General features: G+C 59.2%; 51 protein-coding genes and 1 tRNA gene (2 of these 52 running past the window's edge). 17 read left to right on the plus strand and 35 right to left on the minus strand.

From position 1 onward, the window contains the following. On the plus strand, window positions 1-1801 hold the 3' end of the coding sequence (locus ACQY6C_RS00265; protein ID WP_427963447.1) for a translocation/assembly module TamB domain-containing protein. The gene continues 2090 nt to the left of window position 1, outside the view; 1801 of the gene's 3891 nt are visible here — the last part of the coding sequence; its start codon lies off the left edge, out of view; the stop codon is at window positions 1799-1801. A gap of 277 nt (window positions 1802-2078) precedes the next feature. On the opposite strand, the gene ACQY6C_RS00270 is transcribed toward ACQY6C_RS00265, so the two are convergent. Then, window positions 2079-2690 (minus strand): outer membrane protein, encoded by a 612-nt coding sequence (locus tag ACQY6C_RS00270; RefSeq protein WP_427963449.1) that lies wholly within the window; start codon window positions 2688-2690, stop codon window positions 2079-2081. A gap of 352 nt (window positions 2691-3042) precedes the next feature. Here ACQY6C_RS00270 and ACQY6C_RS00275 point away from each other — a divergent pair, with 352 nt between their 5' ends. Further along, window positions 3043-3765 (plus strand): DUF3313 family protein, encoded by a 723-nt coding sequence (locus ACQY6C_RS00275; protein ID WP_427963451.1) that lies wholly within the window; start codon window positions 3043-3045, stop codon window positions 3763-3765. A 62-nt stretch (window positions 3766-3827) separates the two neighbouring features. On the opposite strand, the gene ACQY6C_RS00280 is transcribed toward ACQY6C_RS00275, so the two are convergent. Further along, window positions 3828-5048 carry a carbohydrate porin gene (locus ACQY6C_RS00280; RefSeq protein ID WP_427963453.1) on the minus strand — a complete coding sequence of 407 codons (1221 nt, stop codon included), beginning with the start codon at window positions 5046-5048 and terminating at the stop codon, window positions 3828-3830. 353 nt (window positions 5049-5401) lie between these two features. Between ACQY6C_RS00280 and ACQY6C_RS00285 the strand changes: the two genes are divergently transcribed. Then, complete coding sequence (locus ACQY6C_RS00285) at window positions 5402-6235, plus strand: outer membrane beta-barrel protein (RefSeq protein ID WP_427963455.1); 834 nt, start codon at window positions 5402-5404, stop codon at window positions 6233-6235. Here the strand turns inward: ACQY6C_RS00285 and ACQY6C_RS00290 are convergent. The 3 genes from ACQY6C_RS00290 to ACQY6C_RS00300 are packed head-to-tail and all read right to left on the minus strand — an operon-like array spanning window position 6232 to window position 7629. Beyond that, complete coding sequence (locus ACQY6C_RS00290; RefSeq protein WP_427963457.1) at window positions 6232-7101, minus strand: hypothetical protein; 870 nt, start codon at window positions 7099-7101, stop codon at window positions 6232-6234. The genes ACQY6C_RS00285 and ACQY6C_RS00290 overlap by 4 nt on opposite strands. 7 nt (window positions 7102-7108) lie before the next feature. Beyond that, on the minus strand, window positions 7109-7291 hold the full coding sequence (locus tag ACQY6C_RS00295) for a hypothetical protein (protein ID WP_427963459.1): 183 nt from the start codon (window positions 7289-7291) through the stop codon (window positions 7109-7111). Next, window positions 7288-7629, minus strand: coding sequence for a hypothetical protein (locus ACQY6C_RS00300; RefSeq protein ID WP_427963461.1), 342 nt, complete (start codon window positions 7627-7629; stop codon window positions 7288-7290). The genes ACQY6C_RS00295 and ACQY6C_RS00300 overlap by 4 nt, the downstream gene beginning before the upstream one ends. 300 nt (window positions 7630-7929) lie before the next feature. On the opposite strand from ACQY6C_RS00300, the gene ACQY6C_RS00305 reads away from it, so the two are divergent. Beyond that, on the plus strand, window positions 7930-8520 hold the full coding sequence (locus ACQY6C_RS00305) for a PAS domain-containing protein (RefSeq protein WP_427963463.1): 591 nt from the start codon (window positions 7930-7932) through the stop codon (window positions 8518-8520). A gap of 120 nt (window positions 8521-8640) precedes the next feature. Further along, on the plus strand, window positions 8641-9921 hold the full coding sequence (locus ACQY6C_RS00310; protein WP_427963464.1) for a hypothetical protein: 1281 nt from the start codon (window positions 8641-8643) through the stop codon (window positions 9919-9921). A 68-nt stretch (window positions 9922-9989) separates the two neighbouring features. Here ACQY6C_RS00310 and ACQY6C_RS00315 read toward each other — a convergent pair whose 3' ends face one another. From ACQY6C_RS00315 to ACQY6C_RS00325, 3 genes are all read right to left on the minus strand, one after another. Next, window positions 9990-11195: a hypothetical protein gene (locus ACQY6C_RS00315; protein ID WP_427963466.1), complete on the minus strand. Its 1206-nt coding sequence runs from the start codon at window positions 11193-11195 to the stop codon at window positions 9990-9992. A gap of 170 nt (window positions 11196-11365) precedes the next feature. Continuing rightward, window positions 11366-13153, minus strand: a complete 1788-nt coding sequence (locus ACQY6C_RS00320) for an amidohydrolase (protein ID WP_427963468.1) — start codon at window positions 13151-13153, stop codon at window positions 11366-11368. A 218-nt stretch (window positions 13154-13371) separates the two neighbouring features. Then, the gene (locus tag ACQY6C_RS00325; protein WP_427963469.1) at window positions 13372-14283 is read right to left on the minus strand and encodes a helix-turn-helix domain-containing protein; all 912 of its coding nucleotides are present in this window, start codon (window positions 14281-14283) and stop codon (window positions 13372-13374) included. Between the two features lie 110 nt (window positions 14284-14393). Between ACQY6C_RS00325 and ACQY6C_RS00330 the strand changes: the two genes are divergently transcribed. Next, window positions 14394-15584, plus strand: coding sequence for a cytochrome P450 (locus ACQY6C_RS00330; RefSeq protein ID WP_427963470.1), 1191 nt, complete (start codon window positions 14394-14396; stop codon window positions 15582-15584). A 131-nt stretch (window positions 15585-15715) separates the two neighbouring features. Here the strand turns inward: ACQY6C_RS00330 and ACQY6C_RS00335 are convergent, their stop codons facing one another. The 6 genes from ACQY6C_RS00335 to ACQY6C_RS00360 form a co-directional block, all read right to left on the minus strand. Continuing rightward, window positions 15716-17041, minus strand: coding sequence for a glycoside hydrolase family 27 protein (locus ACQY6C_RS00335; RefSeq protein ID WP_427963683.1), 1326 nt, complete (start codon window positions 17039-17041; stop codon window positions 15716-15718). Between the two features lie 72 nt (window positions 17042-17113). Next, window positions 17114-18058, minus strand: a complete 945-nt coding sequence (locus ACQY6C_RS00340; RefSeq protein WP_427963472.1) for a Gfo/Idh/MocA family protein — start codon at window positions 18056-18058, stop codon at window positions 17114-17116. After that, window positions 18055-19053 carry an AraD1 family protein gene (gene araD1 / locus ACQY6C_RS00345; RefSeq protein ID WP_427963684.1) on the minus strand — a complete coding sequence of 333 codons (999 nt, stop codon included), beginning with the start codon at window positions 19051-19053 and terminating at the stop codon, window positions 18055-18057. The genes ACQY6C_RS00340 and araD1 overlap by 4 nt, the downstream gene beginning before the upstream one ends. Then, window positions 19053-19682 carry a 2-dehydro-3-deoxy-6-phosphogalactonate aldolase gene (locus ACQY6C_RS00350; RefSeq protein WP_427963474.1) on the minus strand — a complete coding sequence of 210 codons (630 nt, stop codon included), beginning with the start codon at window positions 19680-19682 and terminating at the stop codon, window positions 19053-19055. The genes araD1 and ACQY6C_RS00350 overlap by 1 nt, the downstream gene beginning before the upstream one ends. Further along, window positions 19679-20605 carry a 2-dehydro-3-deoxygalactonokinase gene (locus ACQY6C_RS00355; protein WP_427963476.1) on the minus strand — a complete coding sequence of 309 codons (927 nt, stop codon included), beginning with the start codon at window positions 20603-20605 and terminating at the stop codon, window positions 19679-19681. Before ACQY6C_RS00355 ends, ACQY6C_RS00350 begins: the two co-directional genes overlap by 4 nt. A 150-nt stretch (window positions 20606-20755) precedes the next feature. Continuing rightward, window positions 20756-22090, minus strand: a complete 1335-nt coding sequence (locus ACQY6C_RS00360; protein WP_427963478.1) for a sugar MFS transporter — start codon at window positions 22088-22090, stop codon at window positions 20756-20758. A gap of 180 nt (window positions 22091-22270) precedes the next feature. On the opposite strand from ACQY6C_RS00360, the gene ACQY6C_RS00365 reads away from it, so the two are divergent. Together ACQY6C_RS00365 and ACQY6C_RS00370 are read left to right on the plus strand one after the other, a co-directional pair. Further along, the gene (locus ACQY6C_RS00365; protein ID WP_427963685.1) at window positions 22271-23389 is read left to right on the plus strand and encodes an aldose epimerase family protein; all 1119 of its coding nucleotides are present in this window, start codon (window positions 22271-22273) and stop codon (window positions 23387-23389) included. Continuing rightward, window positions 23386-25185 carry an IlvD/Edd family dehydratase gene (locus ACQY6C_RS00370; protein WP_427963480.1) on the plus strand — a complete coding sequence of 600 codons (1800 nt, stop codon included), beginning with the start codon at window positions 23386-23388 and terminating at the stop codon, window positions 25183-25185. The genes ACQY6C_RS00365 and ACQY6C_RS00370 overlap by 4 nt, the downstream gene beginning before the upstream one ends. A 54-nt stretch (window positions 25186-25239) precedes the next feature. On the opposite strand, the gene ACQY6C_RS00375 is transcribed toward ACQY6C_RS00370, so the two are convergent. Then, the gene (locus ACQY6C_RS00375; protein WP_427963482.1) at window positions 25240-25974 is read right to left on the minus strand and encodes a FadR/GntR family transcriptional regulator; all 735 of its coding nucleotides are present in this window, start codon (window positions 25972-25974) and stop codon (window positions 25240-25242) included. Between the two features lie 273 nt (window positions 25975-26247). Between ACQY6C_RS00375 and ACQY6C_RS00380 the strand changes: the two genes are divergently transcribed. Together ACQY6C_RS00380 and ACQY6C_RS00385 are read left to right on the plus strand one after the other, a co-directional pair. Continuing rightward, a complete protein-coding gene (locus ACQY6C_RS00380; protein ID WP_427963484.1) occupies window positions 26248-27780 on the plus strand; it encodes an alpha-N-arabinofuranosidase in 1533 nt (510 codons plus the stop codon). 27 nt (window positions 27781-27807) lie between these two features. Further along, on the plus strand, window positions 27808-28833 hold the full coding sequence (locus ACQY6C_RS00385) for a glycoside hydrolase family 43 protein (protein ID WP_427963486.1): 1026 nt from the start codon (window positions 27808-27810) through the stop codon (window positions 28831-28833). A gap of 60 nt (window positions 28834-28893) precedes the next feature. On the opposite strand, the gene ACQY6C_RS00390 is transcribed toward ACQY6C_RS00385, so the two are convergent. The 15 genes from ACQY6C_RS00390 to ACQY6C_RS00460 all read right to left on the minus strand — a co-directional run bounded on the left by ACQY6C_RS00390 (window position 28894) and on the right by ACQY6C_RS00460 (window position 48496). Continuing rightward, entirely contained in the window at window positions 28894-30324 is a 1431-nt protein-coding gene (locus tag ACQY6C_RS00390) for a sulfatase family protein (protein ID WP_427963488.1), read from the minus strand. A gap of 50 nt (window positions 30325-30374) precedes the next feature. Next, window positions 30375-31142, minus strand: a complete 768-nt coding sequence (locus tag ACQY6C_RS00395; RefSeq protein WP_427963490.1) for a hypothetical protein — start codon at window positions 31140-31142, stop codon at window positions 30375-30377. A 10-nt stretch (window positions 31143-31152) separates the two neighbouring features. After that, window positions 31153-32703, minus strand: coding sequence for a hypothetical protein (locus ACQY6C_RS00400; protein ID WP_427963491.1), 1551 nt, complete (start codon window positions 32701-32703; stop codon window positions 31153-31155). Beyond that, window positions 32700-33611, minus strand: coding sequence for an alpha/beta hydrolase (locus ACQY6C_RS00405; protein WP_427963493.1), 912 nt, complete (start codon window positions 33609-33611; stop codon window positions 32700-32702). Before ACQY6C_RS00405 ends, ACQY6C_RS00400 begins: the two co-directional genes overlap by 4 nt. 34 nt (window positions 33612-33645) lie before the next feature. Beyond that, window positions 33646-34635 carry a hypothetical protein gene (locus ACQY6C_RS00410; protein WP_427963495.1) on the minus strand — a complete coding sequence of 330 codons (990 nt, stop codon included), beginning with the start codon at window positions 34633-34635 and terminating at the stop codon, window positions 33646-33648. Further along, entirely contained in the window at window positions 34632-35798 is a 1167-nt protein-coding gene (locus tag ACQY6C_RS00415) for a CaiB/BaiF CoA transferase family protein (RefSeq protein ID WP_427963497.1), read from the minus strand. The genes ACQY6C_RS00410 and ACQY6C_RS00415 overlap by 4 nt, the downstream gene beginning before the upstream one ends. Further along, complete coding sequence (gene dctP, locus ACQY6C_RS00420) at window positions 35795-36760, minus strand: TRAP transporter substrate-binding protein DctP (protein ID WP_427963499.1); 966 nt, start codon at window positions 36758-36760, stop codon at window positions 35795-35797. The genes ACQY6C_RS00415 and dctP overlap by 4 nt, the downstream gene beginning before the upstream one ends. 65 nt (window positions 36761-36825) lie before the next feature. Then, complete coding sequence (locus tag ACQY6C_RS00425; protein ID WP_427963501.1) at window positions 36826-38112, minus strand: 2-hydroxyacyl-CoA dehydratase subunit D; 1287 nt, start codon at window positions 38110-38112, stop codon at window positions 36826-36828. Beyond that, window positions 38109-40196 carry a CoA transferase gene (locus ACQY6C_RS00430; protein ID WP_427963503.1) on the minus strand — a complete coding sequence of 696 codons (2088 nt, stop codon included), beginning with the start codon at window positions 40194-40196 and terminating at the stop codon, window positions 38109-38111. The genes ACQY6C_RS00425 and ACQY6C_RS00430 overlap by 4 nt, the downstream gene beginning before the upstream one ends. Further along, on the minus strand, window positions 40183-41070 hold the full coding sequence (locus ACQY6C_RS00435) for a hypothetical protein (protein WP_427963504.1): 888 nt from the start codon (window positions 41068-41070) through the stop codon (window positions 40183-40185). The genes ACQY6C_RS00430 and ACQY6C_RS00435 overlap by 14 nt, the downstream gene beginning before the upstream one ends. Window positions 41071-41072: 2 nt before the next feature. Continuing rightward, a complete protein-coding gene (locus ACQY6C_RS00440) occupies window positions 41073-42380 on the minus strand; it encodes a TRAP transporter large permease (RefSeq protein WP_427963505.1) in 1308 nt (435 codons plus the stop codon). After that, window positions 42377-42829: a TRAP transporter small permease gene (locus ACQY6C_RS00445; protein WP_427963507.1), complete on the minus strand. Its 453-nt coding sequence runs from the start codon at window positions 42827-42829 to the stop codon at window positions 42377-42379. Before ACQY6C_RS00445 ends, ACQY6C_RS00440 begins: the two co-directional genes overlap by 4 nt. Beyond that, complete coding sequence (locus tag ACQY6C_RS00450) at window positions 42826-43938, minus strand: CapA family protein (RefSeq protein WP_427963509.1); 1113 nt, start codon at window positions 43936-43938, stop codon at window positions 42826-42828. The genes ACQY6C_RS00445 and ACQY6C_RS00450 overlap by 4 nt, the downstream gene beginning before the upstream one ends. Before the next feature lie 40 nt (window positions 43939-43978). Continuing rightward, a complete protein-coding gene (locus tag ACQY6C_RS00455) occupies window positions 43979-46660 on the minus strand; it encodes a TonB-dependent receptor (RefSeq protein WP_427963511.1) in 2682 nt (893 codons plus the stop codon). Window positions 46661-46747: 87 nt separating this feature from the next. Then, window positions 46748-48496: a CocE/NonD family hydrolase gene (locus tag ACQY6C_RS00460; RefSeq protein WP_427963513.1), complete on the minus strand. Its 1749-nt coding sequence runs from the start codon at window positions 48494-48496 to the stop codon at window positions 46748-46750. Between the two features lie 87 nt (window positions 48497-48583). Here ACQY6C_RS00460 and ACQY6C_RS00465 point away from each other — a divergent pair, with 87 nt between their 5' ends. Continuing rightward, window positions 48584-49273, plus strand: coding sequence for a GntR family transcriptional regulator (locus ACQY6C_RS00465; protein WP_427963515.1), 690 nt, complete (start codon window positions 48584-48586; stop codon window positions 49271-49273). Window positions 49274-49444: 171 nt separating this feature from the next. Here ACQY6C_RS00465 and ACQY6C_RS00470 read toward each other — a convergent pair. Next, window positions 49445-49534 (minus strand) — tRNA-Ser (locus ACQY6C_RS00470). Between the two features lie 169 nt (window positions 49535-49703). Here ACQY6C_RS00470 and hspQ point away from each other — a divergent pair. Next, complete coding sequence (gene hspQ, locus ACQY6C_RS00475) at window positions 49704-50084, plus strand: heat shock protein HspQ (protein WP_427963517.1); 381 nt, start codon at window positions 49704-49706, stop codon at window positions 50082-50084. Window positions 50085-50105: 21 nt separating this feature from the next. On the opposite strand, the gene ACQY6C_RS00480 is transcribed toward hspQ, so the two are convergent. Next, entirely contained in the window at window positions 50106-50993 is an 888-nt protein-coding gene (locus ACQY6C_RS00480) for an ABC transporter permease (RefSeq protein WP_427963518.1), read from the minus strand. Between the two features lie 72 nt (window positions 50994-51065). Here ACQY6C_RS00480 and ACQY6C_RS00485 point away from each other — a divergent pair, with 72 nt between their 5' ends. The 4 genes from ACQY6C_RS00485 to ACQY6C_RS00500 all read left to right on the plus strand — a co-directional run bounded on the left by ACQY6C_RS00485 (window position 51066) and on the right by ACQY6C_RS00500 (window position 53735). Continuing rightward, complete coding sequence (locus ACQY6C_RS00485; protein WP_427963520.1) at window positions 51066-51752, plus strand: GcrA family cell cycle regulator; 687 nt, start codon at window positions 51066-51068, stop codon at window positions 51750-51752. Window positions 51753-51835: 83 nt separating this feature from the next. Continuing rightward, complete coding sequence (locus ACQY6C_RS00490; RefSeq protein WP_427963522.1) at window positions 51836-52123, plus strand: hypothetical protein; 288 nt, start codon at window positions 51836-51838, stop codon at window positions 52121-52123. Window positions 52124-52226: 103 nt separating this feature from the next. Further along, window positions 52227-52751 (plus strand): DUF1993 domain-containing protein, encoded by a 525-nt coding sequence (locus ACQY6C_RS00495; RefSeq protein WP_427963523.1) that lies wholly within the window; start codon window positions 52227-52229, stop codon window positions 52749-52751. 66 nt (window positions 52752-52817) lie between these two features. Further along, window positions 52818-53735: a DUF481 domain-containing protein gene (locus ACQY6C_RS00500; RefSeq protein WP_427963525.1), complete on the plus strand. Its 918-nt coding sequence runs from the start codon at window positions 52818-52820 to the stop codon at window positions 53733-53735. 77 nt (window positions 53736-53812) lie between these two features. Here the strand turns inward: ACQY6C_RS00500 and pnp are convergent, their stop codons facing one another. The 3 genes from pnp to truB form a co-directional block, all read right to left on the minus strand. Continuing rightward, complete coding sequence (pnp, locus tag ACQY6C_RS00505; RefSeq protein WP_427963526.1) at window positions 53813-56098, minus strand: polyribonucleotide nucleotidyltransferase; 2286 nt, start codon at window positions 56096-56098, stop codon at window positions 53813-53815. A gap of 172 nt (window positions 56099-56270) precedes the next feature. Next, window positions 56271-56540, minus strand: a complete 270-nt coding sequence (gene rpsO, locus ACQY6C_RS00510; RefSeq protein ID WP_427963528.1) for a 30S ribosomal protein S15 — start codon at window positions 56538-56540, stop codon at window positions 56271-56273. Window positions 56541-56552: 12 nt separating this feature from the next. Continuing rightward, the gene (truB, locus tag ACQY6C_RS00515; RefSeq protein ID WP_427963530.1) at window positions 56553-57569 is read right to left on the minus strand and encodes a tRNA pseudouridine(55) synthase TruB; all 1017 of its coding nucleotides are present in this window, start codon (window positions 57567-57569) and stop codon (window positions 56553-56555) included. A gap of 46 nt (window positions 57570-57615) precedes the next feature. Between truB and glpD the strand changes: the two genes are divergently transcribed. Next, window positions 57616-57671 carry the beginning of a glycerol-3-phosphate dehydrogenase gene (gene glpD, locus ACQY6C_RS00520; RefSeq protein ID WP_427963532.1) on the plus strand. Its footprint extends 1420 nt past the window's final position, so the window shows 56 of its 1476 coding nt (coding positions 1-56); its start codon is at window positions 57616-57618; its stop codon lies beyond the right edge, outside the window.

Consider the following 57671-nt stretch of genomic DNA (forward strand, 5'->3'; position numbering starts at 1 on the left):
CGGACAAGCGCTGATCGCTGCCCGCGGCCGGTATGACGGCGACAAAATCACTATGCCCCGTCGCGCGCGGCTTTTGTGGAATGGTGACGGGAGCTGGAGCCTGCGTGAGGCGCAGCTCGATTTCAGCGATGGCTATTTGCAGGTGGAAGCTGGAGCCGAAGCCAGTGGCACCACGCACGGCACACTCAGCCTGTCAGGCATGCCGATCGGGATTCTCGATCTGGGTTTGAGGCAGGAAGGCTTGAATGGAACCGCCTCGGGCAAGATCGAATGGTCTTCGCACGGAGCGGAACCGTTAGAGGGAACCATGCGCCTCGATGTGAAGCGCTTCAGCCGATCCGGCCTTATCCTTACGTCTCAGCCGGTGGACCTGGCGCTCAATGCCAAACTCACGGCGAGCGGGTTGCAAGCCAAGGCCAATGCAAGGAGTGAAGGCGCGCAATTGGGCCAGATGGCGCTCCGCGTCGACGATCTGCCTGATGCAGGCACTCTCATCGAGCGGATCGCGCGCGGAAGCCTGTCCGGCTCCGTGAACTATTCAGGCCCCGCCTCGGCGATCTGGCGGCTCGCCGCTATCGACGCATTCGACTTCACAGGCCCGATATCGATAGATGCCCGAATGGGGGGCACGCTAGACGGTCCACAGATCGACGGCAGCCTGCGGGGTGACGGGCTGCGCATGCAAAGTACAATCACCGGTACAGACCTGCGGAATATGGCCGTGCGCGGCTCGTTTACAGGCTCGAGGCTGAATCTGACGCGTTTCAGCGGAACCGCCGGTGAGTCCGGCAGGATCAGCGGCAAGGGCACGATCGATCTGGCGGAAACCCTCGATCACGCTCCACGCATCGACATAAGGCTCGCTGCAAAGGACGCGCGGCTGTTCGACCGTTCCGACATCGCTGCAACGGTTAGCGGCCCCATGCGGATCTATTCGGATGGGCGAACCGGAACGATCGCGGGGCGATTGAGCATTGAACGGGCGGACTGGCAGCTCGGCAATGCCGACGCGGCGGAAGCATTGCCCCTGATCGATTATAGCTACGCTGGTGAGACAAATGCGCGTGCCATCCCGGTGAGGCGCAAAGCCAACTGGCGATATCTGGTCGATATTCAGGCCGACGACCATTTGCACGTTGAGGGTCTTGGGCTGATGAGCGAGTGGAGCGCCGATATCCGGCTCAGGGGATCGGTGCAGGATCCGCGGATTGGCGGTCGTACCAACTTGCGCCGCGGGGACTTTGCCTTTGCCGGAACGCGGTTCGACATCAAGCGCGGGAAGATCGAGTTCGACGAGGCAACCGCCCCCGATCCCATCCTGGACATTCAGGCGGAATCGCTGGTCGATGAGCTCAATGTGCAGGTGTCCGTTTCCGGCAATGCCTCTTCGCCGGAAATTGCCTTCCGCTCTACGCCCGGTCTGCCAGAGGAAGAGATCGTTTCGCGGCTGTTGTTCGGCGACGGATCGGACGGTCTTTCGACCGGCAACGCCCTGCAACTTGGCGCGGCGGTATCGGCGCTCCGATCCGGCGGCGGACTTGGCCCGATAAATGGCCTTCGCGGGATGCTCGGGATCGACCGGTTGAGGCTGCTTGCGCCCAATCCTTCGATCGAGCGCGAAACGGCAATCGCAGTCGGCAAGCATTTCACCCGTCGGCTCTATGCCGAACTGATCACTGACGGGCAGAGATACAGCGCCACCCAGTTGGAGTTCCGCCTGACCAATTGGCTGTCACTGTTCGCGCATACCTCGTCGATCAGGCAGAACCACGCCAGCCTGGAATATCGCAAGGACTATTGATTGCCCTCAGTAAGGCGTAGCCGGGCGCGCAAGGTCGATTGAATGGTTTGGGTCGCACGAGACTTGCCGACTTAACTTGTTCAAAGAAAAGCCCGACATGTGGTTACATGCCGGGCCGCAAGAGTTTTGGGGTGTCTAGCAGAGTGCAAGTAGATTTAGGGCCAGGTCCCGTTGGCCACCTGGAAGGCCCGACTGACCCTGCCCGGAGCTTCGTCTCGCGCTCCGTCTTCCGGGCAGCGCCGGATCAGGCCCCGGCCATGCCTGACGGCTTCCGGCTTTAGAACCTTCCGACGAGAGCGATCACGCCCTGATGCCGCTTTGTCTTGAGGCCGGTATCAACCTTCATGTACTCGTATTTTCCATAGTTCGAGTAACGGTATTCGGCGCGGATGGCGAAACCCTTGGACAGGCCAACTTCAACGCCGGGGCCCATGCGAAAGCCCTTCTGCCTGCTGCTGATGGACGTAAGACCATTGGTCTCGTCGAAAGCTTCAAGCCCAACCTTGGCCGAAGTGTAGCCTGCCTTGAAATAGACCAGGGAACTGCTTCCAACATTGATGCCGGCCCGGGCACCGATATAGAAATCGCTCTTCGCCTTGAACTGAGTCAGTTCGGCTGGCTCTGTGGTCTGCGGAATGGCGACCAGCGGCGGTGTCGTGGAGTTCACCTTCTTCTTGCCACCTGTGCCGGTGTATTCGACTTCAACGCCCAGAATGCCTCCGCCCAGGTCCGCGTCATATCCGGCCGTAACGCCGTAGAGCAGGCTCGATTTCTTCGCTTTCTCGGTTCCGTCGCTGACACGCACGGAATCCGCGCCCATCACGACGCCAGCCTTGAAGCCACCCGTGCCACCGTCCTGCGCCAATGCAGGAGATGCCATGGCTGTCATCGTAGCCGCCCCCATTATTAGAACCTTTTTCATAAAAGACCTCCAAAATATCTAAAATCTCTATATTACTTTGTGTAATATTCTATACGCCTGTCGGAATTGTCCGTTTTTATTTACAAAACGTCATTTTTACATTCCCGTTGGAAAAAAGCGCTGACCCTTACAACAATCCTTTTGGCCGACGCTTGAAGATGAGGCTTGCACCAAGGCAAACCTCATTCAACCTGCCCAAACGGGTATATTGCGGAGGGTTCTTGGAGGCTTAGTCTTCACCGCATCGACAGCGATGAAACCGGGTTCCGAAACAATCATTTCCAGCCAGCAAGGTCTGGACAATTCGCCCGGATCGAGGATGAAGACCATGATTATCGGCAAATACCGCATCATCGGCGGCGCAATCCTGGGACTATGTGCAATCCCCATTGCCGCACCCGCATTGGGCCACGTGGATACCAGCTGGGACGGCCTGGTGCAGGTGGAATCCAAAAAGATGGATACCGTCTATCTTGAACCCTATGCGGACTTCAGCGGCTATCGCAAGGTGATGTTCGACAAGCCGGAAATCACTTTCAAGAAGAATTGGCGACGCAACCAGAACCGCTCCGCGCTGAGCCTTGGCGGAAGGGTGAACGAGCGGCAGGCCCAAAGGATTCTGGAAGGGGCACGTGACCTGCTCGACGAAGCTTTCCGCAAACAGTTTTCGGAAGCCGGGTATCAGGTCGTGACAGCCCCGGGGCCAGATGTCATGCGGATCACGCTTGAGATCTTCGACCTCGATGTAACGGCGCCGGAGAATAATTCTCCGGGTATTTCATATACCTATGTGCAGGAATCCGGAAAGGCCACGCTCGCTCTGGAAGTGCGCGATTCCGAGACCGGCGACTTGCTCGGGCGCACGGTGGACAAGGGCAGGACGGGCAGTCGCGGCGGGGATTTCATCCTCGCAAACAATGTCAGCACAGCGGCGGACTTCAATCGACTCTTTTCGCGCTGGGCCAGGATCTGCGCGGCTGGCCTGAATGAGTTAAAGACACTCTCACCCATCGACGAAGCCGGGCAGCACAAGAAAGATTGATCCGCATCAGGCTGCGAAGCGTTCCGCTCCTGGTCTGCGGGCGCAATCCGTCTGCCCGGAATTTAGATATGAACTCTGGCGCGGATCGTGAGGATTACCGCGTCCTTCTTCTCCGTTTCGAATGGCTTGAGCCATTGCAGATCGCCGGTCAGTTGCAGCCACGGAGCAGGACTGTAGTTGTAGAAGCCTTCGATCCCGGATTCATCCCGGCGGTTAATGCCCAGCTGGTTCAACCCGTCCAGTAGGTCCCTGCTGAACCCGTTCTTGAAGTAGGCCAGGCCCCATTTGTCTTGCGGCCGCCCGGGCGTGTTGCCGCCCAGACCAGCATAGAAACCCCACGCCAGCGGATTGGGGTTGGCATCGGATGCCCCGAGATAGCCAAACACGCCCCAACCCGCACCGGGCGTAGTCGGGTCGACATGCAGGAACTGCTGCGCCTGCACATTCACATACCATTTGCCCTTCTTCTGAAGGAACTCTTCCGACCCCGGTGGCAGTTCCGCAAAATCCGGTATCCGGGTTAGATCGAAACCTTTCGAGCTGCTGGCAACGCCGCGTACCGAATAGAATCCCGGCAATCCGCCGATTTTCGCCAGGAAGGTCAGATTCAATGCGCCGGTCACTCCTGTCTCGAACGGGTGGGAAAAGACCCGCCAATCCTGCGCATTGCGCGGATCGAACACCATCAGTGTGGCAATCACCGGCTTAGTCTCAACCTTCATGATGGCACCGCCGACATAGGGCGTAATGATGCCGGTGACCGGTCCAGCAATCGCGGTGTGCAGGAAGGTTTCTTCCGTCCCGCCGCCCACCAGCGGAGCCGCTCTGGCCGAATGCAACAGGTTGAACTTGCCAATGCTGAGCGTGGCCTTCGAAGCGATCTTCTGCGTCAGCACAAAGGAAGTGTCGTGATCCTTCCCCCCCAGTCGCGGGAACGCAATGGTCCCAAAGGGGAGCAACAGGCCGGACTCTTCGTTCAGCAGATCCTTGCCATAGACGAACTCCTGAGCGACCCTGAACGAACCTCCTTCCCACAAACCCAGTCGGCCAAGATCGGCATCCGCGATCAGCGTGGTCTTGCCGCCCAGCTTCCATTCGCGCGATGCATCGCCCGCTACGAAGCCGGTCAGGGAATGGGTGAACCAGGCCTCCAGTTCGACGGGCTTACGTTCCTTGTCTGCGGCTGGCGGAGCGGGCGGCGGTGGCCCCACAGGCTCAGCTTCCTCTTGCTCTGGGTCAGCACCATCCTGCGCGATCGCCGCGCCGCATGGGAGGGCCGCCAAGCACAAGAGTGACGTGGAACAGGCCATTCGCAACAGCTTGCATTTTGAGATGGAAATCAAGAACTTCCTCCGGCGTATCGGGCCAAGTTCTGTCTGCTCGAACACGGGTGGAATGCGTATCTCCCACTCCGGAGCAGCCAGGGTGCTGGACGAAGACCGATCGGATTATCAACGGGTCGATTGATAGTGGAGGAGGGTGAGCTCCATCCTAACCGGTTCGCCCAGCATGGAAACAGTCACAGCTAAGCCAGAGTGGAACAATATGCCCATTGGGGTAGGTAACCGCCCCCTCATCGCAATGATATCCGAAGCTTGGCTCCAAATTGGCGGGCCCGCAGCGGAAGGAATGCATCATGGCTATTCAGCGCAGAAGAACGGTTCACTGCGTTGCAACGATCCTGGCCGTTTCATTGCCCATGCCAGCGGCCGCGCAATCCCTGGATGACGATTTCTGGATCGAAGCTGGGGTCTATTTCCCAAAGCTCGATACGGACATTTCTGCAACGTCGAAGGAGTACGACTTCATCGGGACGGAAATCGATCTCGAAAAAGACCTGGGGCTGAAGACTTCTTCCAACCTAATAACAGCTACGGCCGGCGCACGGTTATCGAACTCGATCAGTCTGGTTGCCGATTATTACAAGATTGGTCGAAAGGGAGAGATCGGCATCGCGCGCGAACTGATCTATGACGATGTGACCTATCCGGTCGCGGCCAGCCTCAAGACCACATTCGACAGCGACATCTACCGCCTGACGTTGAACTATTCCTTCATCCGCAATGACGCGCTTGAAATCGGCATTGGCGGCGGCGCGCATGTAACCGACTTTTCCGTCCAGCTTTCAGGCGAAGGACGCGTCGGCAACGAGTCCCTGGTGCAGTTCGAAACGCGCAAGGAAAAGCTGACCGCCCCCTTGCCTACGATCGGTGTCTATGCGGCTGGCAAGATTACACCGCGCCTGACGCTTGGAGCCAGGGCGGAATATCTTTCGCTCAAGGTCGGTGACTATAAAGGCCGGCTCGCCAATACGCAGGTTGCGCTGACCTATCGCCTGTTCGATCATGTCGGCTTGGGGATCGCTTTTCGCCGGGTCGACTACCGATTGAAGATCGACAAGCGCGACTGGTTCGGACGATACGACTATCGTTTCAATGGACCTGAAATCTTCCTGAAAGCAGGGTTTTAGAACAACAAGCTCACGCCGAACTTGAGCTGGCGATCGGCCGCTCCCTTCGGGGTCGAGACATTCCAGTAATAGCCCAGGCTCACATCCAGCGATGTGCCGCTCTGCTCGTTCAGCAGGATCGTCCTGCCGCCCGTCAGCCCAAGCGGAACCGACCAGCCAGTGGTGTCTTTCGGCGCGCTCCAGTTATAGGCGACCGTATTGTTGTATCCGCCGTACCAGCCTCCGCCGAATCCATAGATCAGGATTGGCTGCATGGTGGTGACACTGAAACCATCCTGCCCCCACAGGTGCCCGATCACCCCGCCCCATGACAGATCTCCCGATTGTCCGAATACGACCGCGGTTGGCCCTGCACCCATGCTTGGCCCTTCCAGGGCGGGCTTGGAATGCGTCGGAAGCGAGACCTGCAGCCCGAAGCCATAGGCCAGTTTCCCACCGGTGGGCGAATAGATCATCTGCACGATCGTATCGCCGATGCCCCATTCCATCGTAGTGTTCGGCGTCGGGTCTGGCAGGATCGGCGGCACAGCGGCATCAGGCTGCACACCCTGCACCGGAATCACGCCGCGCATGATCAAGTTGGCGCCATCAAGCGGAACAGAAAAGACCGGCTGGATCTGGAAATTGTAGCTATCCTGATCGTTGGTGCCGGTCTTATAGGCGATCGTGTTGTCGGTCATGATCGCAGCGATGTCCCCCAGCGGATTGGCCGCCTTGCGCGCCGCCTGGCAGGCCGCATCGCAATTGGGATCCACCGCTTCAGGCTCCTGCGCGATCTCATCCTGTGCAAAGGCAATGTTGGCTGGGGCTGCTAGTGCCAATGCGACAATGAATCCCGCCAGCGACCGGTTGATGTTTCGGTTCATCGCAGGATCAATCGCGTCCGAACAGGTCGACGACCGCGCCAGCAGTTGCGCCCACCGCAGCCCCCGTCCGCGCATCGCCCGCCAGGGCGCCGATACCCGCGCCGACCACGCTTCCGCCCACTGTGGCGCAGGCCGCTAGCGGCAGCAGCACCGCTGCGCAGGCCAGCACGATTTTTCCGTTACGTGTCATTGCTTCTTCTCCACGTAGATCAGCCAGAGAACATCCAGCACCGTGTCGCCCGTCTTGTCGGGATGGGCGGCGAAATAGGCGTCCACCGCGTCGACCATGCCTTCCAGCGTGGCCCCCTTCAGGGCGGCATACATTTCTGGAACCGCCGATTGCTTGTCGTTCGGCGGATTGGCGCTGGCGGCCTGGACTTCATGTTCCGCATTTACCGTGTTGGCGATGCCCATGGTGTAGGCGAGTTTCTCGTTCTCGGTGGATTGCTTCCACACGGTGCCCGTCACATAGGAACTGGATGCCGATGCGACGCTGGCACTCAAGAGAATCCCAAGCGCTGCAGCCACGCCCAAAAACCGTCTCGATCTCATCTCAGCACCTCTTGTCATTGCAGTACGCAGTCCACGATCCGGAGTGTCCGGGCGGAAGCGAATGCACCGATCGAGTCGCCATCCAGCCCCAATTCCTTGATCTGTTGGCTGAAACCTGCCTCTCCAGGCCTACCGCCAGCAACCTGTATCAATGGACAGGTTTCACTGGGGGGCCGGTCAATCGGCAAGCAATGCCGATTGCTCAAGCCGGGATTGGACAAGCTGTCCTTTGGGGCATAATCTTTCCCTGGAAGATGCACTTGGGGGCATTCGTATATGACTTTAACCAGGCTCGAATCCCTGGATGATGTCGCATTCATCGCGACCGATCCGCGCTTGCCGGACAATCCGATCGTCGATTGCAATGACAGTTTTCTGAAACTGACAGGCTATGAGCGCGACGAGGTTATCGGCCATAACTGCCGCTTGCTGGCGGGGCCCGGAACCGATCCGGAAAAACGGCGGCAACTGCGCGAAGCGATCGCTGATGAGCAGCCGATCATGGTCAAGCTGCTCAATTACAAGAAGGACGGCACACCCTTCATGAACGCCGTGATGGTCGTGCCGATCTATGGCGACGACCGCGAGTTGATCGGCTATCTCGGCTCGCAGCTCGACGTAAGCTCTTCAAGCGACATTTCCCTGGAAGAACGCACAGCCAAGGCACGCAAGGCTATGGCCAGGCTCAGCCCGCGCCAGGCTCAGGTTCTCAACGGTCTGGTGGATGGCAAACTCATCAAACAACTCGCCTATGACCTCGACTTGAGCGAACGGACCATCAAGATGCACCGCGCCGCCATGCTGAAATCGATCGGCGCGTCGAACAATGCAGAAGCGATCCGGATAGCAGTCGAAGCGGGGCTTTAGCCTGCCCCTACGGGAGCTTGCTCCTGGGACATGCCCCCACGTCCATGTTGCTCCAGCCTGCAAGAGCGGGCTGATACGGCGAGCATGGCACGAGGCGAGAGCATAATCGGGCGGGCTACAATGCGGCCGGGGCCCCGTGCCGCGCGACAGGCTGCTCTGCTCCTCTCGCTGGCCGCTCTCTCCCCATGCGGCGCATTTGCCCAGGATTCCGGTGAAGTCACGACCCCCTCCAGCGATACGGAAGACAAACCCAGTGCGGAGGAGGTGCGAGAAAACGTGGTGTCTGCCGGGGAAGACCCGCTGCAGAAATGGCATGCCGAAACGCAAACTGACGAGATCGATGAACGAGTGGGAAGGCCGCTCAAGGTACTGCTCTATGGTAGCGCGCGGCTTGACTACACCATCGCCAATTCCACCGGAAAGCTGGGCGATGCGGGATCCAGGTTCGGAGCATTTGGCGAATGGGCGCCAAGCAATAGATTGTTGCTGTTCGCTCGCGCCGAGGCAGGTCTCGACCTGATCGAAGGTTTCAGCGATTTGTCCAAGAGCGGCTCGAAGAAGAGCGAAGACGACGATTCCAAGGTATTCGACCGCTTGCTCTATGGCGGCATTGAGACGCGGCGCTTCCTGCTCGTATTCGGCAAGAACTGGTCTACCTACTACCAGGTCTCCGGTTTCACCGACGAGTTCGACAGCACCGGGGGCGATGCATCGGGGACCTACAATGCCGGCACCGATGGCGGCCCAACAGGGACCGGACGCGCCGACCTTGCGCTGCAGGCGCATATCTCGCTCAAAGGACTGGCCGAAAGGATTGGCGCGCAATCGCTTCACCTTAACCTGCAGGCACAAGATGGCCGCCCGATCCCCGGCTTTGATGATGCAAAATACGGCGTTTCAATCGGAACGAGCGGGATCATCCGCTTTTCGAAGAATGTCGAATTGGGCCTCGCCTATAATTTCGCGGAAATTCAGCTGGCCGATCGCCCTGCCCTCGCGGCGGTCGGCATCAATGGCAATGCGCATGCGGCCCTACTTGGCGTGCGCTGGATCGACAATGACTGGTATCTTGCGACGACAGTCGCGCGGCTGGTCAATCACGAAGCGACGGACGGATTGAACTATTTCGATGGCTGGGGCTGGGAGGTATATGCGCGCCGCCAGATCACAACCCGATTCTCGATTGTTGGCGGCTGGAACTGGTTGAAGCCCGACGCAGATGAGATCCAGGCGAACGACTATCGCCAGCGCTATGGTGTGATCGGCGCGCGCTATGCGCTGAGCCGGGAGAACGGGCTGGAACGCTATGCCTATGTCGAATGGCGGATCGACGACAGCCGCGAGGAGAATGGCGATAAGGTCGGCAACAGCATCGTGCTGGGCCTGCGCATGGACCTATAGACGACCGCTCGCTTGCTGCGGATCGGAACGCCTGAGCGCCCCGACACCGCAGCTAGCGGTAAGTCCTCCTAATAGCCGTAATCCCCGAAATCATCGAAGCCGTCGAAGCTTTCGGCGTCAAAATCGAAACCCAGATCCATGGTCCCAAAATCCTCACCGAAATCGTCCATCGCATAGTCTTCAAACGACTCGATTTCGGCCTCCGAACCCATATCGAACGGCACTTCCTCGAAATTGTGCTCGACCATGTCCTGAATATCGAGCCCGTCCTGGGTCTGTACATCGTCCCAGCCAAGATCGAGCTCGTCGGTCATGGCGACCAGATCACCGTCATTGATGTCGAATTCCTGATCGATCAGGTAGTCGTCTGCTGCGATCAGATCGGCATCGGAGATATCCAGAGTGCCCATATCGAGCTCGAGCGCGACGTAGTCGATATCGATCGCCACATCGACATATCCCCAATCATAGGGCACCGCATCAATCCAGCCATCCCAGATGATGATGTTGATGTCGATCCAGCCTGGGCACCATGCTCCCCACGGCCCCCACCACCAGTGCCAGCCCCACATCCAGCTCGACATGATCCGCGAAGCGATGAAGCCATCGACAAAGCCCGATGACGTATAGCCCGCCCGGCGGATCTTCTCTGCTTCCCGGCGAATCTTCTTGATGCCTTCCTGCATCTTCTTGTTGTTCTTCGCCGCGTTGCGCTCGACCTGGTCGAGCTTCGCCATTATCTCCTTTTGCTGCTTCTTGAGCTCGTCGAGCTGGCGGCGTTCCTCCTTGGTCAGCTCGCCGCCTTTTCTGAGGCGAGCGGCCTCCTTGCTGTAATTCTGGTCGAGAGTAGTCACGAGACCGGTCAGCGTCTGCATCGCCTTGGTCAGCGCGGCATTGTTTGCACCGCTCATGGTGATCGCCACATCGGCCTGGATCACCTGGCCATGCGCCGAGGCCAATCCGGTGAAGAAGGTATCGTCCTTCAGCGTCATGCCCGTCTGCGCCTTGTCGAGCGCTTCGTTCAGCTCCTTCATCGCCTTCCAGAATGGCTTGGCTTCAGATTTGGAACTGTCGAGTTGCGGCGCGGCGCGCGCGGCTCTTACAACCGCACCAACAGCGCGCTGGGCCCTGGTGATGAGCTCAGCAGCGTCCATCTGGCCGGGCTGGCTCGTAGCCACAGCAGCCATTTGCTGGGGCTGGCTTTGCGCCGAGCAGGCTACCGGAACCAAGCCAATACAGCTTGCCAGCAGGACGGCTTTGAATGTGTGTTTCATGTCGACTTGCTCCCCGGAAGAACGCGATGAATTTCAAGGGCGCAACACCGGTCACGCCATGCATAAAGGCTCCGCATTTTGGGTGTGGGCTTCAACCCGTCCCAAGGGGCAAGTCCGTGCCGGCAACTACTCCCGGCACGGACCCTCGCTGACGGTAGATCGGGAGTGGATCAGATCCCGTCGCGATGACGAACCTTGCCATCCATGATCGTGAAGAGGATCTTCACTTGATCGATCTTGTGCGGGTCGACCTCGAACAGATTTTGATCGAGCACGACCATGTCGGCCATCTTGCCGACCTCCAGAGAACCGATCTTGTCGTCCAAACCTCTGCCCTTCGCCGCGCCCAGGGTTTGCGCGTAGATCGCCATGTCGAGAGGAACACGTGCCTCCTCGCCCCCAAGCGGCGGAACATTGTCGCGACCCGGCAGTTGACGGGTCACAGCGGTGCGGATGGAAAGTAGGGGCTTGTATTCAGAAAGATATCCCGACGCCGGCCAGTCTGAGCCGAGGGATATGTTTCCGCCGGCCTCCCTGATTTTCTTCATCGGGAACATGGCCTGGACGCGGGCAGCGCCAAAGCGCTCGGTGGTAATGCTCTGGAGGAGTGGATCAAAACTCATCCAGAAACCGGTCGTGTCATAGGTCACCCCGACCTTGGCGAGGCGGGGAATATCCTGCGGGCTGACCAGGACGGCATGCGAGACGGCGAAATGGCTTTCCGTCGCGGGATTGGCCTTCCTTGCCGCCTCGGTTGCGTCAATCAACTTGCGTACGGCGAGATCGCCAAAGCAATGACAGGTGACATTCAGCCCCTTGGCGGCGGCTTCGGCTACAACCTTGTTGAGGATGTCATAGGGAATGATCGGATCGGGCTTGGCATCCGGCTTGTCGGCATAGGGCTCGGTCAGGAGCGCACTCCACTTTTCGTCGCCGCCGTCGAGATTGATCTTGAGGGTGTCAACTTCAACCAGTTCGGATTTGTACTTTTCCTTCAGCTTGAGGAGCGGCGCTATCGGATCGATCTTGGGATCGTTCCAGTAATAGGATCCCTGCAGGCGGATCGGAAGCCCGCCCTCCTTTTCGCGGTTCAGAACCCATTCGAAGGCTTCTTCGTTGGTCACGCCCTGGACGCCGTAATCGAATACCGTGGTGATCCCTGCGGCAGAGAATTTGGGCAGCCAATCCTTGACGCCTTCCAGGACGGTGTCGGCGTTGAACGTCCTCAGCTTGGTCAGCACCTGCAATTGTGCGGGCACTTCGATGATGAAACCGGTTGGATTTCCATCCGCATCCTTATCGAAGAACGAATAGCCGGGAACAGTCTCGGGCGTATCCTTGTCGACCCCGGCAATCTCCAGTGCCTTGGAATTTACAAAGGCGCTATGGCCGTCGACCGTCCAGAGATAGATTGGACGTTCGGATTCGACCTCGTCGAACATGGCCTTTGTCGGCAAACCATCCGAGAAGGTGCTGAGGCGCACGCCGTAGCCCTCAATAACCTCGAGATCGGGATTGTCCTTCACATACTGGCGAAGCTTTTCGAACACCTCGTCCTTGTCGTCGGTTTGCAGGTCCACACCTTGGGCTACGATGCCCCCGGCAATCATATGAAAATGCCCTTCGACAAAGCCGGGGACCACCATCTTGCCTTCGAGGTCAACGACATTGGTCGCAATGCCGATCTGGTCCTTGAGGCCTTGGGCATCGCCGACATAAGTGATCTTGTTGTCCTCGACCACGATCGCCGAAGCCCAGGGCTGCTTCGGATTCATCGTATAGATCTTGCCGTTGATCAGTGCCCAGTCCGAGCGCGGATTGGCGCGGTTGGAGATGCCCTTATCAAACGACAGTGCGTTTCCATTCGGCGTGGTAGGCGCGGTAGTCTGCGCGAGCACCATCTGTGAGGCAGCGGCGATCGAAACCGCCGCGAATGGTGCCAGGAACTTGCTGTACATGTGAACTCCCTCGATCAGGATACCGGGCCGATTGATCCGGCAAATGCTGAGGAGCTAGGCTCCCACCCGGAGTAGGCACGGACAACCTGCCCATGCGGGCATGTTCCGGGCCGTCAACAGATGGCCATGCGAGGGCATCCGAGCCTGCATAAGCAGTCGAAGTTCCCGATAGGGTATCCCATCACCAGGGCTCGGCGAGGTTCACGGATTGTCTGACTTCAGGATGCAGCACTCGGCTCAGACAGGTCGCGTTGCTTCCGGAACTCGCTCGCCGTTCGCCCTGTCATCTTCTTGAAGAATCGCGCGAAATAGGCGGGGTCGGAGAAACCGAGCCGCGCCGCGATTTCCTTCACGCTCGCTCCGGAAAAGCTGAGATAGCGCATGGCTTCAAGCAACAGTCGCTCGTGAATGACTGCGCCTGGCGGCTTGGCCAGGATGGAATGGCAGGCACGGTTAAGGGTCTGTTCCGTGGTTGCAAGCTGCCTGGCGTAATCCGCAACTGTCCAGCCATGAGCGAAGTGATCGTCCACCAACACGCGAAAGCGGTCCACCACTTGCCGCCGCCGGTTTGCGGCAACTCCTTTCGAGCTTTCTCCAAGAAGATCGTCCGCGCAGGCCAGCAATAAGGAGAGTTGTGCCGCCCTGACATCGGTCATCCGGGCGGCATGTCCATCGGCCTGCCCAGCCCCCAGATCCGCCAGCAGCCAGACAAGCCGGGCAAGTTCGGGCGAACCGGGCTGCAGTCCGGACTGAGACACGCGGCGCCTGCGAAAGAGCGAAAGCTGTCGTGCCGCTGCAAGCCGGGGATCGTGCAACATATCTTCTGCGATCGACACCACCCATCCCTCCGATCCCGGATCGAAGGCGAAAGCATGGACGCACAGGCTGGGCACGGCCACCAGAGTGAGCTGCGAGAGCGGCTCTTCGTCGCCATCGGCAGCAATGCGTCCGGATCCCCGCTCCAGCAGAAGCAATTGGTGAATATGCGGATGGCTATGGGGAGAGATGTTCCAATCGTGCAAGCGAGATCGAGCAGAAACAGTCTCGATATGAAGGAATTCAGGTGCGCCTTCCGCCCATTCCTCTCCATAAAGGCTGAACTTTCGCCACTCTTCACCGGTTCGATCCATCGACAATGGATGCACCAGTTTGATAGAAATGTCCAAGTCTATGCAGGGATCGTGCATCGCCTGATATGCGCCCGGCATGGCAATGTCTCTTCAACAGTTGGAGGGAGAGAATGGCTACCGATTCGATACTGGCGGAGGATTTCCGCTTTGACCCCTATTCGCCGCAGAATGACGCAGATCCGTATCCCGCTTACGAGCGACTGCGCGAGGAATTCCCACTTTTCTGGTGCGAGGAAGCGGGCATGTGGGTGCTCAGCCGCTACGACGACATCCTGCGCGCGTTGCAGGATTGGCGGACCTATTCCTCGGCCAAAGGCAATCTGGTCGATGAATTGCCGGGCCGCGCCGGTGCGACGCTAGGCTCAACCGATCCGCCCCGGCATGACCGCCTGCGCGGACTGATCCAGAAGGCCATGCTCAAGAGCGCATTGCAGGAAACGGTTGAGCCATTGAGGCTGGCTGCAAGGGGCCACCTCGAAGCGCTCAGGGAGAAGGACCAATTCGACTATGTCGCCGAGTTTTCCTCTCGCGTGACGCTGGACCTCATCTTTGCCCTGTTCCGTCTGCCCCAGGAAGGGCGCGAGGAAGTGCGCACCAAGGCTGTCTTGATGACACAGACCGACCCGGTTCTGCGCAGCAAGAACGACGATCAGCTGGAAGCCTATCGCTGGATGTCCGACTATGCCGAAGCGCTGGTCCAGGAACGCAAGAAAGCGCCGGGCGATGATCTGTTGTCGAACTTCATCACCGCCGAAATCGATGGTGAAAAACTGCGCGACGAGGAAGTCCGCTTGACCGTGACCACGCTTATCATGGCGGGGATCGAGAGCCTCTCCGGCTTCCTCTCCATGCTCGGGCTCAATCTGGCGCAATTCCCGGACGCAAGGCGTGCGCTGGCGGCAGATCCCGCGCTGATCCCCGATGCGATCGAGGAAAGCCTGCGCTTCAACACCTCCGCCCAGCGTTTCCGTCGCTGCATCGCGCAGGAAACGGAGTTACATGGCAAGGTGATGAAGCCGGGCGATTTCGTGATGCTGTGCTACGGCTCAGCCAACCGCGATGCTCGCAAATTCGAGAATCCGGACGTTTACGACATTACCCGCAAGCCCAAGGGGCATCTCGGTTTCGGTGGAGGCGTTCATGCCTGCCTCGGTTCCGCATTGGCGCGGCTCGCATGCCAGGTATCGGCCGAGGAGTTGCTCGCTACGATCCCCGATTTCTCCGTGGCAGAGGAAGACTTCCCCTGGATCCCCTCATCCAATTTCCGCAGCCCGCAGAGATTGGTTCTGGCAAGGGGCTGAGACAGGGGACCGGACCGGCACCATAACCATCACCGCATTGGATCGCGGGGCATGGGCAGGACCGAACTCGGCAGGGCGGCTGAACGCCAAGCCCTGCCGAGAGCGTGGTTCGGAGAATTAGTGGTCCCGCCTCAAGCCAGCCGAAGCAGGCGCGATCCGTGCGGAGGAACCGTGCGATCGATACGGCCCGTGGCGGTTCCGTCAGCCTGGCGGGCCCACAGATCCCTTACTGTGACCGATCCATGGATACCCAGCAGATCCAGATCAATGCCGACCGTGCGTTCGCTTTCGCCAGTATTGAACAGCGCCAGATAGCGATCGCCATTCGCGGCACGGGCCGACCAGATACGCGTTAGGTCTTCAAGGAAGTGAGGCCGGTTTCCGGATGAAGCCTGGTTCACGGCAATGACTTCCGGATTTGTGAGCAAGCGCCTGGTCGCATCGTCGAGATATCTGAGGTCACCGCCCATGATCAGCGGGGACCGTGCGATCGACCAGAGTGTCATCACTGTCTGCTGTTCGTCAGGTGTGAACTTGCTGTCCCGGTCGCCCAGTGCCAGCCTGCCCAAAGGAAGCATGTCGGCATCTGGCCATGCACCATTGCCCATGAAAGGATTCCAGTTTTCGAGACGCGTGAACTGGGCCTCCAGCAATGGCCATTCGTCCCAGAAGTCGTCCGAAATCCGCCACATCTGGGCATAGTTGCGCGCGTGATCGCCGCGAATGACCGGGGTTTCGCCGGGCGACATGCTGAGGATCATCGGGCGGCCTGAGTTCACGATAGCGCGGTGGATGGCCTCGATTTCCGGCGCATGGGCATCGTAGGGCCGCGCCAGATCGTCCACCTTCACGAAATCCACCCCCCAAGAAGCGAACAGGCCGAATACGCTGTCATAATAGGCCTGCGCATCGGGCTTCGACATGTCGATGCCGTACATGTCGGGGTTCCACGGGCAGACGCTTTTCGTGTCGGCTATATCTCTGGCGAAAGAGCCGGTGCCAAACACAGGCAGGTTGCGCTCCACCGCTATCCGCGGGATGCCGCGCATAAGATGCACGCCGAAGCGCAAGCCCATGTCGTGAACTTTCGCGGCCAGCGGCGCGAAGCCCTTGCCGCCTTTGCTCGATGGAAACCGGTTCGGCGCAGGCACCAGCCGGCCATACCCGTCCATGGTGTGGAAGGGTTTCGCTTCGTAGGTATAGCTGGACGCATTGGGCGCGTACCACTGGATATCGACGGTCAGGATATCGTAACCGACGGGCAGCAATTCCTTCGCCATGATCCGGGCTTGTTCCAGCGCCTGATCTTCGGTGATGGTGGTCGCAAAGCTGTTCCAGCTATTCCAGCCCATCGGCGGCGTCGGTGCCAGCTGCGCAGATTTCGCAGGGCGTGACCCGGACAAGGCAGGGGTTTGCGCCAGCAGAGGCGCCGCCCCCGCCGCAAGCGAAGTCCCCATCAAGGAACGGCGTGTAAAGCGTAGTTTGTTAGCCACGTGAAACTCCCATCAGATTTTCTTTGGATCGACTGACTACCAGTCGAAGGCTTCCACCATTGTGATCTGTCCGCACAGGAAGGCGTCTGCGACCAGCCTCAGCGGACTGACATCGACATCGGACACCTCGGCCCGGATCAGCGCCGCGAAACGCGAATAGAGACCGGGATATTCGCCTTCCAGCGCGTGGTCTTCGGTTTCGTCTTCGACCCCCGCTATCGAGAGAACAGCCCCGCCCTGGCTGAGCTTCAGACCGCCCGCATCGGTTTCAACCTCTATGTCCCAATGCTGTGGCCCCTCCTGGCGAAAATCGAGATCCATTTCGACCGGCGCCCCATTGCAATCGCGCATTGAGACCAACGCTGCGATCGGCGAGCCACGATTGGAAGGAAAGAAGAGTTCCGACTTCGTCACAAACAGCGCTTCCGGCAGGATGCGCGTGGCGATGGACAGAGCGTTGATCCCCGGATCGAACACGCCGAACCCGCCGGGTGCCCAGATCCATTCCTGCCCGGGATGCCAGACTCGCACATCTTCGCGCCAGGTGATCTTCGCGCTCTTGAGCGTTCGGCCTTTCAGCCAGTTTCGCGCCGGTTCTACGGAGCGGGCGAAGCGCGAATGCCAGGTTGCGAACAGGCTGACGCCTGCTTTTCCGGCAGCTTCACGCAGTGCAACCACCTCCGCCAGCGTGGCGCCAGGCGGCTTCTCCAGCATGACGTGCCAGCCACGCTCGATCGCGAAATGGGCAATGTCGTAGCGCACTTGTGGCGGAGTGCAGATGGACACCGCGTCCACCGCAATGCCGGATTCGGCGAGTTCCTCGATACTGCTGACGCAAGGCACGCCTGGCACACTGGACGTCCCACCACGCGTGACGGTAGCGACCAGTTCGAACTTGCTCGTACCGTCAATGGCGGGAAGATGCTGGTCAAGGGCAATCTTGCCAAGCCCAACCACTGCAAGCCTTATGGGAGCGGTCATAGCACTTGCACCTCATGCTTCTGACTGGGTGCAATCTCGAGCGTGTTGCGAAGCGGCAGCGCGAATGGCGCCGCCGAGATTTCGAACACATCGCCTTCCTTCGTTTCTATGCCGTCAGCAAATGACAGCGTGGCTGTGCCGAAGAAATGCACATGGACGTCGCCCGGACGGCGGAAACCGGCATATTTGAAGTGATGTGCCTCCAAATTCGCGATTGTATGCGACATATTGTCTTCGCCGGTCAGGAAGGGCTTTTCCCAAAGGCATTCCCCGTCACGGACAATGCGGCTGGTACCGCGAATATCGGCAGGAGGATCGCCAAGCAGCAGCTCGGCACCGAGCGCGGCGGGCCGGAGTTTCGAATGGGCGAGCCAGAGATAGTTGTGGCGTTCGGTCACGTGATCGCTGAATTCATTGGCCAGCACGACCCCCAGGCGGAACGGAGTGCCATCGGGTCCGATCAGGTAGATGCCAGCCAGCTCCGGCTCCTCACCGCCATCCCTGGCGAAATGGGGCGATGGCAGCGGATCCCGCGGTCCAACAATCGATTGCCCGTCACCCTTGTAGAACCATTCAGGCTGCTGTCCCTCTTCGCCCGCTGCGGGCTTGCCACCTTCAAGGCCTTCCAGAAACATCCTCATGGAATCGGTCTGCATCGCGGCATCGGCCATCGCCCGGTGCATCTTGTCGCGACCCTCGGCTGAACCGAGATGCGTCAGCCCGGTGCCGGTCAAGTGGATACGGGCGCTGTCGGGGTGGTCGATCGCGGGCAGGAAATTGCCAGCTTCATATTCGGCACCGATATCGACGCTCTCCGAACTGCGACGCTGCCGGGCCAGCGCGAGCAAGGTAGAACCTTGCGCAGTCGCCTCCTGCGCCAGTTCAAGGACCGAGCCAGCCCCTGAAAGGAAATGGGCATCGCCCTCCCCTTCCGCCAATACCAGTCGGCGTTCCCCTGAAGGCGAACGGTGCTGCAAAAGTCTTGCTTGCGTCATCATGCTTTTCCAATGGCGGAAAGCAGCGCCCGCGCGTCTGCCGCGACGGATTCTGCTGTCTTTCCGGGTTTGTAGAGAATGGAACCGAGGCCGAAACCGTCGGCACCTGCAGCCGTCCATTCGGCCATATTGTCCTTGTTGATGCCCCCCACGGCCAGCACTCTTGTATCCTTGGGCAGGACGGCGCGCTGTGCCTTGAGCATGGCAGGCGGCGTACAATCGGCCGGGAACAGCTTGAGCGCCGTGGCCCCGGCATCGAGCGCGGTGAAGGCTTCACTCACGGTATAATATCCCGGCAGGCTGGCCATCCCCAACTCCCGAGTCCTTTCGATGGTCGGAGCATGCGTATTGGGCGAAACGACAAACCGACCGCCTACCCCTGCGACTGCTTCGGCATCGTGAGGCGAAAGAACCGTTCCAGCCCCCACCATTGCGCGGTCACCGAACCGTTCCTGCATGATCCCAATGGATGAGAGCGGCTCGGGCGAGTTCAGCGGCACTTCGATCAGGGTAAATCCCGCTTCAACCAGAGCCAGGCCGATGTCGGCCGCTTCCGGGGGCGTCAGGCCGCGCAGAATCGCCACGAGTGGGCAAGCTTCAAAAGCCGTGTCGAAATCGAGTGCGCTCATCGGAGCTGCTCCTGAATTGCGTGAATACCGGCAACGAATGCCGCAGACGAATCCGTGTGCCGAGCCTTCATGCCGAGTTGGGCAATTGCGGCCGAATAGAGCTCGGCCAGATCACCCGAAGCCAGCAGAATGATTTCGCGTGCTGGCGAATTCTTGCGTGACCCGACATCGCTGCCAATCAGCAGACCGCTGACGTAAGACGCCGTTTCCTCTGCCTCCCGCACGCCCAGCAGCGCGGCGGCGCGCGCTTGAAAGAGTGCGGTCATCAGGTCGACTGCACCGGCTCCGCGCTCAACTCCGTCTTCAAATGCAGGGCCAGTCTTTACCGCCCCAGTCAGCATTTCGGACAGGATCGAGTGAGACTTGAGCAGATCGAAAATCTCGCCCGTCATAGCCGTGGCGACGGAAGCGATCCGATCCCCCGTGGTTTCGATCCACTTGTTGTGCGTGCCCGGTTGGCAGAACAAAGCGTCCCCTTCAATTGCCTCGGTCCTGAGCGCACCCAGAACCTGCACCTCTTCGCCGCGCATGACATCGGCACCACCGCCGCTGCGGTCACACACGCCAGGAACGAGAAGGATATCCTCTTCGCAAGCAAGACATTCGCCGGCTAGATCAGCAACATTGGCAGGCACGCTGCAATAGGGAACCTCGCGCCAGCCACGGCTCGAACCGATCATGCCTGCAGCAATGATCGGCAGCTTGCCATTGCGCGCCCGAATGGCAGCGAATTCTCGCGGGTAGTCCTCTGGCGACATGCGCGTGACTCCATTGTCGTCCCGCCAGCTGTCCAAAACGGAACCATCGCCGCGCATCGAATAGACGCGGCGATTGCTCGTTCCCCAATCGATCGCGATGTAGTCACCGCCGGACACCCGCAACTCCCACTCAAGCCGATATTTGTAGGACAATATATTACGCATGGTCGGGGTCAAGCCGGTTTCCTACCGAACCAGCTTCGAAATGCCCGCCAAACGACTGGAAGCGGTGCGCCCGCCCCGCCACGACCATACCGGCCTCAAGAAGCACGCTCACCCCGCCACAAGAAATGTGGCGGGGATTGCGCATTGCCTTCAGTTCTGGACGGCAGCCTCCGGCTCAACATCGACCAGCACTTCGTCCGGCAAGATGTTGGTCGGCTTCGACCCGAACAGCGCATACCACAGCACGTAAAGCTCGCAGACGACCGTCAGCCAGAAGCTCTCCTGCAGGCCATAGCTATCTGCAAGCCAGCCCTGAACGGCAACCAGCGCCCCGCCGGCGATGGCAGTAATCAGCAGTCCAGAGGCCTCTTCCGTGAGCGGGCCGAGCCCCTTGATACCCAGCGCGAAGATTGTCGGGAACATGATCGAATGGCCCAGTCCGACAAGGATCAGACACCACATGGCGACCGGGCCATGCAGCGTGGCCGCACCAACCATGACGACCGTGGCAAACAGCGCGAACGCCGCCAGCACCAGGTTGGCTGCATACTTGCGCATGATGAAACTGCCCAGGAAGCGTCCAACCATCATCCCGCCCCATAGCAGGATCAGGTAATTGGCCGCCTCTGCCGGTGTGATGCCCCCGATATCAGGAAGGATCACGAAAGTGATGAACAGATTGGCAACACCGATTTCCGCAATCAGGTAAATGAAGATCGCGGGGATGCCATAAACCAGGTTCTTGTGCGACCAGAGCGAGAGCTTCTTGCGCTCTTCGCGATTGGCCTTGCGCGTACTCGCCCCCAGTTGCGGCAGCCGAGCACGCCAGATGATGAAGGCGATGACAACAAGCACAACCGCGACGAGGAAATAGGGAAGTTGCGTCGCCTGCGCATCGGCGATGCGCTGCTCCACGGTCAATTGCGTCCCTTCGAGCGAAGTACCGCCCACCGTGCGGCTGAGGATCAAATAACCGCCGAAATAGGGCGCGAAGAAAGTCCCCATCGAATTGAAAGCCTGCACCAGCGTCAGACGCGATTCGGAGCTTTCATGCGGCCCAATCACAGCAACATAGGGATTGGCCGCGACTTGCAGCAGCGTGATGCCGCTGGCGATCACGAACAGCGCAAGCAACGTGACACCAAAGGAAATGGCCTGCGCCGCCCCGATCATGCCCAGAGCGCCGACGGCCATGACGACCAGCCCCAGAATGAGCGCCTTCTTGTAGCCGATCCGTTCGATCAGAAAGGCTGATGGCATGCCCATCACACCATAGGCGATGAACCACACCGATTCGATGATCGTGGTCTGGAAATAGTTGAGCTCGAACACGCTGCGCAGATGCGGCAGCAAGGTATTGTTGATGACCGTTATGAAGCCCCACATGAAGAAGAGGCTCGCCAGCAAGGCAAGCGCCTTGCCATAGGTCTGCGGGGGAGCATCCCCCCCTTGCGCTGCATTAGTAGTGACCGAAGGGCTTGGCATATTCCGTAACTCCCAGCTCCACCTTTCGAGGAATCCGAAAAGGGGCATTGCCAAATTTTTATATGTCAGACTATATGTGATTCGAATAACACGTCAACGACAAAAAATCAGAGAATTTCGGAGAGGCTTAGCATGACAAAATCAGGAGTTGCGCTTATTGGGGCTTGCTTCTCAATGGCTATGGCCAGCATGGCCACCCCTGCAGCAGCAGCCACAGCACAAAGAACCGCTTTCGGCACACTGCCCGACGGGGAGCAGGTTGAAGCGGTCACACTGACGGGCGAAAACGGGGTCAGTGTCGTTCTCGTCACGCTAGGTGCCACGATCCAGGCCTTCAACGCCCCCGATCGCGATGGGCGTATGGCCGATATTACGGTTGGGCCCGATACGCTCGCCGGCTATCTCGACCAGCACAATTACTGGGGCCAGACGATCGGCCGCTATGCCAACCGCATTGCGACTGGCAGCTTCGAACTTGACGGTCGCACAGTCCATCTCACGCAGAACGACGGAACCAATTCGCTTCACGGCGGAACCGAAGGCTTCGACAAGCGCAACTGGACCATCGCGTCTGTCAGCAGCGATGACGGCAAGGCGAGCGTAGTCATGACCCTGCGCAGCCCAGACGGGGATCAGGGCTATCCCGGCAATCTCGATGTACAGGTTGCCTACTCGCTCGACGATAGCGGTTCGCTCATCATCGATTTCACAGCACAGACCGATGCACCAACGGTGGTCAACCTGACCAATCACGCACTGTTCAACCTTGGCGGGAATGGTTGGCCCTATGGCACCTATGACCAGAAGCTGAGCGTCCCGGCCAGCAGCTACCTGCCCGTCGATGCAGATCTGATCCCGACCGGAGAGCGCCGCAGCGTGGAAGGCACGGTGTTCGATTTCCGCGAGGGCCGGATGCTCTATGACGGGCTGCGCGGCGGAAGTGACGACCAGATAGCGCTGGGTCACGGCTGGGACCACAATTGGGTTCTGGACAAGGGGCGCACCAGCCAGCCGCAGCTCGCCGCACGTGTCGAACATCCGCTGTCAGGGCGTGTGTTGGAAGTGCTTACGACCGAGCCAGGAATTCAGTTCTATTCGGGCAATTTCCTGGATGGAACGCTGATCGGCAAGGGCGGCCAGGTCTATCGCATGGGTGACGCCATTGCTCTGGAGCCGCAGGCCTTCCCCGACACCCCAAACCAGCCGGCCTTCGGTTCGGCGCGCCTCAACCCGGGCGAAACCTACCGCCACACAATGATTTATCGCGTATCCACGCTGGACCGAAAGCACGATCGATGAGCGAAAAGCCCTCCGCAACCAGACTGCGCAGCCGCGCCTGGTTCGACAATCCCGACAATGCCGACATGACCGCGCTCTATCTGGAGCGCTACATGAACTTCGGCCTTTCGCTGGAAGAACTTCAGAGCGGAAAGCCAATCATCGGCATCGCACAGTCGGGCAGCGATCTAAGCCCCTGCAACCGCCATCATCTGGTGCTGGCGGAGCGAGTGCGCGAAGGGATCCGCGAGGCGGGCGGTCTCGCCATCGAGTTCCCTGTCCACCCCATCCAGGAAACGGGCAAGCGGCCAACCGCCGCGCTGGACCGCAATCTTGCCTATCTTGGCCTGGTCGAGACGCTGTATGGCTATCCCATCGATGGCGTGGTGCTCACGATCGGCTGCGACAAGACGACTCCTTCGCAATTGATGGCGGCCGCCACTGTAAACATCCCGGCCATCGCACTCTCCGTCGGGCCCATGCTTAACGGATATTACAAGGGGCAACGCACCGGCTCCGGCACCATCGTTTGGAAAGCGCGCGAATTGCTCGCTTCGGGAGAGATCGATGACAAGGAGTTCATCAGGCTGGTCGCCAGCTCTGCTCCATCGGCTGGCTATTGCAATACGATGGGGACTGCGACCACGATGAACTCGCTGGCCGAGGCGCTGGGCATGTCGCTTCCCGGTTCGGCGGCAATTCCCGCACCCTACCGGGACCGCCAGGAGAACGCCTATTTCACCGGCAAGCGGATCGTCGAAATGGTGGCGGAAGACCTGAAACCGTCCGACATCCTGACCCGCAAGGCCTTCGACAACGCGATCAGGGTCAATTCCGCCATTGGCGGGTCGACGAATGCACCGATCCACCTGGCGGCAATTGCACGGCATATTGGCGTGGAGTTGCCGATCAAGGATTGGGAGGTGATCGGGCACGATGTTCCGCTGCTCGTGAATCTCCAACCCGCCGGAGAATATCTCGGTGAGGATTTCTATCGCGCCGGGGGCGTGCCCGCCGTATTCGGCCAGCTGATCGAACAAGGACTGATCGCTGAAGATGCGATAACGGTGAACGGCAAGACTGTTGGCGAGAATTGCACGGGAAGCGAGATTGAGGACGATCGCGTCATCCGCACGTTCGGCGATCCGCTGCTCAACTCTTCCGGCTTCATCGTGCTGTCGGGCAATCTGTTCGACTCCGCGATCATGAAGACGAGTGTTATCTCGGAAGAGTTCCGCGCGCGTTACCTTTCGAACCCTGATGATCCGGACGCTTTCGAAGGCACGGCAGTCGTGTTCGACGGCCCCGAGGAATATCACGCAAAGATCGATGACAAGTCGCTGGAAATCACACCGGACACGATCCTGTTCATGCGCGGCACCGGCCCGATCGGCTATCCTGGTTCGGCTGAAGTCGTGAACATGCGCCCGCCCGCCTATCTGCTGGCCGAAGGCGTCCATTCGCTGCCCTGCGTGGGTGACGGCCGACAATCGGGAACCAGCGGAAGCCCCTCTATCCTAAACGCCAGCCCTGAAGCGGCGGCAAATGGCGGATTGGCGCTGTTGCGCACCGGGGATCGCATACGGATCGATCTTCGCAAATGCACCGCCAATATTCTTGTCCCGGACGAGGAACTGGCCGCGCGCCGCGCCGAACTGGAGGCGAATGGCGGATACCAATATCCTGAAAGCCAGACACCGTGGCAGGAAATGCAGCGCAGGCTGGTCGGCGACATGGCAAGTGGCGCGATCCTGGAAGGCTCAGAGAAATATCAACGGATCGCCCAGACCAGGGGCATCCCGCGCGACAACCACTAACCGCGCGAACTTCGCCAGCCGGGCTGCTCTTGGCGGTTCATTGACGAATTCAGGTTAGCCAAGGGCCTCTTCGGTGTCCTGCTCCGCCTGCTTGATGAGATCGATCGTGACCTGTCGTGCACGTGCGCCATCGCCACTCGCAATGGCTTCGAACAGCGCACGGTGATCGTCGATCGGATCGCGCGGCTTTTTCTTGGGATTGCGATATTTGAAGTAGGTCGTCCAGCGAACTGCGGCGCCGATGCTGGCGGACAGGTTGATCAGAAGCTCGTTATCCGTCGCTTCCAGAATGGCAGCGTGAAACTCCTGGTCGGCCAGCTGACCCTCGCTCGTATGCAGCGAGTGCCGCGCCATTTCTTCCACCGCATGTCCCAATGTCGCAAGTTGGCGCGCAGTCTTCTTTTGCGCAGCCAGTTCCGCCGCAGCCGGTTCGACAATCAACCGCAGCTCGAACAGATTCCTGACGAACTTTGCCGGCGGCGGAGATTCGAACATCCACTCAAGCAATTTGGGATCGAGAAGCTGCCAATGCTTGCGCTCCCTAACGCGCGTTCCGATCTTGGGGCGGCTCTCGATAAGCCCTCGCACTGACAGCATTCTCAATGCTTCTCGGACGACACTTCGGGAAACGCCGAACTTCTCCGCGATTTCAATTTCGCCGGGCAGCACACTTCCAGGCTTGTGAAGACCGGTCACAATCGAAGTGCCGAGATCCCGGGATACCCTCATGTGCGATGGTTCGCGCTTCGCTTTCGTCACAGGCAGCTCCGACTTGGTGACTTCAATCATTTGCCAGACTCTCCCATGCACCCGGAATCCGCGGAATTGCAAACATAACAGCCCAAATTGGCTGTTGATCTTCGAGAAGCAATCTATATTGTCTGACAAGAAAATCAAACCACAACTTGGTTGGGAGATGTGATTTTACGCGAGAAGGTGCACTCGCCGTTCGTCAACGCGAAGAATGGCGGTGAATCGCAACTTGCAACGAAGGGCGCCCAGGCAAGGGCGTGGAACTACAAATGAAAAGACGCGGGCTACCCGCGCAACGGAGAGAGATTGATGCGTATTCTATTCGGAGCGGCGATCGCGCTCGCTATGGCCTCGCCTGCACTTGCAGATACCAATGTTACTGTCGATGCGGATGCACCCGCCCCGAAATATGACAAGCGGATTTTCGGGCAATTCGCCGAACACCTTGGCAATGGGATCGAAGATGGCATCTGGGTCGGCAAGGACAGCCCGATCCCGAACGAGAACGGCTATCGCAAGGACGTGCTCGACGCGCTGCGGGCCATCAAGGTTCCACTCGTGCGCTGGCCCGGCGGCTGCTTTGCTGACGAATATCATTGGCGCGAAGCGATTGGCCCGAAGACCGGCCGCAAGGTCAAGATCAACACGCATTGGGGCTATGTCACCGAAGACAACAAATTCGGTACGCATGAGTTCATGAATTTTGCCGAAGCGGTCGGCGCGGAACCCTATGTCTCGGGCAATATCGGATCGGCCCCTCCCTACGAGATGGCGGAATGGGTAGAATACATGACTGCTCCGATCGGATCGAGCCTGGCCAAGGAACGTGCGGAAAACGGCAGGAAGGAACCCTGGAACCTATCCATGTTCGGCCTCGGCAACGAACTGTGGGGCTGCGGAGGCAATATGCGGGCCGAGTATGCTGCCGACATCACTCGCCGTTATTCGACCTTCGTGAAAACGCCTGCTGGGCAGAAGACCATGAAGGTCGCCAGTGGCGCGAGCGATTTCAACACGCATTGGACCGATGTGATGATGGAGCGGGCCGGCCAGTTCTTCGATGGTATCGGCGTGCACTATTACACCGTGCCCAACAATTGGGAACACAAGGGTTCCGCAATAGGCTTCGACGAGGAGCAATGGGCCCGCACGCTGGCAAAAACCGTTCGCATGGACGATGTGATCGTCGCTCATTCGAAAGTCATGGACAAGCACGATCCCGAAAAGCGGGTTGCCCTGCTGATCGACGAATGGGGCACCTGGTATGACAAGGACCCTGGCACGCATGACGGGTTCCTGCGGCAACAGAATTCTCTGCGGGACGCGTTGGTCACCAGTCTCAACTTCGATATTTTCGCCAAGCATACGGATCGCGTTCGCGGTGCGAACATCGCGCAGATGGTCAATGTGCTACAGGCGATGATGTTCACCGAAGGCGCGAAAATGGTGAAGACGCCAACCTATCATGTCTTCGACCTCTACCAAGGTTATCAGGACGGAATCGTCTATCCGGTGAATGTCGAAACACCCGAATATGCGAAGGACGAATGGTCGCTCGCCAAGATCAGCGCCAGCGCGGTGCGCGGAACCGATGGTGTGTTGCGCATCGCACTCACGAATGTCGATCCGAAAGCGTCCGAGAAGGTGTCCATCACCCTCGATGGGGCGAGCGGCAAGGCCGTGAGCGGCCGTATCATTACCGCGGCCAGGATGGATGCGCACAACACCTTCGAGGACAAGGACGCAGTCGTTCCAAAGCCCTTCGGCGGCGCAAAGATCAACGGCAGTCGCCTGATGCTGACCATGCCTGCGAAGTCGGTCGTCATGCTTGAGGTTCGCTAACCGGTTGCAATAGTCGGAGTTCGCAAAATGAACAGGGTATTGAAGATCGGATTGCGCAGCAGCACGATCATTGCAGCGTACATCTCGTTGGCGGGATGCGCTGGTCAGCAAGACAATGCCGAGCGTCTACCGGGCAGCAACCCGATCATCACTGACGCATTCACAGCCGATCCTGCGCCACTAGTGGTGGGTGACACGGTCTATCTCTACACTACGCATGACATTGCGACGGGCGACGTACTCTACGCAATGAACGATTGGCTGGTCTATTCGTCGAAGGATCTGCGTCACTGGCAGGCGCACGGTCCGGCCATGCGTGAAGCCGATTTCTCCTGGGCGGAAGCAAACAACAGCGCCTGGGCTGCTCAAGCGGTGGAGAAGGACGGCAAGTTCTATTTCTACGCCCCGGTCAAGCACAAGGAACCCGACCGCGGCTTCGCAATCGGTGTGGGAGTTTCGGACAGCCCGACCGGGCCGTTCGTCGATGCTCGCGGCTCCGCTCTGGTGACCAACAGCATGACCACGGTGGGGCGCGACTATGACCAGGATATCGACCCGACCGTGTTCATCGACGACGATGGGACTCCGTGGCTCATGTGGGGTCACTTCACCTGCTTCCTGGTGAAGCTGAAGCCCAATATGACTGAGCTTGACGGTGAAATCAGGACGATCGAACTGCCTGACTTCACCGAGGGACCCTGGCTATTCAAACGCGAGGGCCGCTATTACCTCGCATACGCTACGATCGATGAGGACAATCCCGGCAATGAGCGGATTGCCTATGCCATGGCACCCGCAATCACGGGACCGTGGGAATACAAGGGGTTGATTACCGGAGAAGCCCGCAACAGCTTCACGATCCATCCCGGTATCATCGAGTTCAAGGACCAGTGGTATTTCTTCTACCACGACGCACAGCTGACAATCGGCGATCTCAAGCCTGCGACCGGTCGCAGGGCGGTTGCGGTCGAATATATGGACTTCAATCCTGACGGCACGATCCGCCCGATAACCCAGACAGACGCGGGGATCAGCGGGGAACCGGGAAGTTAGGAGCTTAAGCGTTTTCCCAATTCGTGCGCTTCAAGATCGGCCTGTGTCGTGTCTCGTAGATCACGTCTCGGGATTTGGAGCTTCAGGCCTCGGACCATAGACCTTGCAGTTATATTCCTCGCCATCAGGCATCATGCCGGCGAGTGTGCCGGGACTGTGGCAGAAGCCGGCTATGCTGTCGTCGGTAACCATGCCCTTGTTCCATTCTTCCCACGCAGCCTTGAGCTGATCGAACCTCTCAGGCTCGCTCTTCGCCATATCGGCGCGCTCAAGACTATCGACCGAGAGATCGAACAGGAACTCGTTGTCATCCAGCTTGAGGTACTTCCAGTTACCAACCCTTGCGGCGCGCTGGTTGTGGCCCTGGAACTTCCAGAAAAGGGAGCGGTTGATTGAACGGCCGCTGGCGAGCGGCGGCAGGAGCGAAATACCGTCGAGCACTTGATCCTGGCGCGGTTTGACCCCGGCGGCGTCGAGAATGGTCGGCATCCAGTCCATCGTGCTGGCCATTTGCGCGGAATCGACACCAGCCGGAATTCTGCCCGGAAAACGAACAATGCCGGGAACGCGAATGCCTCCTTCGAGCAACATCCCTTTCATCCCGGTGAAGGGCCACACTTCGGAAAAACGCTCACCGCCATTATCGCTGGTAAAGATCACCAGCGTGTCATCCGCCATTCCGAGATTGTCTAGCGCGCGCAATACCCTTCCGATATTGCGATCAAGGCTCTCCATCATCTGCGCGTAGGTTTCGAGCGAACCGCCACTGGCGATACTGCTACCTCCGTCGCCTCCCAGCGCCTGATCTTCCGGCCCTTCCCACGGCCAATGGGGCGCGTTGAAATGGAGGCTGATCAGAAACGGTTTTTCACTCTCATTGTATCGCGCAAGCGCCTTGACCGTTTCATTGGCGAGCAAGGTGGTCATGTAGCCAAAATCTTCGGATTTCTCTTCCCCGCGGTGCAAGGCGTACTCGCCCCGCCATTGGTGCGTGAAATAGTCGATGGCACCGCCTAGAAAGCCGTAAAACTCGTCATAACCATGCGCCAGCGGACTGCCGCCCTCGCTCTCGCCGAGGTGCCACTTGCCGATCAGCGACGTGCCGTAGCCCGCCTCTCGCAAAAGTGCAGGAAGAGTGGGATAGCCTTCCGGGATCGCGGAATCGCCCCATTCCCCGGCCGAGAACGGCTCGATCAGCCCGGTTCGAAATGCAACATTGTAGCGCCCGGTGGCCATCGACAGGCGGGTAGGCGAGCAGACCGGAGAACTCGCGTAGCAGTCGGTCATTCGAACACCCGCCGCTGCCAAGCGGTCGAGATGCGGCGTTCTTATGTGGCGCGATCCGAAGCAACCCAGATCGGCCCAGCCCATGTCGTCGGCCAGGATCACAAGGATGTTTGGCCGAGGCGAGCTAGCGGCCGAAGCTCGATAACCCGATAGAGCCCCGGTTGCGGCCATCCCCTGGATGAATGTGCGTCTGGCGGTCTTCATGGCAGTCCACTCCCATCAATCGTTCTGCCGACGGATGTTCGCCGGTCCTCTTATGGCACGATGGTAATGCTGACGTGCCGGTTCTCGGGCCCTCCCTCGATCGCCTCCTCGCTAGCGGTAACCTTGAATTCGACGTCCTCGAGCCCGGCCCCGCGGAACATCCTCACGATTTCTTCCGCGCGCTCGCGGGCGATACCGCCATGCTCGACCAGCAGTGTGCCATCGCTGAGCCGAGTTGCGCCGCGATAGCCAGTGACCTCGATTTGCTTGGCCTTGCTGAGCTGCGCGTATTCCAGCGCCGGAGTCATCACGCGCGGAGTCTGGAAGTTGACCATCCCTTCGAAGGCATAGGGAATGTCGAATGATTTCGGTGTGTAAGGCGGTTTGGGAGGCGGCGGCGGGTCGGGAAAGCTGAATGCAAGCCGGCCACCGCTGGGCCCAGGCGGACGCGGAGGGGTGAAGCTGATATCCACTCCTTCGCGCGCCATGCGGAGCTCATCGCATTCGGGTGACAGTTCCGGCATGATCGAGATTGTGATCGGTTCGATCACCTTCGCGCCGCATTCCTCGTGATCGGCTAACTTGCCTTCCACCAGCACCTTATGCCCCAGAGAGGGCGGGTTGAACGGCGCTGAAACGTCGCTCTGGATCCCCATGTAGTAGATCTGGCCATCGTGGGCCGCGAGCCAACACGGGACTGTCGGCGTATCCTGCACGATGGGGCACGCGACGAAAGCTACCCGCCCCTGTTCCTGCGCCTGCAGGGCAGACGCAGACAGCAGCGGCAGCGCGATGATGCCGGGCAGCAGACGGTTCATTTCCCCCTCCTCACAACGCATCCAGGAAGTTGCCGAGATCGGTCTTCTCCTGCTCGCTGAACTGGATGTTGTAGCGGCGATCGTAGAAGTCGATCAGCTCGCGCATGTTCTGGGCGGATCCGTTCGAGAAATAGGGCGCCCGCGCCGCCAGCCCGCGGAATTGCTGCATCACGATTGTACCGACATCGTTGCACTTGCCCGAGATCAGCGCTCGCCCCGGGTCCTGGGTGTAGAATACACGGCCAAGATAGGGATGCGGATGGGCGCTGCGGCTGCAGGTAATCTTGAACAGTGGCATCAACTCGTCTTCGGTCTGCCAGGGATTGCGCGGCGCCTCCTTGGCCCAGGGCAGGTTGGTTGTGCCGATATCCATCCAGCCGTTGACCGTATCGAGCCCGGTCATGTGCATGCCGTGGCAGGTCGAACAGGTTCTCTTGGTCGGATTGCCCAGCCCAACCGTGTTGAGATGCATCGAATCCCGGATCCAGAAGGTCCGGAAGTGAAAGATCTTCTGACCTCGCAGGATTGATTCGCGCATGGCTCTTACTTCGGCCGTTTCAGTTGGCTTGGGCTCCTGCCAGGCATCGCCCATTGGTATGACCCACCGCGTGATGTTGTTGCCAAGCACTCCAGCATCGCCGTCGCGCAGATTGTAGGGACCAAGACCGGGGGGGCCATCGGGTTCGATCAAGCTGCCACCTGGCCCCATATCGACCTGTGCCGCGTAGATTTGTCGCTCGAATGCTTCGATCCGGGCCATTTGTTCGGGCGTCAGCCTGTCCCATTCAAGATGGCTGTGCGCCGCATCTTTCATCTGCGTCTTGAGCGTCACCGCCCTCGCATCTGCCATCATGTTCATATTGAGCGGCTTGCCGGTGTCAGGATCGCGAAGGGCAGGCTCGCCTGTCTTGCCGACGAAGGGGCTAACGCCGAACTTTTGATGAACGACATATCCCATGTTTGCGACCACGCGGGGGCGGCGATAGACCGAGATTGTCGGGCTTGAACTGTTCAGGCCATAGACCGGATCCGTATTGCATCCGGCAGGATCGCGAACCACCTCGATATCGAACTCGGGCTCAATTGCATTGCCCGCAGCGTCCCTTGGCGGCCAGGGAATACCGACGCGAAAAAGGCCGCGTTGGAGCAACAGCGAATGCGATGCAGGATTGCCCTTGGGAAGATTGGGGCAATTGGCTCCATCGATCATCGCAAAGATGGGATCGGTGCCTTCGGTTTCCCGCCAACGCTGCTTGATCGAACGCAGTGACAGGCTCATCCCGTCGGCAGGCTGATGGCAGCTGACGCAGGCACGGCCGTTGGGGCCGAGAGGCTCGAAAAATGGATGCCCCTCGGTATCTACCGGGCCATCAGCGTTGAGGATCCCGATATGGCCGGCAAGGTCGGGATAGACCGCGAACTCGGGCAAAACCTTGCCCGAACCGGGTTCCCACCAATGAAGATTGGTACCGTCAGCGGAAGACGCGATTGCGATCGCGGAAAAGACACCAAACGAAGCCACCGCCAATCCGGCAAAGAAATTGCGCATGCCGTCCTTCATTGGCTTTCCCCGCTTGGAATGATCGATTGTTCACGCATCCATTCGAACAGGCGATCACCCCACAGGTCGATCGTCATGGAAAAATTGGGCACTTCATAGATGTGCAGTTCGACTGGCTTTCCGGCGTCCTTCCAGATCGAGAAGACTGCCATCAGCCCGTCGGTCACCGGCCCGTGATTGGCCTCGGTTACCAGATAGAGCGGCGGCGCATCTTCGGGTGCCGCAACGTCCTGCAGAGACGGGCCAAAAATCGAAACGAAAAAGTCCGGCTTCTGCTCATCAGGAGCATTGGCAAGGAGTGTCCCGAAAGCCACCCCTCCCCCTGCAGAAGTACCGAGGAGTCCAATGCGCTTCGGATCAATTCCCCACTCGCCCGCCCGCATATGCATGATCGCAAGCATGGCCTGTGCATCATTCACTGCCAGTTCGATCAATCTGGCTATCTCGGGATTGTCGCGCGCCGGATTGGCATTGCCGTTTACGATATCCATCTTCGGAAACCGCATCGGCGGAGCATTGGGTGGTGGCGGAGCGGAGGCCCGTTCGACCGCCTGAGGTGACATTTGCAGGGTCCGGTATTCGAGCAACGCCACCGCAATGCCCTGGGACAGGAAGCCGTCGATTTCCGTCTGAGTGCCCTTGCCCACGCCAAGCATCCTCATACCTCCGCCGGGAAGCATGATCACTGCAGCACCATTGGCGACAGACGGATCAGGCAGGTAGAGTTCGTATAGCGGCTCACGCGTGTTGTAGATCATGCGACTGTCGCCGCGCTCCACCACTATTCGTGGATAGGCCCAATCCTCCGAGCCCTCGGCAGCTCCGTCATAAACCGGCCCGCGATACTCCGGTGTCGCGGCAATCGCTGTGCCTGGGCCCAGCAGCACCGCCGCCAATGCGAACTTCAAGCAGCGCGTTATGCCCGATCCCATGCCCACAAGCTCAAAAGCCCTTGCGTTCGATTGACCACTCGGTGCCGGAGCAAAGCCGGCAGTTCTCACCCAGAAATGTTCGGGCCGCGACCTTGTCGCCCTTGAGCTGCCATTCCAGCCAATCGACCGAAACATGCGCTACCGCGCCCCCCATCGGCTGAGAGAAGGTACCGCCGTGGCCAACGGGCAGATTGGCGAGCACAATGGGAACCCTTTGGACACGGGCAAAATCGTCCGAACCATTGGCGTAGGCGATGTCGGTCGGGCCGCCGAGAATGTAGATCACCGGCGTGTGGAAATTGGCGAGCATGTCCTTCGAGACCGAGAAACCCGAAATCGGCCCGCCGCCCTCATTGTAGATTCCGCTATTATGGATCAGCACGGTCTTGATCCGCGGATCGGCGGCAACTTCGATTGCCTGGAGGCCACCGCAGGAATGGCCACCTACCCCAACCGACTGGCCGTCGACCTTGCCGTAATATTTGCTTTCTGGCCGCGCTCTTTCCTCGATAGCCCAGTCGATGCCCGCCTTCACATCATCGGCAGACGTAGCCGGTGGCGGTAATCCGCCGTCAGCAGGCATTTGTCGCTCCGCGGGCCCATCCGTTGCCCCCGGCCCACTGCGCCAGTGTCCGGCAGCAACGACAAGATAGCCGTACGATGCGATTTCCGCGAGATGAAGCCGGTGTGCGGCGCCATCGTCTGCACATGCGCCATTGCCCCAGACCAGGATGGGCAGCTTTCCACCTGCGAAGGCCGAAAGATCGCGCGGACGGTAGATCACATGGCCCGGCAACGTGGGGTCGGTCTCGATCGTCGCCGGATAGGGCCCATCGCCGGGCGTGTTGGGAACCTTGTTGAACTCCTCTTGCGCACGCCGGAACGCCTCTGGGTCGAACTGCCGGCCTTGCTGCGCCAGGGCAGAACTGTTGGCCGCCACGGTCAAAGTTAGGAACGAAATCGCGAGGGCCGCTCCGACAAGCTCCTTTTGACCGATCATTTGTCTTCTCCCTCAGCTTCGAGCCAGGCGAGGATTTCCGCGCGATTCTCGTCGATATGGGGAGGCGAGTGATCCGTCCCAGGCTCTCCGGGCTCCATCTTGAACCCGATGTTCGGAACGGCAACCGGCCCCGAAACCGGCAGGCCCTGGACCGCGAGATGAAGCAGCGAATCCTTGCTGCAGAGTTGGGCCGCCTCATCAACGCGACGGATCATTCCGCATGGGATTCCCGCTGCACTCAGTTCATGCTCCCAGTCAGCAGCGTCACGCGTCACAAAGACCTGGCGCAACTCGTCGCGCATTGCTTCAAAATTGGCCCGCCTTGCATCGGGAGTTGCGAAACGGGCATCCTCCAGCCAGCGCTCGCATCCGATGTGCTTGACGAGGGCCGCAAACTGGTTGTCCTGCACAACGCCGAGCGAGACATGGCGCCCATCCTTCGTCTCGAACAGGTCAGCCGTGGGCAATCCGCTGTATCCGGTATTGCCCAGTCTCTTGATGTTGTTGCCGGTCACAAGATATGGCGTCAGTGCAGATGTCATGAAGGCAAGACTGGCGTCGAGCATCGAGACGTCGATATAGGCCCCTTCCCCGGATCTTTCCCGCTGCATAAGCGCACCGAGAATGGCCACCGCAGCGGTCTGACCTGTCAAGGTATCGACAATCGGAAAGCCGACCCGCACCGGCGGATCACCTTCGGCGCCGCTCAACATCATCATCCCGCTGGTCGCTTGGACGATGTTGTCTATCGCGGGCCAATCGCGCTGAGGTCCGGTCTGTCCATACCCCGACACAGAGCAATAGATGACATCGCCTCGAAGCGCCTTCACGGCATCATATCCGAGGCCAAGCCGCTCGATCACACCCGGACGGAAGTTTTCGAGGAAGATGTCTGATTTGGACACGATCTTTCGCGCAATTTCCAGCTCCTCCGGATCCTTGAGATCAAGCGCGATCGACTTCTTTCCAACATTGGCCGCGATGAACGCCGGGCTCATGCCATCGAAGCGACGGTCACCGCCATAATTGCGGAACTGATCACCCGATTTGGGCTCAATCTTGATCACTTCCGCACCCATCAGGCGGAGAATGTGGGAAGCAAAAGGACCCGCCATCACGTGGCTGAAATCCGCTATCCTTATCCCTTCGAGTGGTTGCTTCACTCCCTACCTCCGCATTCAATTTGATTGCGCGCCACAACGCTACTGCGAGCGATGCGGAATGCCGCAAGTCCGTCGATCCCGTAGCGTTCAAGCCGCTGCGCATTTCGCTCCGCGTCACGCAAATAGAGTTTCTCAAACCGGATCTGATCCTGTTGAGGCATGTCGAACATTTCGACCCCGCCATCTGCCGCTGCTGCGCGCCCCTGCTCGGCTCCGATCTGAACCTCTTCGGCCAGGGCTGCCTCCCAGACCGGAATGCCCTCCGTCAGAATGCTGCGTTGAGCGTCAGTCAGTTCGTTCCAGCGGCGCTCACCGATCGCGCGCGACGGATAGGCTCCGCGTGGCACCTTCAACGTGTTGTAATATTTTGCAACTTCGGCAAAGTGCAGGACCTTGAGCGTGTCAACCGGCGCGATGACCCCATCGATCACACCTTTGGCAAGCGCCGAGTAAACATCGGCCATGGGCATGTTTACCGGGTCTGCTCCAAGATCGTCCAACACGCTCAACAATTCGGTTGGGGCGCGAAGGCGCAGGCCACGCAGGTCTGACAGCGATCGGACCGGGATGTCCCGGGTAAGTACGCCGGGCAGCAAGCCGCCCTGAACCGCTAGCACTTTGAGGCCTTCCAACTCGCGATTGACCTGCGGATCGCCTGCTTCGATGCAATGATAGAGAGCGACCTGAGACTCGAACGACTCGGCTCCGCTGTAAAACCCGGATTGGGTTCGAATGAGATGCGTACTGCCGCGCGTGTAAATCGGCGTGATCAGTCCGATATCTGCAACACCATGCCGAAGCTCCTCCATCGACATATCCGATGACAGCAGAGCCCCCGACCAGATCGGCCTGATACGCAATGAACCGCCTGAAGCCTTCGCCACATAGTCGATCCATCGCTGATCGGCCCGGCTGAACGGATGCGACGGCGGGTAAGGCGTGGCGTAGGTCAGTTCGGTCACGCTTTCAGGCAGCGGACGCGAACACCCCGCAAGTAGTAACAGAATCCAAAATGCGGCGAGCCGGATCATGCCAATCCCTTCTCCTGAAGGAATGCGGAGACCATCCCCACCATCTTGTCGTGATCCCAGATCTTGGCGTCGACCATATCGGCATCGATCGTGAGCACTGGTACGCCAGCGGCTTCGAGTGAAAGCGCGGTCAGCTTGGTTCCCGATTGCGAGAGGCGATTGTCAGGGGGCAAGAGCATGACAGCCGCATCGATACCGCAGCGTTCGGCTTCACTCGTCATCCAGCCGTTCATCCACGGCGGCAGATGGAGAACTTCGTTCATTGACGCCAGCCGACTGGCAAGCGCGTCCATAACGTTTCCGTCCAGGTCCCTAATGTAGGCCGGACCAGCGAAGGGCATGTACATCGACCAGACAAATACTGCCCCGATTGTCTCTTCCAACGCCTGGTAAAAGCCGGGATCGTGCCAGACGCCGGCGCCGATCCACATCAGGCGCAGCTTTTCGTTGGATGAAGCCCCCAACCCCTGAGCGATCCTGTCCATAACTTCATCGCGGAATTGCTTTGCATGCGCGACAGCCCAGTCTGAACCACGATGCCATTGCGGGATCATCGTGTTGGGCATCTGCTCCGCGATCGAAACCGGACATGGGCGAGCCTTGCCGATTGCCTGCGCCGCTTCCCAGACATAGCCTTCCTGCTCGTTGATGCGCTCCATCAGATAGTGGAGCTTGCCCTCGTCGAATTTGCGCCCGGTTCGTTGTTCGAGCAACGCGATCAGGTCACGCATTTCGCTGACCATCAAAGCAATTCGGTCTGGTTGATAAACCCGGCGCCAATCCCCCTTTGAATGTTCGAACCAGGTTGGATCCTTGTCCCGCCAAGCGGGTGCCTCCATTGCGAAGAACTCTGTGCCCAGCGCCGAGGCCCATTGGCTGAAGACATGCTGGATACAATCACAGGTCAGCCGCGCGACAAGTACTGTCGGTTTGGGAAGCCCGCCCCATGGAGCGGTTTCGGGATCGTTGGCCAGGGTGCAGGCAAGACCAAGCGAACAGTATTTGCAACTGTTCCCCGGATAGCCGGCTTCGGTCATTGCGTCGAAATAGCGTGCTGAAAGCTGCTTGGCCGAAATATAAGCCGACCACCACTGGTTGGTGATGATCGGGATGTCCATTGCATGAAATATCTCGTGAGGCGTATCGGCCTGGACGATTGCGAATGGTTCTCCATCTTCGACAACACGCCGCTTGAGTTCCTGCACATAGCCTTTTTGATAGGCCGTCGCCTGGGCTGTGCACGCCAGTGTCTTGCGGCTTCGCTGGTTGACGGACTGGCTCAATGGAACACTCCTTCGTTTTCTAGCCGCGCGATTTCGGCAGGACCAAGTCCACAAATCTCGCGCGCGACCTCATGGGAGTGTTCACCCATCGAAGGCGCCCGATATGGATCGAAGGCGTCGCGTGAGAACTGGATTGGTGTTGCGACATGCCCGAATGGGCCGAGCACGGCGTGGTCGAGTGTTCGCAACGCGCCTCGAGATGAAATCTGAGGGTCGCGTTCGATCAGATCTTCACAGTCCTGAACAACACCGCATGCGATACCCTCACGCTGAAGCAGTTCCGCAATTTCATGATCTTCACGGATCGCGGTCCAAGCACCTATGTCATTACCGGCGATAGCAGCCAGTTTCTTCCGGTCGCTGTCGTCGAACAAGGAGATGACCACCCAGCGATCCTCTCCCAAAGCAGGATAAATGTCCTGGTGAAGCACGCCAGGATCTGAATTGCCCAGCCTTTCAGGCCGGTTTCCGTTTTGCGCGGACGCGATGAAATCACGCATCTGCTGCACACAGATTTCGTACATCGAAGCGTCAATATGGCAGCCTATGCCTGTCTCCCGCCGACGCTGCAGTGCCGCACTGGCGCAGGCCGCCATGACATATGGAACAATGACATCGCCATAGGGCACGGCACCTGGGATTACCGGATCATGATCGGGATAGCCCGTCAAATAGGTCCGCCCCGAAAGGGCCCCGCCCGTTCCATCCACGCCCCATTCCTGCGCCAACGGTCCAGTCTGGCCAAACACACTGCCAGACACCATCACGATGCCCGGATTGCGCTTTGACAGTTCGTCATAGTCGAGGCCCAGTTTCGCCATTGTTCCTGGCGAAAAATTCTCGACCACCACGTCAGCCCACTCGATCAGCGGACCGAGCAGTTCCCGCGATGCCGGATCCTTGAGGTTGAGCGTCACGCTGCGCTTTGATGTGTTGAGGTGTGCGAACCAGGGCTTGTCATCGAAATTACCCGGCTTCGAGGCAGAGACCTGGACATCGAGGCGAGACATATCCGGCCGCGACCGGCTTTCGATCTTGACGACATCTGCACCCAAGTCGCCGAGTGTTTTGGTCGTGATTGAACCCACCAGCGCCCAGGCGAAGTCGAGCACTTTCACGCCTGACAGCGGTCCGGGCCTGCTTCCACCATCATTCTCGCGCTTTTCGCCACTCTGAGCGCCATCGCGGATTATGGCGAACCGTTCAGGCAGGCCCGAGGGCGTATCGAGGAAGCCTCGCGCAGCCAGATGCCGATCATTCAGGACATCGCCAGGTTCATTGACGACACAGGCATTGGTTCCGCGTCGGCGCCCCTCGGTTGCGATATCCTGCTTGGTCCGGGACTGGAAAAACCGGTCGATGGCTCCTTCCCAGACTACTCTCGTTTCCGAAGGGAGGGTCGAGCGATTGTAACTTTGCCAGTCGACGCCTCTCAACGGATTGTCGGCCCCTACTTCATCCATCCAGTCGGACAGTGCCTGGTTCGCGGGGGCACCGAGCTTTCCAGTCATCAGGGAATGGAAGCACCAGCCATCCGCCAGCTTCCAGATCACTCGCACCTTCGCCTTACCATAGGCAATGGCTCCGCCGGCCCGGGCAAGCTTTCGCTTGTCGAACTGCCAGACCAGCACGCCGTTGATGTTTCGGCTGAAGGCTACCTGCTGGATTGAGACATCGACATGCTGCCCATGACCATGTGTTCCGCGAGCATAATGCGCCGCCAGGGCCCCGGCCGCAGCGACCATCTCGGCGTGAAACGTGCATGCGTCCCCCGCTTCCTTGACCGGCGGGTAATCCGGGTCACCAGTTACCCGCAAAGCTCCGCCCATCGCCGAAGCGACCAGCTCGCCTCCCCGCCAGCCCGAACGTGGTCCGCCCGACCCGAAGGGCGTGACCGAAACATGTATAGCCCGAGGAGGAATCTCGGTTTTCTCGATCCGGTCGAGCCCGAGGTTATCGATAACGAATGAAGCGCCTTCCGTCGGCCCGCCAATTTCCGCGCCGAGCGAGGCGAGGAAGCGCGCCAGCGGCCGGTCCGACATTTCGCCCAGGATTGCGACGCGTTGTCCCTCAAGAAGCTTCACAGTTCGCCTCCTTGAGAAAACTCACAACCTCTTCAGCGGCGCCATCTCTGCATCGCCAGTCCCGACGCGTTAGAACCAGGTGAGGCAAACCGGATTCCTCCAAAATCCTCATCTGCGCCGGGAGATGCCACGCCTCAGCCTCATCTTCCTCAATGCGCCATAGAACGACGGCTTGGGCGTCACATTCCCGGATGCGATCGGCCAGCCTCTTTGCGGGGTCGGCAGTACTTCTGGGACCCCGCGGATCTGCATGAAGCTGCAATGCAAGTGCTTCACACGGATCAACTGCCTCCTCGTCCACCAACTGACCCAAATCTTCCCAGCTTTGAGTAAGCGTGTCCCCCATGGGCGAGTAGCCAGTCCCGACGATTGCATCGTGCAACCGCTTGTCCGGCAACGGAGTCCCCGCCAGCAGACATGCTGGCGAATGAGACGATTTTCTGGAGTTCCGGCGTTGGACGTTTGATGCCTTGATCGCAGAATGAAGCGCGTCGGCTCTCACCCCCAGGAGCGCAGCCAGACTTCTAACCTCGTCGGTCATGCGTGCCAGGCTGGAACGCCGACCAACCTTGGCAACGTCAAAAACGATCGGCTCGGGTCCGCCAATCAGGCCCCGGCGCTGGAGCTCGCAGATGTAGTAATACAGGCGATGTGCAGTGTCGTCGGCACGGCTGAAGACCACACGCTCAAGACCGTCATATTCGCCGTCGGCCCACGCCTCGAGCACTGCAAATGCCCAGGGCGCAAACTTGCTCTCCAGCCATTGGTCGGCACGCGGTGTCGTTCGTTCAGGATCAAACCTCACAGGGCCGGCATATTCGCCGGTGGCTATGAAGATGTCCTGTGGCAGGTTGGGTCCGATGCTTGCGATCATGATCAGCGCCCGATTGTTGCCGGCAGCCAGTAAACCAGTGCCGGGAAGATTATGAGCAGGATGAGGTGCAGGAAGTCGCTCGCCAGGAACGGCAGGACACCCTTGAATATTCTGCCAATCGAAACGTCCTTGGCGACGCCCTGAATGACGTAAAGATTCATGCCCAGTGGCGGATGGACGAACCCGATTTCCATTGCGCGCGTGATGAAGATACCGAACCAGATTGCAGACATTCCGGTAGCGCTCACGATAGGCAAGAGTATCGGAGTGGTGAGCAGCATCAGCGCCAACCCGTCCAGCACCGATCCGAGCACCAGCAAGAGAGCGGCGATCAGGAACAGCGTTCCCAATTGTCCCAGCCCGAAGCTGGCGACCGTCTCTCCGGCAGCATCGGCCAAGCCAGTAATGCCGACGAAATTGGCGAAGATCAGTGCTCCAACGATGATCAGATAGAGCATGCCGCTCGTCTTCAACGTCTCCGAGAACGCCTCTTGCAGCATCACGAGATTGAGCCGGCGACGAACTGCAGCGGTGGCAAGTGCGCCGGCGGCACCTATCGCAGCCGCTTCGGGCGGACTTATCCATCCTGAGGCGATGCCGCCGATCACCAGTATGACGAGCGCAATGATTTCCCAGATCCTGGTGAGTGAACGGAACCGATCACCCCAGCCGGCGCGCTCACCCGCAGGCGCAATCCCGGGCCGAAAGCGGCAAAGCAGGAAGATGACAGCGAAATAGAGCAACGCTTGCGTAATTCCCGGGACGATCGCGGCGGTGAACAGCTCGCCGATCGAAGTCTCCGCGATGATCCCGAACACGATCAATGCACCTGAAGGGGGAATCATCTGACCCAGCGTTCCACCTGCAGCGATTGTGCCGGTCGCCAGCGAGTCCGAATAACCGCGTTTGCGCATTTCGGGCAGCGCAACCAATCCCATTGTCGCTGCCGTGGCCAGGCTGGACCCATTGATCGCTCCAAAGCCCCCGCAGCCAGCGATTGAGGCGTAGGCCAAGCCGCCGCGCCTGTGCCCGAGGAATTTTGCGGCTGAATCGAACAGGTCGCGGCTGGCATCGATCGAAAAGAAGATGTGCGCCATGAACAGGAAAAGCGGCAATGTTCCCAGCTCATACCGGGTGAACGTATCGATCACGACGACGCCCGACTTGATGAGCGCAGGTTCCATTCCAAGGATGAGAGCAAGCCCACCAAATCCGACCAGGCCCAGTGCCACACCTACGCGCACACCCAGCAATAGCAGGGTGAAGAGGATGGCGATCCCGATCATTCCGGTTTCAGGTGTAGCGATCATTTGCGCTCACCTGTGATCACACGTCGCGCGACGATTATTGCGCAAGCCAGCAAACAGAGATTGGCGAACAGCCGCATCAACCACCAGGGAACGCCGAGCAGTTCGCTCACTTCGTTGCCACCCATCAGGTCGAATGAAATCCACCCAGAACCTGCCAGCAGGACAACGAAGAAGATTGCAGTGGCCAGATCCGAAAAGCGCCCAGCGATCATCTGCAAGCCGGTACCAAGTTTGTCGATGGCGAGGCGGACACGTGCATGGTTGGCCACGATCGTCGCGAGTGTCAGGCCAACCGAACCGACCACCAGGATCATCGGCTGCATGAGCTCGATAGAACCCCGAAGAGGCACGCCGACATAACGCCCAATGACAGCAAGGCTATCGATGGCAGTCGCACACAGCAGCGCGATGCCGCCGATCCAGGTCAAGATGGTGCTAAACCGTTTCAAGCGGCCTCCGAGACGAAGCCGTGCTCGTCGATATCTATCGGGGGCATTCCTGCCCTGGATGTTATTTGTTCGAGATATTTGGCGATCTCGGCCGCGCGGCCCCCTTCAGCAATGACCGGCCTGCCCGGTGGCTCCACATCGACCGGGATCACTCCCACACGAAGATTACCATTCTCGTTGAACACAAGGTGCCCAATAAATGCGTTCCGAGCTTCCGGATGGAACGGCGCGAGCGTGTATGCCGGGTCGGGCTCGAAACCGAAGGTCTCACGCCTCCGCTTCGCCCATTCCCGCCGGGCGGGGTGATCCTGGTCCAGGGTGAGCGCCTGTGTAACGACGCAGCCGTTCCCGAGACCGTGGAATATCGGTTTTCCTCGATGGAATTCTATACCTCGAGCGATATGCGCGTGGTGGCCGATCACCGCGTCGCAGCCAGCATCGATCGCCGCGCGCGCAAGGTCTCGTTCGTATGGGGCCAACTTCGCGGGTGTGTGCACGATCCCCTTGTGCATTGCCACAAGCACGAAGTCGGCCAAATCGTGCGCAGCGGCGATATCGCTTCGCAAGATGTCGTAGGCTTCAGTATCAATCTCGGAAAGGTTGGCCCGGGGCGAGATGGGCGAGCCGTCATTCGCTCGGATGGGGAGGTATGCACAGCCTGCCTTTGTGGCAGTTGCCCAGGTCGCCTCCGGACCAACACAGTTGTAGCTGAGGAAAGCAATACGCTTACCCTCAACCACGGTAACCGCTGGCTTGCGGGCCAGATTGATGTTCGAACCCGCTCCGCAATGTAACACTCCAGCGCGATCGAGCCCGGAAACGGTCTCGGCGATACCCTGGGCGCCGCAATCGGCGACGTGATTCCCCGCAAGGCTTACCATCGCAATTCCTGCATCCGCGATCGCCTGCAAATTTTCAGGCGGCGCTCCTGGCGCAGGGATGTCTCCAGGCATTTCATATTCGCAGTCAGAATGAGGAACCTCGACGTGCCCGATCGCAAGATCGGCTTGCCGAAGCGCCGGAGCTATTCCGGCCAGCCAGTGATCGGCGTCCGGTTCATCCAGAACCAGATCGCCGATCACGACAATTGATATTTCGCCATTTGGCATTGATATCTCTGTCGCTGGCTAAGCCGGCGTCCCTTCTTGATCAGAACTTGGAACGTAGGCTGATGGCGAATTCACGTCCAATCGGATTGGTCACCGACGGGTCGTAACCGCCGCCGCTGTTCTGCCCCTGACGCGAGTTCACATAGGGCGGATCGGTGTCGAACAGGTTCCTCACCTCCAGTCCAAGCGTCAGCCCATCGACAAATCCAAGATCGAAAGAATCTGCGATCTTCCAGGAGAAGGTCAGGTCGACAAGTGTGTAGGAATCGACATCTTCAACCGGATCCACAATGTCATTCTTGTACCCGCCTATGTGTTGAACCTGAGTCCGGAACATGAACGGGCCGTGATCCCATGTCACCGATCCACGAGCCTTGAACGTCAGCGGGTTGTAGATTCTGTTCTTCAGGCTGACGAATTCGCCACCCGGCGTAAACGCGACATCATAGGTGGTCAGATAGGTGCCATTGAGGGCGAAAGTCAGCGTGTCCGCTTCACCGACAAAGGTACGGTAGCGAGCATTGAAATCGATGCCGTTCATCTTCGACCGGCCAAGATTTCGACTGCGTCCGTCAGCATAGATGCAATTGGCATGATCCGGCGGCATCGGATTATCGAGACAGGCCGTGCTTGCACCGGCGATCGGAAACACCGGAATAGGACCGGTACCCGCAATGCCATTGTCCCTGATATCGATGATCCTGTCATACGCCTCCTTGCCGAAAAGGATCACATCAGTGCCCGCATATTGGTCGGCATAGGTCAGAATCGACAGATTGGAGAGCAGGCCCGCAATCGTGTTCTTATAGGCAATGTCGAAGTAGGTTAGATTGATCTCCAATCCATCGACAGGCTCGAAATCAGCACCAATTGTCCAGGTAGTCGCCGTTTCGGGCTGCAAATCCGGATTGGGACCAGAGCCGATCTTGAAGACAGGCAGTGCAGCCCCGCCGCTCGGATTCTGGTGATTCTGGACATAGAGCCGCGAACTGTTCCCGAATATCTCAGGAAAGGTTGGTGCGCGGAACGACGTACCGTAGCTGCCGCGAAGTTTTACCCCATCGGTGGGCACCCAGTTCACGCCGAACTTCGGATTGGTTGTACTGCCAACGTCGCTGTAATCGTCATAGCGAAGCGCAGCAGTGACCTCCAGGCTCTGGAACCCCGAAGTGGCGTTGTCTGGGCCAAATAGGGGAATAAGCAGTTCCGCATAGCCGGAATGGACCTTGCGATTGTAGGTTCGCTCATCGGGCAGGCCGGATGATAGGATCATCGTGAAGTCCTGGCCTTCGTAGCCGGCTGCCATTTTGACGTCGCCGCCTGGCAGCGAGAACAGCGAACCATCCACTCCGGCCTGCCAGGTCGACATCTTGGAGTTCAGCGGGAAAGTACCCTCACCCACAAAGATCGTCGAAACCGTCGAGGGCGCTGTACGGCCGAGGCCATAGGGATCGAACGCGGTTGCCGGGTCACTGCTTGCGATTGCAGCATTGAACGCCGGCAGACTTAGCCCGGAAGAAGATCCGGCCCGGTCTTCGCCCTTGCCGAAACCGAATTTGCCTTCGAACTTCCAATCGGCGGGAAGATAGACCCTCAGGCCCGGCGTGGCCTGCCAGCTGGTCTGATAACCGCCATAGGGGTCACGGCCAGCTTCATTTACGAAGTTATAGCCAATCTGATAGCCGCCCGATCCGGGGGTATAGAAGCTGGGAGCAACGAAGAACGCGTTGGTTTCCGGAACCGAGAACGTTCGAGTGATTTCTCCCGGAATTCGCACGAATTTCCGTTTGTTGTAATAGCCGTCGAACAACAGCTCGACATTTTCGGTAATCTCGAATGTCGCGGTTCCGTTGACGGAATTGTATTTTTGTTCCGGAAACAGATCTTGCGCAGCCAGCGGATCGCAAAGATTTTGCGTCCCCGCCTGGAGCGTATCCGCGTTGGCAGCAGTCAACTGGGCAGGCATTGCATAGGTCTGTCCACCGTAGATCAGAGTGCCTGGAGAGCACTGATTGACCCGGTAATCCGGCCCGCCCCATGGGGTGAGGTCTGATGTGTTGAAGTCCCGGTCAGCACCGTTGAGGTTCGAACGGAATGCATGTTCATAGGCGACCATTACCTGGCCGCGATCGAATACCTTGCCGATCGCGATCCCGGCGTTCCATTCCCAGAAATCGCCATTGCCGGTCGATCCAAGCCGGGCAAATGCCTCAACACCATCAAGATTTCGCCGGGGAATGAGATTGACGACCCCGGCAACGGCGTCTGATCCATAAATTGCCGATGCACCATCCGCGATCACCTCAACCCGTTCCACACCCAATGTGGGCAAGACCGAAGGGCTGATCGCTCGACCATTCGTGGTCATGCGGTGCCCATCCGAGATAATGAGCGTCGAGAACGGGCCGAGGCCGCGCAGGTTGATCGAGTTCGACCAGGTCGCATTGCCATTACCGCCATTCTGCGCGCGCGAATTGTCGGAAAAGCCCAGATCGAAGACCTGCGGTAGTTCCTGGATCATCTTGTCGAGCGTTACCTGACCCGCAGTCTCGATTTCTTCGCGGCCCAGCGTCGTGACCGTCGCGCCGACAGGTGCAACACCGGCAATGCGGCTGCCGGTGACGACGATTGCGTTTCGCTCCTCAGCGCTGGTTTCCTCGTCCTGTGCCTGTGCTACCTGCGCGAAGGTCAGTCCGGAAATGCACACTGCTGCCAGGGACACCCCGTTCAGCAGTGAGCGGCCTTTCAAATAATCACAATTTCGCATCTCATCCTCCCTTTTGCCGGTGGTTTGACCGGCAATTTCCCTTCATTCTGCCAGCGGCAATTCGATCCGAGACGCATCCAGACCACCACGAAGCACCGTAATCTTTGGAGCCGGATCGAGTTGGATGTCCTTGAGGTTCCGCTGGCGTGGATCCGCCCCGGCTATCGTAAGCCGTAGCCGGGCACCCACTGGAACAACTCGCGAGATGGGAGTCATTGCCAGTGAAACTGGCACGGACTCGCCGCGAACGGGCAGTTCAACATCGGCTGTCAAACCGGAATGCCAAGGCTGTCCCAGTGTTTCGAATGGCGGCTGCGAAAGCTTCCGATGAGAAAGCTTGAGCCTGCCGAAAGAGATAACTTCTGCTTCCCGATCACCTTCGACGAGATCGAGATAGACCCACAGAGCCGCTTTGGGGTTATCCGTGGATACGTTCAGTCGGACATGGGGATATCCAATAAGCCTGATGGGCTCGGAAAGCGGTGGGCTCGTGTAACTCAGGCCCTTGTCGTCCATGGGCCGCGCCCAAAAAGCGAAATACTCGGGTGGCGGCAGATCGTAGTCCACAGTAAAGCTATCGCTTCCGGAAACGCCGGGACCGGGTCTTAGAGTGCCGTCATTCTTCGACCTGGATCCGCCGCTTTTCTCGCCGCCAAGAAACCAGGGCAAGGGGCGAGATTGCACGCCGGGCAGGTCATTCGATCTGACATAGCCGCCCTCGCCACCCAATCCTTCAACCCAATATGTGGCGCGAGGATCATTCTCGATCCCGTTGTCGACACCCTTGAGATGAAAATCGAAATAGCGAACGATCTCGCCGGTGAAATCGAAGTCTTTGGGCGTTTCGCAATGGCTCCCCGGACCCGCCAGGAACTTTCCTCCGGTATTGGCAGCCCCTAGGATCACCTGACCGGTCGGTTCGTCATGCCAATTGCCCCAGAAGTATGTGGCGATGCCTGCTTCCTTGATCGCATCAAGGTATTTCCAGACAGCAACCTCTTCCCAGAAAGCGTTGCCCGTAAGCGGCGAAATGCTGTCGCGGTATGGCATGGAGTACCAAAGGCCGGACATGGACGTATTCTTGAAATGCTCATCGACCGCCTGCTTGAGCAGCGATCCATCGGCATCGGCGTCAACAGGCACGCTGGCGAGATCGACAGACGGATCCTCGTCCGGGCGGGTATTGAATTGAGCCGTCAGGCCCCCGTTGCGAACGAAGGAATATTTGTCGAGGTCCGTCGCGCCAATGAAGACTGCTTTGAGCGACGGAGGGGCAGTGCTTGCAGTGTGAAATGTTGTGCCACCCAGATAAGAGCACCCGATCATTCCGACCTTGCCATCCGAGAACGCTTGCCTGGCCAGCCATTCAACCAGATCGTGACCATCGAGCGCTTCGGTTCGGTCCTGAAAGCCCCTGCGATGCCCGAAAGAAGCGCCCTTTCCGCGAATATCGGCAACCGCAACGACATAGCCTGCGCGAAGCAAGGAACGCAGGCCCAAGCCGTCCGACAATGCCGTTTCGATTATCCGGCCATCATCCCGACGAAAACGCGCGCGATAGGGGGTAAACACAAATACGACGGGAAGCTTCCTGGTCTCTGCGCGATCGCCGCGAGCAGGCCGATAGATATTCACGGCCAAGCGCGTGCCGTCTCGCACCGGCACGTAAACCGAGTTGCGAACGACATCGGCATAGTCCTGCGCCTGGGCTGCAAAACCAAACCCGATAAGCAGGATCAAAGCCAATACCGGCCTTGCCATGAACCTCTTCCCTTTCGTCATTGAAACCATCTTCCCGCGCAGGGCGGCGCAGTTCAACACAAAAGTGGATGACAAAATTGTTGACAATCCTGTCGTCCTTCGGAAAGAACCCCATCCATGCAAAAAACAGAATTCAAGTTTGGACAAAAAGGACCCAGCGGGATCGAGATCGCGGACTGGATTCGAAACCAGATTCGTAGCCGACGATTTGTTCCGGGCCAGCGGCTGGTCGAGGTTGATATCATCCGCAAGACGGGCGGAAGCCGGTTCAAGGTCAGGGAAGCCTTGCAACGGCTTGAAGCTGAAGGTCTGGTTGCGATCGAGGAGTTTCGGGGTGCTTCGGTCCGCAGTGCAAGTATGGACGAAGTTCGGCAGCTTTATCGCGCCCGCGGAGCGCTTGAGGGTATCTGCGCAGCCGATTTTGTTCGCAAGGCCAGCCCGGAACAACGCGCCAGACTCGTCGAAATCGGCGAAGCGATGGAGCGATCAGTGGAAGATGGCGCACCTGAAAGTTTCGGAAGCCTCAACGCCAAATGGCACAGTCTCATCATGGAAGGCGCAGGCAACACAACGATCATGCAGATCGTCCAACGGCTGAATACTCCGATCCATCACCTGCTGTTCGAGACCTTCTATAGAGCGGACCGGCTGAAGTCGGCCGCAGACGACCACCGCGAGATCATCGACGCTATCCTCAACGACGACCCCGAGACCGCCGAAAAAGCGATGAGGAGGCACGTTGAGAACGGACTGACCTTCCTTGAGAACCTGGATAACGCGGTACATTTCGAGGATCAGCTGGGCTAGCGACCCAGAATGGGCACAAACCCTCCCCAGGCGCCACTCGCATAAACCCTCAATCGTCAGCTGAGGATTCGACCCCGGCTACCGAGAATCGATCCGATAAAGTCGAACGCATTCAGGGATGGCGAGCAAGCCAAAGGGCTTGTTTTCTCAATTAGAACAAGGGGCTGTATCTGGCGGAGAGGGAGGGATTCGAACCCTCGGTACTCGTGAGAGCACAACGGTTTTCGAGACCGCCCCGTTCGACCACTCCGGCACCTCTCCGCATCGAAAAGCGCTGCATTAGAGCGCAATTTTGCGCCCCTGGCCGCTTGGGGAGCGAGGCGGTTAGCCGAAGCCCTCCGGCTTGCCAAGCCCTCTTTCATCGCAAAACTGGGGAATCAGGCGTTTCCGGGCTTGTTTCGCACCTGCGAAAGGCCATATCCTGCGAATTATGGATCGCGCCGTGTTCTATTCGACCCAGGCGGGCCGCACAATTTCCGCCCCGCGGCATTCCCACGCACGCTTCGGTATTGGCGATGTCGTCAGGCATCGGATGTTCGATTTTCGTGGCGTGGTTTTCGATGTCGACCCTGTCTTCGCCAACAGCGAGGAATGGTACCAGTCGATCCCCGAGGAAATTCGTCCGCACCGCGATCAACCCTATTACCACCTGCTGGCCGAGAATGAGGACAGCAGCTACGTCGCCTATGTCAGCCAGCAGAACCTGATGGGCGATGCGCACGGCGGGCCGGTCGATCATCCCCACCTGCCCCAGCTATTCGAGAAGTTCGACGGCTCGCGCTATCACATGCGGCGCAAACTGACACACTGATCGCGCACCGGCGCTCGTGCGTCAGTCCTTCAGTTTCCAACCCGATTTTAGCACGCGGTAGGTCACGAAACCCATCGCAAGATTGAGTGCGAGCAGACCCAGCGCCGCGAACAGCACCGCCCGGTCATCGCCGATGTCGCTTTGGCCCAGAAAGCCATAGCGGAAACCGGAGATGATGTAGAAGAACGGATTGGTGCGACTGATCGCCTGGAACACGCCATGCAGATTGTCGATCGTGTAGAATGTTCCCGAAAGAAGCGAGAGCGGCGCAATCACGAAATTGGTAATCGCCGCATTGTGGTCGAACTTCTCGGCCCAGATAGATGTCGCAAGGCCAAGGATCGCAAGCATCAGTGAGCCCATTAGTCCAAACCAGATCACCGCCCACCAATGCGCGATCGAAATGGTCACTCCGGGCCACAGCACCATCGCCAAGGCGACCGTTGCACCAACCATCACGGCTCTAGTGACGGCTGCCGCCAGAATTCCCGTCATCAATTCGCCTTCGGACAGCGGCGGCATGAGAATATCGATGATGGTTCCCTGAATCTTGCCCGCAAGCAGGGAGAATGACGAATTGGCAAAAGCGTTCTGCATCATGCCCATCACGATCAGGCCCGGTGCAACGAAGCTGGCGAAGGGAACGCCCAGTACCTCTCGCCCGCCTCTACCCAGCGCGACGGAGAAGATGATCAGGAACAGCAGCGTGGTGACCGCCGGGCCCCATATTGTTTGCGTGTGCACCTTGAGAAACCGCCGAACCTCCTTAATATAGAGGCTCCACAGTCCAATGCGGTTGATGCCGGTGATGATCGGCACGCCACGGGGCGGAAAGCTTGAACTCTCGCCGGACGCGTCAATGACGGCAGAATTCTCAGATACGGGCTTGGCAGGTGCTTGATCGGCCATGTTTGCGCGGTTAGGGGCAAGTCACGATGGTGGCAAGCGCCACGGCCCAGATGAACTGGAATTGGATTTCGAATGAGTTGGACCGACGAACGGATCGCAACGCTCAAGAAGATGTGGGAAGGCGGCGCTACTGCCAGCCAGATCGCCGATGAGCTGGGCGGAGTCAGCCGAAATGCTGTAATCGGCAAGGCACATCGCCTGGGCCTCAAGGCGCGCCCTTCCCCGGTCAAGGCAAATGACAAGAAGAAGGCTGCAGCGACCAAGAAGCCGGCAGCCAAGTCAGTGACGGCCAAGAAACCCGCAGCGAAGGCGGCGGCAAAACCGGCGGCCAAGCCTGCGCCCAAGAAGGACGAAGGCCCCGCACCCACTCAAGACAGGAGCGCAATCCCGTCGCAGCCATTGCCCAACCCCACTCCCGATTTGCCCAAGATCGTATCGGTTGGCCCGGGCGGCTTCCTGCGCCAGGGCCCTGGCGACCAGCAGGCACCGATCCCGCCCGCTCCTCCTCGGCGTCTGGTTCCAGCCAAGCCCAGCCCCGAGATTGCGGACAAGACCAGCCTGCTGGACCTGTCGGACAAGGTGTGCCGCTGGCCGATGGGGCATCCGGGCGAACCGGACTTCCATTTCTGCGGTGAGGCTGTGAACCCGGGCTTCCCCTATTGCGTTGAGCATTGCGGTCGGGCCTTCCAGGCCCAGCTTCCGCGCGGCGCCCGCAGACCTCCTCCGCCGCTGCCTTTCGGCGGACCGCGCGTCCGCTGATCCACACGGCAATTCCAACCGCTTGACCCGGCTTTAGCCGCCGGTAACCTCTGCCTGCGACAATTGCAGGCGGGAGTTTTGGCATGAGCGATAGAGACGGCAAGGAAAACTGGTACCGCCGCAATATCGGGCGGCGGATCGAACTGGGTATGAATCGCCTTCTCGGTAGTCTGCTGGGCGCGATTGGCCTGCTCGCAGCCTATCTATCGCTCAGTTCAGACGAATTCGACTGGACGACCCATTGGCCCGGCCTCGTGGTGGCCACCGGCCTCCTGTTGACCGCGCGCTATTGCTTCCGCGCAGAAAAGTCCGTGATCGACGATTTCGGCGATGGCGAGGGCTTTGTCCCGCCAGGCAAGCGAGAGGAGTAACCGCGTTCCGCAGCTGCAGCCTCTTGCGCGGGCACGTGCGTGATGATTAGGTAGCCACCCTCCCACCACCTTCATGCATTTTCCGCGCAAAGGATCCCCCCCAATGTCCCTCTCGCTCTATGATGCTTTCGTTCCAGGTTGCCAGCAGATCCTCGGTGCGGTGAACCACCTTATCGACAAGGCCGAAGTGCATGTGAAAGAGAACGGCTTGTCCGATATCGATCTGATCGAGGCAAAGCTGGCCGAGACCATGTGGACGCTGCCCTGGCATGTTCGCAGCTGCTGGGTGCATTCCGCCTATGTCATCAGCCTCTTGCCGACAGGCGAGTTTTCGCCCGACTTTACCGACATTCCCGATAGCTGGAACGCAATGCGCGCGCAGATTGCCGCAGCGCAGGATGGCCTGGCCAAGGTCACTCCTGACGAACTGGAGGCCATTGCCGATACGACTGTTGGCTTCGTGCTCGGCGGGAAACGGCTAATGGAGTTCACGGGGCAGAACTTCCTGCTCAGTTTCAGCCAGCCGAACTTCTACTTCCACGCCACGACCTTCTACGACATTTTGCGCATGAAGGGCGTTGAAATCGGTAAGCGCGACTTTATGGGAGTGCCGCGCGTTCTGACCTGATCGCTGCCCAATATGCCAATTTACGTTCGCGCCCGAACCATGCATCGATCGCGCGAGAGGAAAATCATGCGACGCACATTGTATGCCCTTTCGATGATAGCGCTAACAACCGCATCTCCCCTGCGTGCCGAGTTGGCGGAACCCGTCCGCGCAATGATCGAAGCCGCAATCGATGGTGAAGATCCGGCCACGGTGCGTAAGATCATTCGCCTGGCTCTCAAGACAAATCCTGACGATGCTGAAGAGATCAACGCGCTTCTCAAGGCCTATGACGATGAACAACGTCAGTTGGCGGCAAAGGTTGCGCAAGAGAAGGAGGCAGCGCTTCGCCATGCGGGGGTGTTCGAGCAGTGGTCAGGCAAGGGTGAGTTCGGCGCATTCCGTTCAACCGGTAACAGTCCGAACACCGGGTTCACGGTCGGGCTGAAGCTTACCAGGGATGGAATCAACTGGAGGCATAAGCTTCGCGGCCGGGCCGACTACCAAAGGTCGAGAGGCAGAACGACGCGCGAGCAATACATCTTCGCCTATGAACCGAACATTCGGGTCAATCACCACGCCTTCGTCTTCGGTCTGGCGCAGTATGAACATGATCGATTCCAGGGATATTCGGCACGCTATTCGCTTTCAGGCGGTCTCGGCTATGATCTCGTCGACACCAAAAACATGCAGTTATCGGTCAAGGTCGGTCCGGCCTGGCGCCGAACCGTCGACACGACGGGCTTAACCGAAACCGATCTGGCCGAACTTGCCGCGCTAGATTTCGACTGGCGGCTCGCCAGGAATATCAAGCTGGTCGAGGAAGCCAGCGCCTATCTCCAGACTGGCAACAGCAGCTTCGTTTCGAATACCGGGCTTCAAGCGAATGTCGCTGACAACATTTCAGTCCGGCTCTCCTACACGCTGGAACACGATACAAATCCGCCGCCGGGAGCGATCAAAACGGATACGCTGAGCCGGGTTACGCTGATTTACGATTTCTAACGACAAATAGGTACCGGGGCACGAAAAAGGCCGCGAGACGCTGGTCCCGCGGCCTTTTCTGTTCTGGCTAAAGGCGATCAGTCCTTCAGGAAGTCCGGCATATGCGCCGCACCGCCTTCGTCTTTGCCGCCGTCGTCGCGTCCACCGCGCCGGCCGCCACGATCACCACCGCGACCACGGTCACGGTTGCCCCGCGGACCACGACGATCGCCCCGGTCACCGCGAGGTTCACGCGGTTCGCGCGGCGGGCGAGTGTCTTCCAGCTCTTCACCGGTTTCCTGATCGACCACGCGCATCGACAGGCGGACCTTGCCGCGATTGTCGATCTCGAGGACCTTGACCTTGACCTCCTGGCCTTCGGAAACGACGTCAGTCGGCTTCTCGACCCGCTCGTTCTTCATTTCGGAAACGTGGACGAGACCGTCCTTGCCACCCATGAAGTTCACGAACGCACCGAAATCGACGATATTGACGACCTTGCCGGTGTAGATCTTCCCGACTTCGGCTTCCTCGACGATACCTTCGATCCACTTCTTCGCAGCCTCGATCTGGTCGAGGTCGGAAGACGAGATCTTGATCACGCCTTCGTCGTCGATGTCCACCTTCGCGCCGGTTTCGGCCACGATTTCGCGGATCACCTTGCCGCCGGTGCCGATGACGTCGCGGATCTTCGACTTGTCGATCTGCATCGTTTCGATACGCGGAGCGTGCTTGGAAACGTCGGTGCGGGCAGAGCCCAGCGCCTTGTTCATCTCACCCAGGATATGCGCACGGCCGGCCTTGGCCTGTTCCAGCGCCTGCGCCATGATTTCCTTGGTGATCCCGGCCACCTTGATGTCCATCTGGAGCGAGGTGATGCCGCTTTCGGAACCAGCCACCTTGAAGTCCATGTCACCAAGGTGATCTTCGTCACCCAGAATGTCGGACAGCACGGCAAACTCGTCGCCCTCAAGGATCAGGCCCATCGCAATGCCGGAAACCGGGCGTTCGATCGGAACGCCGGCGTCCATCATGCTGAGGCAGCCGCCGCAGACCGTCGCCATCGAGCTCGAGCCGTTGGACTCGGTGATGTCTGACAGCACACGGATCGTATAGGGGAAGTCCTCATGGGCGGGCAGCACAGGGTGCAGCGCGCGCCATGCCAGCTTGCCGTGGCCGATTTCGCGGCGGCCAGTGAAGCCGAAACGACCAACTTCGCCGACCGAATAGGGCGGGAAGTTATAGTGCAGCATGAAGTGGTTGTAGGAGAGACCCTCAAGACCATCGATCATCTGCTCGGCATCCTTGGTGCCCAGCGTGGTGGTGCAGATCGCCTGCGTTTCACCGCGCGTGAACAGCGCCGAACCGTGGGTGCGAGGCAGCAGGCCGACCATCGCCTCGATCGGGCGAACCTGGTCCAGCTTGCGACCGTCGATACGCTGTCCGTCCTTGAGGATGGCGCCGCGCACGATTTCCGCTTCCAGCTTCTTGACCGCCTTGTTGGCGACCATCTGCGTCTGCGGTTCCTCCTCGGCAAAGGCTTCCTTGGCCTTGGCGCGCGCTTCGTTGAGCGCGTCCGAACGGGCCGATTTGTCGGTCAGCTTGTAGGCTGCTGCGATGTCTTCGCCCACGATGCCGCGGAGCTTTTCCTTGATCGCAGACGTGTCGTCCGACGTGTCGATTTCCCAAGGCTCATTGGCGGCCTGCTCGGCCAGATCGACGATGGCCGCGATGACCTTCTTCGATTCTTCATGCGCGAACATGACAGCGCCGAGCATTTCTTCCTCGGTCAGTTCCTTGGCTTCGGATTCGACCATCATCACCGCGTCTTGCGTTGCGGCAACAACCAGATCGAGGCGACCTTCTTCGTCCAGCGCGCTGTCGATGCTCGGATTGAGCTCGTATTCGCCATTGCGGAAGCCGACGCGTGCCGCGCCGATCGGGCCCATGAAGGGCACGCCGCTGATGGTCAGCGCAGCCGAAGCCGCGATCATCGCCACGATATCGGGCTCGGTCTCACCATCATAAGACAGGACCTGCGCGATAACGTTGATTTCGTTGTAGAAACCTTCCGGGAAGAGCGGCCGCACGGGGCGGTCAATCAGGCGGGAAGTCAGCGTTTCCTTCTCCGTCGCGCGGCCTTCGCGCTTGAAGAAGCCGCCGGGGATTCGGCCCGCGGCGGCGAATTTTTCCTGGTAGTGCACGGTGAGCGGGAAGAAGTCCTGCCCTTCGCGAACACTCTTGGCGGCGGTCACGGCGCACAGCACCACGGTTTCGCCATAGGTGGCCAGCACGGCGCCGTCGGCCTGACGGGCAATACGGCCGGTTTCCAGAGTGAGGGTCTTTCCGCCCCACTCCAGCGATACGGTTTTAGTGTCGAACATTGATTTTCCTTAACGAACCCGCGAGCCATATTGCCGCGCGGGGCCTACAGTGCCGGGCAATCCGTCCCGGTCCGGTCTGGGGCGTTCTTTCTGCCCCAAGGCGAGCGGGCCGTATGCCCGCATGCCCCAAATACGAAGAAGGCGGCCCGCGGGCCGCCTTCCCGTGAAACTCTTATTTGCGAAGACCCAGCTTCTGGATCAGTGCGTTGTAGCGTTCCACATCCTTCCTCTTGAGATAGGAGAGGAGGTTGCGACGCTTGTTGACCATCATCAGGAGCCCGCGACGCGAGTGATTGTCCTTGTGATGATCCTTGAAGTGTTCGGTGAGGTTGCGGATACGCTCGGTGAGGATCGCGACCTGTACTTCCGGACTGCCCGTGTCATTGTTGCCCTGGGCGTTGTCCTTGATGATTTCCTGTTTCTTTTCGGCAGTAACCGACATGTATGTTCTCTCTTACTCTGCGACACCGGGTAGGTTGAAACCCCTGACGACTCTTGCCGTCCCAGCATTGAGTTCCATCAGCGCTACGGGAACATCATCCAGCATCGCGCAATAGAGCCCATCGCTTTGGGGCATTCCGGAAAGGACCCGGCCCTGACGGACCGCCTGCGCGCTATCCGGATCGAGTTTCAGGGCCGGGATGTCGTCCAGCCCTGCCCCGAGCGGCAGGAGTAGGTCTTGAAGTGGCGCGCCCTTACCGATTTCTTCCAGTTTGTCCAGCGAAATCGCCTGTTCCTGGTGGAACGGGCCGGCCTTGATCCGCCGCAAATAGGTAACGTGGCCGCAGGTTCCAAGGGCGTGCGCGATATCACGTGCAAGCGAGCGTATGTATGTGCCTTTGCTAACATGCGCGATGAGGGTCACGCTGTCGGCCAATTCCAGCGGTGCGGTAGGGTCAAACGGGTCCGGACGTCCCGCAGTCGTGGCAAATGCGGATTCGAGATCGCGGCCTTGCTGGTAGCCCGAAGCCAGTTCGAGCGAATGGATTGTCACCATCCTCACCTTCAGGTCCACATCCTCACCCGCGCGGGCCCTGTCATAAGCCCGCCTGCCGTCGACTTTCACGGCGGAATAGGCTGGCGGGACTTGCTCGATTTCCCCAGTGAAATGCTCCAGCACTGCGGCAATCGCGGCCATGGGCGGAAAGTGATCTGAGCGCTCAATCACCTCGCCTTCAGTGTCGAGCGTATCAGTCTGCTCGCCGAACTGGATCGTGAACTCGTAGATCTTGCTCGCATCGAGCATCCGCCCGGCGAGCTTGGTCGCCTCGCCCAGCGCGATCGGAAGAACGCCTTCGGCCAGCGGGTCAAGCGTCCCGCCATGCCCGACCTTGGTCTTTGCATATCCGCCGGTCCGCAGCACGCGCTTGACCGCACTGACGGCTTGCGTCGAGCCAAGTCCGCGCGGCTTGTCGAGGATGATCCAGCCCGAGAGCGGATTGGGCAGTGCAGGTTTCTTGGTATCAGTCACGCAACGCCTCTAGCCAAAGCCGCGCATCCGCGCCATGCCTTGCAGCGTGATCGAGACATACGACCTTCTCATCATTGGCGGCGGAATCAACGGCGTAGGCAT

Source organism: Altererythrobacter sp. (genome assembly GCF_050299635.1).
Lineage (GTDB): Bacteria > Pseudomonadota > Alphaproteobacteria > Sphingomonadales > Sphingomonadaceae > Erythrobacter.

Coding starts and splice junctions, on each gene's coding strand:
- hspQ (WP_427963517.1), top strand. CDS start 49,704: ATGGATCGCGCCGTGTTCTATTCGACCCAGGCGGGCCGCACAATTTCC.
- ACQY6C_RS00315 (WP_427963466.1), bottom strand. CDS start 11,195: ATGAAACACACATTCAAAGCCGTCCTGCTGGCAAGCTGTATTGGCTTG.
- ACQY6C_RS00440 (WP_427963505.1), bottom strand. CDS start 42,380: ATGATCGCTACACCTGAAACCGGAATGATCGGGATCGCCATCCTCTTC.
- ACQY6C_RS00275 (WP_427963451.1), top strand. CDS start 3,043: ATGAAGACCATGATTATCGGCAAATACCGCATCATCGGCGGCGCAATC.
- pnp (WP_427963526.1), bottom strand. CDS start 56,098: ATGTTCGACACTAAAACCGTATCGCTGGAGTGGGGCGGAAAGACCCTC.
- ACQY6C_RS00295 (WP_427963459.1), bottom strand. CDS start 7,291: ATGACACGTAACGGAAAAATCGTGCTGGCCTGCGCAGCGGTGCTGCTG.
- ACQY6C_RS00360 (WP_427963478.1), bottom strand. CDS start 22,090: ATGCCAAGCCCTTCGGTCACTACTAATGCAGCGCAAGGGGGGGATGCT.
- ACQY6C_RS00365 (WP_427963685.1), top strand. CDS start 22,271: ATGGCCAGCATGGCCACCCCTGCAGCAGCAGCCACAGCACAAAGAACC.
- ACQY6C_RS00290 (WP_427963457.1), bottom strand. CDS start 7,101: ATGAACCGAAACATCAACCGGTCGCTGGCGGGATTCATTGTCGCATTG.
- ACQY6C_RS00370 (WP_427963480.1), top strand. CDS start 23,386: ATGAGCGAAAAGCCCTCCGCAACCAGACTGCGCAGCCGCGCCTGGTTC.
- ACQY6C_RS00285 (WP_427963455.1), top strand. CDS start 5,402: ATGGCTATTCAGCGCAGAAGAACGGTTCACTGCGTTGCAACGATCCTG.
- ACQY6C_RS00500 (WP_427963525.1), top strand. CDS start 52,818: ATGCGACGCACATTGTATGCCCTTTCGATGATAGCGCTAACAACCGCA.
- ACQY6C_RS00490 (WP_427963522.1), top strand. CDS start 51,836: ATGAGCGATAGAGACGGCAAGGAAAACTGGTACCGCCGCAATATCGGG.
- ACQY6C_RS00465 (WP_427963515.1), top strand. CDS start 48,584: ATGCAAAAAACAGAATTCAAGTTTGGACAAAAAGGACCCAGCGGGATC.
- ACQY6C_RS00485 (WP_427963520.1), top strand. CDS start 51,066: ATGAGTTGGACCGACGAACGGATCGCAACGCTCAAGAAGATGTGGGAA.
- ACQY6C_RS00320 (WP_427963468.1), bottom strand. CDS start 13,153: ATGTACAGCAAGTTCCTGGCACCATTCGCGGCGGTTTCGATCGCCGCT.
- ACQY6C_RS00410 (WP_427963495.1), bottom strand. CDS start 34,635: ATGATCGGTCAAAAGGAGCTTGTCGGAGCGGCCCTCGCGATTTCGTTC.
- ACQY6C_RS00390 (WP_427963488.1), bottom strand. CDS start 30,324: ATGAAGACCGCCAGACGCACATTCATCCAGGGGATGGCCGCAACCGGG.
- ACQY6C_RS00435 (WP_427963504.1), bottom strand. CDS start 41,070: ATGATCGCAAGCATCGGACCCAACCTGCCACAGGACATCTTCATAGCC.
- ACQY6C_RS00480 (WP_427963518.1), bottom strand. CDS start 50,993: ATGGCCGATCAAGCACCTGCCAAGCCCGTATCTGAGAATTCTGCCGTC.
- ACQY6C_RS00385 (WP_427963486.1), top strand. CDS start 27,808: ATGAACAGGGTATTGAAGATCGGATTGCGCAGCAGCACGATCATTGCA.
- ACQY6C_RS00375 (WP_427963482.1), bottom strand. CDS start 25,974: ATGATTGAAGTCACCAAGTCGGAGCTGCCTGTGACGAAAGCGAAGCGC.
- rpsO (WP_427963528.1), bottom strand. CDS start 56,540: ATGTCGGTTACTGCCGAAAAGAAACAGGAAATCATCAAGGACAACGCC.
- ACQY6C_RS00270 (WP_427963449.1), bottom strand. CDS start 2,690: ATGACAGCCATGGCATCTCCTGCATTGGCGCAGGACGGTGGCACGGGT.
- ACQY6C_RS00460 (WP_427963513.1), bottom strand. CDS start 48,496: ATGGTTTCAATGACGAAAGGGAAGAGGTTCATGGCAAGGCCGGTATTG.
- ACQY6C_RS00380 (WP_427963484.1), top strand. CDS start 26,248: ATGCGTATTCTATTCGGAGCGGCGATCGCGCTCGCTATGGCCTCGCCT.
- ACQY6C_RS00400 (WP_427963491.1), bottom strand. CDS start 32,703: ATGAAGGACGGCATGCGCAATTTCTTTGCCGGATTGGCGGTGGCTTCG.
- ACQY6C_RS00340 (WP_427963472.1), bottom strand. CDS start 18,058: ATGACCGCTCCCATAAGGCTTGCAGTGGTTGGGCTTGGCAAGATTGCC.
- ACQY6C_RS00305 (WP_427963463.1), top strand. CDS start 7,930: ATGACTTTAACCAGGCTCGAATCCCTGGATGATGTCGCATTCATCGCG.
- ACQY6C_RS00330 (WP_427963470.1), top strand. CDS start 14,394: ATGGCTACCGATTCGATACTGGCGGAGGATTTCCGCTTTGACCCCTAT.
- ACQY6C_RS00450 (WP_427963509.1), bottom strand. CDS start 43,938: ATGCCAAATGGCGAAATATCAATTGTCGTGATCGGCGATCTGGTTCTG.
- ACQY6C_RS00310 (WP_427963464.1), top strand. CDS start 8,641: ATGCGGCCGGGGCCCCGTGCCGCGCGACAGGCTGCTCTGCTCCTCTCG.
- ACQY6C_RS00355 (WP_427963476.1), bottom strand. CDS start 20,605: ATGCGTAATATATTGTCCTACAAATATCGGCTTGAGTGGGAGTTGCGG.
- ACQY6C_RS00395 (WP_427963490.1), bottom strand. CDS start 31,142: ATGAACCGTCTGCTGCCCGGCATCATCGCGCTGCCGCTGCTGTCTGCG.
- ACQY6C_RS00335 (WP_427963683.1), bottom strand. CDS start 17,041: ATGGGGACTTCGCTTGCGGCGGGGGCGGCGCCTCTGCTGGCGCAAACC.
- araD1 (WP_427963684.1), bottom strand. CDS start 19,053: ATGACGCAAGCAAGACTTTTGCAGCACCGTTCGCCTTCAGGGGAACGC.
- ACQY6C_RS00350 (WP_427963474.1), bottom strand. CDS start 19,682: ATGAGCGCACTCGATTTCGACACGGCTTTTGAAGCTTGCCCACTCGTG.
- ACQY6C_RS00495 (WP_427963523.1), top strand. CDS start 52,227: ATGTCCCTCTCGCTCTATGATGCTTTCGTTCCAGGTTGCCAGCAGATC.
- ACQY6C_RS00325 (WP_427963469.1), bottom strand. CDS start 14,283: ATGGATCGAACCGGTGAAGAGTGGCGAAAGTTCAGCCTTTATGGAGAG.